Origin of the sequence: Mycolicibacterium austroafricanum, assembly GCF_000612725.1 — a bacterium.
GTDB classification, from domain to species: Bacteria; Actinomycetota; Actinomycetes; order Mycobacteriales; family Mycobacteriaceae; genus Mycobacterium; species Mycobacterium austroafricanum.
Genome location: NZ_HG964450.1, coordinates 254,099 through 311,769 on the forward strand (window position 1 = coordinate 254,099; position 57,671 = coordinate 311,769).

Consider the following 57,671-nt stretch of genomic DNA (forward strand, 5'->3'; position numbering starts at 1 on the left):
AACTCATCGAAGACGGTCTAGCCAAATTGGCAGTAGTTCGCATCGTGTACCCGGAGACGTGGCCCCACCTGGCTGAGGTGGTGTATCCCGAAGGACACGCCGTGGTGATCGAACGGCCTGTCGGTCCTGTCGAGAAGCCGCCCGTGCATCCGCATCTGCCCGACGAGCGCAACCGTGGCGGTGCGGAGTAGTGCGGTAGGCCGAGCGGTGGAGTGTGGCAGCCTCCCCCCTCTCGCGGGTGGGTAGGCCGCTAGGCGTGGGGCACCCTGCCCACTAGGGCGCAGGCACCGGGGTAGGCCCCCTCCCTGCCGCTGGGGTAGGTGCAGGCTGCCTGGGTTGTGCGTGGCGTGGGCACGCAGTGCCTAAGCCTGCCGGCCTCTGCTCTTGAGGGCTGTGCACCGGGTCTGACCTGCGGGTATGCCCCCCCGCCTACCCAGGGGGGTATACCCCTGCCCCCGCCTTCCCGACCGGGGCGTTATACGTCCGAGAGATCGCGTGCGAACTTTGGAACTCGAAATGCCGGAACAAGCCCTGCTCAGGGCCTATAAGGCTGGAAAAAAAGAGGTAGAAAATGGCTGGTATTAGCCAAGTAGAGAGAGAACGACGAGAACGGCTTTACGAGCTCGGCTTGAAGCAGTGCAACACGTGTGACGAGCCGCTTCCGCTGGCCTCGTTCGCGGCTCGGGCAGACGGATACCGGGGATTGAACGGCACGTGCCGCCGCTGTAAGACCGCAGCCACCCTGAACTACCAGAGGCGCACCCCGGAGAAGCAGAGACAGCGCCAGACACGCTGGCAGAGGGAGAATCGAGAAGCCTGGCTGGCGATCTCCCGACGTAGAGACGTGAGGGTCAGGTGGCGACGGGTGGGGGTTGTCGCCTCGTGAAGCCCAGAATGCCTAAAGGCCTTGGGTATCAAGGCCAGAAGCTCTGGAAGTCGATTACCGAAGAGTTCGACCTCGATAGCGAACCGGACAAGCTCCGGATTCTCTACGACGCCTGCAAGATGGCCGATGCCGTCGACCGGCTCGACAAAGTGGCAATGTCAACTTGAATTGGCCCCGGTGTGACGACGTGATTTGGCTCCACCTCGGTCGGGTTGGGGCTGTCGCGTTGGTGTCGGCGTTAGCCGCAGAAGATGGCTGGGTCGCGGTCGACGTCGGCGCAAAGGCCGCCGATGTGTGGTGTGGGGTCGAGGAGGGCCGTCGCGGTCGTTAGCGAGGTTGGTCGGCTGCGGCAGTGAGCGCTTCGTAGGCGGTGTCGAGTTGTCGTTGGCGGCGCCGGTTGGGTTCATGGTTGGACTCGGCAGCCAGAGCGTCGATCAGGTCGTCGAGTTCGGTCTCAGTCATCGCGAGGTGCAGCTCGTTGTTGAGGGCGCGGATCGCGAAAACTGCTCGTTGGCAGTCATTGTCGAGGAACGGCAGGGTTCGCAGGATCGCTGCGGTGTCGGCGTCGATGAGGATGCCGTGGCGCGGTTGGGCCGCGGTCAACCCATGTCGGCGGAGGTCGTAGATGGATCCTGCCCAGTTGCTGATGGTGCCGTCGTCACCGCAGCAGGTGCAGCGCCAGCCGATGGGTTGATCGGGTTGGGGACAGACCACCGTGATGCGGCCGGGGCAACGGCGGGTGGCAGGTCGGCGCCGGCACGGCAGAGCGGTCTCCCATGGGGTGTGGGCGTCGCCGGCTGACGCTGCGGCGACGATGCCGGCCAGGTGCTCGGCGAGCTTGCGGGCCGGCCCGGGGGTGTCGGGGCCCAGGTCGAGGAAGTGCTGCAGATCGGCGACCAACATGTCCTGGTCACTGTATCGGCCGCGCGGGGCGGCGGTGTTCAGGTACTGCTGGGCTCAGTAGTGGAGTGGCGTCGGGTGCGGGCGTGAGCCAGCCGGTAGGAGGTGGTGCCGGTTTCGATGATTTGTCCGGCGAAGGTCAACCGGTCGACAATGGCCGCGCACAAGCGCGGGTCGGTGAAGGTTTTGGTCCACGCCGAGAAGGGTTCGTTGGAGGCGATCGCCACCGCCGAGCGTTCTTCACGTTCGGTAAGCACCTGGAACAACAACTCCGCACCACGGCGATCCAGCTGCAGGTAGCCCAGCTCGTCAATCAGCAGCAGATCAACGCGACCGTAGCGGGTGATCAGCTTGCTCAGCTGGGCATCGTCAGCGGCTTCGACGAGCTCGTTGACCAGCTTGCTTGCCAGGGTGTAGCGGACGCGATAGCCGGTCTCGGCGGCCAGGGTTCCCAGCCCGATCAGCAGGTGGGTTTTGCCGGTCCCGGAGTCACCGATCAAACACAATGGCTCGCCGGCTTTGACCCAGGCGCAGTTGGCCAGCGTCCCGATAACCGCCGGGTTGATCGCCGGGTTGGCCTCAAAGGTGAAGTCGTCGAGCCGCTTTGGCCGGGGAAACCCGGCATCGCGCACGCGACGCTCGGCGCGGCGCCGATCCCGGTCCTCGCACTCGGCGATCACCAACTCCGAAAGAAACCCCAGATAGGACTGTTGTTCACGTTCGGCCGCGATGGCGATCTCGGCGAAGCGGTCGCGGATCGTGGGCAGCCGCAACATGCGGGCGCCCTGTTCGATCGCCGCGACCGCGGCCTGGTCGGTGACAGTGCGGCGCTGCGGACTCATGAGCTCTGCCGACCCAACAGGGTGTCGTAGGCGACCACCGACGGCAGCGGACGCTCATCGACGATCGCTATCCCCAGACGATGCTGCGCCAGTAGAAGCAGCTCTGCGCTGTGGACCGATCCGGCTGACAGTCCTGCGCCGCCGCGGCGCTGTTCGGCAGCCTTTCGGGCCTCCAACGCCACCACATCAGCATTAGCCGAGCCCACCGACAGGGCGGCGCCGATTCCGGCCAGCACATCAGCGCGATCCAGATGGCGGTGCAGCAGCAGCACCTCGACCAGGGCGCGGGTGCCCGCGGCATCGCCGTGGATCTTACGGGCGGCCGCCCACCAGGCGTCGTGCTCGGCGGTGAACAGTTTGGCTGCCCGGGCCTGGGCCAGCGCGGTGGCCCCGGGCAGCGCTCCGGGTTTGCGGGCCAGGATCTCCAGATAGTGGTCCAGATCCAGCACTTTGGTGCCCTTGCCGATCGCACGCGGATGCCGCGCCACCACGGTGGTGCGGTCATAGACGGTGACATGGGAGGCAGACAATTTCACCCGCACCCGATGCCCGATGAACCGGGCCGGCACCGAGTACTGGTTGCAACGCACCATGATCTGGGCATACCGATCCACCCGCGGGGTCAACGTCAACGCCGTCTCAAAGGACTCCTCGGTGACCGGCTGCAGGAACTGTCGCTCGGTTTCCCAGTCCTGACCAACACTGTTGGCGCGGTTAGCGATCCGACGATGATCGTCAGCGTCATCAGCAGCGGACAGCATCGCGTTGAGCTCGTCGAGGGAGTCGACCACCGGCATCGGCACGCAGTGGTTGCGGCGGAACCGGCCGCCTTCGCCTTCCACACCGCCCTTCTCGTGGCTGCCGTCATGACCGGGCTGGCAATACCAGGCTTCAAAACCGAAGTGCGACCGGAACGCGATCCAGCGCTCGTTCTCCTGACGTGAGCGTCCGAACAGCACCTGTTTGACCGCGCTGTTGAGGTTGTCGTAGCGGATCTTGTCGACCGGCACCCCGCCCAGGCGGGTGAACCCGTACACGTGGCCTTCCAGGAACGCCTCCTGGCCCTGCGTTGCGAACGCCCGATGCGCTGCCCGCCCCGAGAACGACAACCGCATCGTGAACAGCGCGGTCTTGGTCTTCACCCCGGCCAGCACCACCCACAGATCGTGGAAGTCGACCTCGGCCTCAGCGCCCGGACGATACGTCTGCGGCACAAACCCTGCTTCCAACGCCCGGCCTGCCTCGGCCGCGATCTGCGGACGGCGTTTACGGATGTGGTCACGCACTGTCGAATACGACAGACCGTGAGCGTCGTGTTCATCGACCAGGCGCGCCAAAACCCTTCGGGCGGTGTGGCGTTGCTTCTTCGGAGCCTCCAGATCCGACCGCAGCATCTCATCAATGGCCGCCTTGAACGGCTCCAACCGCGGCGCCACCCGTTGCGCCTTCTTGCGCGGCGGCGGCACCGCTGATTCCAACGCTTGGCGCACCGTGCGCCGATGCACCCGATGCTTGTCGGCCAGCGCCCGGATCGACAACCCCTCGACCCGATGATCCCGGCGGATCGCCGCGAACTGCTCCACCCTTGACCTCACCCTCCAACCACCACCCTCGTCACAAGCGATCCGGGCCATCCGAACCGCACGTGATCACTGTCAGGTGGGGCCAATTCACGTCGTCATAACCGACGCGGAGTGTCGTGAAGACGGGGCCAAATCAGACCGTCACCACGCACACCCGCGACCACACAGGTGGAGCCACTTCTAGCCGTCCACCCGGGGCCAAATCAGGCTGTCACAGCCAAGTCAGGGCCCGCTCAGCGCGTGTGCGGCGCTCCAGCAGCCAGTCCGGGAAGTAGGAGCTTTGCCGCAGTTTGGGGATCGCCAGAGCCAGACTGCCTGCGCGGGTGTCGAACTGGCGGTGCCGGTACCCGTTGCGGGAATTGGTGCGCTCGGTACTGCGCTCGCCGTACCCCGCGCCGCACAGCGCGTTGGCCTCGGCTCCCATCAACGTGTGGATGAACGTGTCCAGCAGCCCACGCAGCACGTCAGGGTGACAGGTGGTGAGTCGTTCGGCGGGCACGGCGGGCAGGTCGATATTGTGGGCAGTGGTCATCGCGCCGATTCCTTTGCTCGAGTGACTTTCGCGGGTCTCTCGAAGAACCACGCGATGACCTTCAATCATTCGGCTACGACACGCCGGACATCCTGATCAGGTTCCGGACTCGTACACCACTCTGCTGGACGCAACCCACCCATCACGGACCGAATACACAGATTCAGCCATCCTCACCGCTGCTAGATATTGCGCCTGCCGGCTAGTTAGAAGGCTTCCAGGCCAACCTAGCCACTGCGTCATGGCTGTGAATGCTCTCGATGTTGCGCGCCGTGATCTTGTGGGGGACGCCCAGAGATCGACATGCCAGATGGAGGTCGCGGATCAGATCCTCGACGAACTTCGGGTTGTCATAAGCCGCCATCGTGATGGCCCGCTCATCGGGTCTCTTCACCACGGGGTAAACGGGGCATGACGCCGAGTCCCGGATAAGCTCGACGAGCTCACCCACCGACACCGGGTAGGGAGCATCGTTCTCGCCGTCCACGGATAACAGCACACGACTACGTTGGTTATGGGCCCCATAGTCGCTGATCTCCTTGCTGCACGGACATAGCGTCGTGACGTCGGAGGTCACAGAGCACGCAAGTTGAAATCGGTCAGTGACAAGTCGAGCATGGAGCGACAAGTCGTGGACTTGGTATCCGGAATTCGCGGTGACCGGCGATTCCACATAGGTCGCCACCGGCATGGTTAACGAGAGACTCAGATCAGAGGCCTCTAAAAGTGCCGCAATCGCTTTAAGCGAGGTGTGCAGTTCGTAGGGATGTACCGTACTAAGGTGTGGTTCAACGGCTTGGACCATGCGACTCATATGCGTACCGCGGCGATCAGGGGACAAACCGACGGTCAACTCGATGTTGGCGATGCCAGACTGTTCAATCACGCCATCGTCGAAGGTGACCGGGTACCGCAGGCCGGATATACCGACCTCGTCTATTGGGACGCCACGGACATCTAACTCACTTTGCACATCGGGCAATGATTCGCTCATCGCCCGATCACCGCTTGCTAGGCCCTCGGTACACGCACCCCGACGTACAGGTCTCCCGCACCTGAACCGCGGACATCATCGGCAGAGACGAAGCTAGTTCATTCCAGATCCAAACGGCGAGTCGCTCGCTCGTCGGGTTCTCGAGGCCCTCGATCTCGTTGAGATAGTGGTGGTCCAGTCGGTCGATGACCGGCTTGCAGGCGTCCTTAATATTGGCGAAATCGATGACCCAACCTGACTGCTCTCCGATTGGGCCCTCGACGTGGACCTGAAGCTGAAACGAGTGGCCGTGCAGACGCGAACACTTATGATCGCTCGGAACATTCGGAAGCCGATGCGCCGCTTCGAATTTAAACTCGCAAAAGATCTCCGTCGTGTCTGTCATGGGATTCCTAAGAATTTGTGGGTTTGCAGGTTCAGCCGCCACTTGGGGCGCTTCAGGCAATATTCGACGGCCGCAGCCGTATTTTCGCGGACCGCAGGACCATCCATAGGCGAGATCCGAAACGACCCGAAATCGAGGTGTTCGAACTGAGCCGGATCACCGCCTTCCTGTGGGTAGACCAGCTTCAATTCGTCACCTGACGTAAGCACCAAGGGCGCATCGACCTTCGGGCTTACGCATATCCAATCGATGCCGGCGGGCGCCGGCTTAGTCCCGTTCGTCTCGATTGCCACATAAAATCCACTCGTATGGAGGGCTTCAACGAGTTCATCGTCAAGTTGCAGTAACGGCTCCCCTCCCGTGCAGACAACCATGCGGTTGTCGTAGCTCGGCTCTGGCCAGGCTCTCGCCACCGCCTCCGCTAGTTCCGCTGCGCTCGTGAAGCGTCCACCGCCCACGCCATCCGTACCGACAAAGTCGGTGTCACAAAACTGGCAGATCGCGCGCGAGCGATCCTTCTCCCGTCCTGTCCAGAGGTTGCACGACGCGAAGCGACAAAATACTGCCGGCCTGCCGGTGTGATGCCCTTCACCCTGCAGGGTGTAGAAAATCTCCTTGACCGTGTAAGCCATCAGGCGGCCCGATACTCCAGTGGGTCGCTCAAACCGGCTTCTTCGAAACCCTTGAGCCGAAGCAGGCACGAATCACAACTTCCGCACGGCCGACCGTTTTCATTTGGGTCGTAGCAAGACGACGTTAAGCCGTAATCAACACCTAACTCGATGCCGGCGCGAACGATCTGCGCTTTCGTCATGTCGATTAGGGGTGTGTGGATAGTGATGCCAGCGCCGCCGACGCCGGCCTTGGTGGCGAGGTTAGCCACAGTCTGGAACGCTGCGATGTATTCCGGCCGGCAATCGGGATAGCCGGAGTAGTCGAGTGCATTGACCCCGATGAAGATGTCTTCCGCCTGCACCGTCTCTGCATAGGCGAGAGCGAATGACAGAAATATGGTGTTCCGGGCCGGCACGTAGGTAGATGGGATCTCGTCGGACAGTTCGTCTACCGTCCCATGCTTTGGGACCTCGATATCAGCGGTCAGTGCAGAGCCGCCGAAAACCCGTAGGTCGATCTCCGCGACAACGTGACGTTCCACACCCAGGTGGTTGGCGACCCGTCGTGCTGCGTCCAGTTCAACGGCGTGTCTCTGGCCGTAGCGGAATGACAAGGCGTAGGGCGCGAATCCTTGATCCTTCGCGATCGCTAGCACTGTGGTGGAGTCGAGACCTCCACTCAGCAGAACTACTGCTCGATCTCCCATCGAATCCTCCGGTGATCTGTCGGCGTGTCCGGTTATAGTAACGAAAACTACACCACATACCCGACACATCCGTGATGTAGTTTTTGGGAGGCGGAGGGAGCATCGTGCGGAAACTGACGATCATCGTGAACTGCACGGATCGCAAGTCTGTGGCCCCGCATCCCGACCTGCGGATACAGACGCTTCCGGATGGAGACACGGCAACTCGGTTCGAATCGTGGCGTCGGCGTGTCGAAGGCGCGGAGAAGTCGATTGAACTGGTGAACCTGTATCAAGGCGAGGCGTGGCTTCAGGCGAGATCACTTGCAGAAGACGCCCGCAAGCAGGGCTTTGCGATCTGCATGCTAGTCGCCTCCGCTGGATTGGGCCTGCGGGATGTCACTCAGTTTGCGCCGTCCTACGCCGCGACGTTTGCGGGAAACCAAGCGGACTCCGTCACCGACATCACTCAAACCTCGCAATGGTGGACTCGGCTTGGTGGTTTGTCTCAGACAACTTCCCTTAAGAGAGTGGCACGAGAATCAGTTCTGCTCGTCCTGTCGGAAAACTACGCGCGGGCGATGGATGGGGATCTGGCGGCACTAGCGGAACGCGGTGGCGATTATCTCCTTGTGGGTGGCTGGCGGACGATCGAGGGCTTACCGCGGATACCCTCAGATCGAGACCTGCGTAATGCGCTTGGAGGCACTGTCTCCAGCCTGAGCCTTCGCATGGCAAGGCGATGGATGTCTCGGCGATCGGGAACCGACCTCTTTACCGAGGCAGATCAACTCCGATGGTCACGATGGGCCCGTACCGTTCGCCGATCCGAGTTATACGAGCGCACGCCGAGGACTGACGCCGAGATCAAAGCCTTCATTCGTGAGCGTTTATGCGAGGACCCTAATCTCTCCGCCACGCGCGCCCTACGCATGCTGCGCGACCGTGGCTTTGCTTGTGAACAGAAGCGATTCGGCGCGCTGTTCAAGGATCTATCGAGGTACGGATGACCGATAACCAAGATCGGGTCATCGAACGGCGCGCCGTTCGACTGGAACAGAATTCACATACGCCCCTTTACCTGTTCGCGTTGGCAGCGCATGAGATACGCGAAGTAGCTGATGTCGCCCGGATCTCACGCGATGAGGCCGGGAAGCTGATTGGATATCAGCGGCCAGAACGACGTAACCACGTTAAGCAGATCCTTGATTACCTGAACTCTGGCGATGTTCTGTTCCCCAATGGATTGATCCTGGCACTACCCGATACGGTCAGGTTTCGTTCCAGCCGAGGACCGGGCACCACCGATGACATCGGTTCTACCGCTGGAGTTATCGAAATACCTATCCCTGCAGACGAAACACTTCCTCGGCCAGCCTGGATAGTAGATGGGCAGCAGCGCAGCCTGGCCCTTGCGCGTACCGCTAATAGTGACCTAGCGGTGCCCGTTGCCGGATTTGTCGCACCCACTCTCGAAATGCAACGGGACCAGTTCCTTCGTGTTAATACCGTTGCGCCCTTACCATCGAACTTGGTCACCGAACTACTCCCAGAAGTGATCTCAGCACCCTCGCCACGCTTGTCACAGCGGAGGATGCCCTCGGCACTAGTCGACATGCTGAATCGCGACCCCGAATCTCCGTTTTTTGGTCTGATAAAGCGAGCCTCAAGCGAGGGAGACGACCGGCGCGTCGCGGTCGTCACCGACACCGGCCTCGTGGAAGCTCTCAAAGAGTCGCTTGAATCACCCTCTGGTGTGCTGTTCCCCTATCGCAACATGGCGACCGGTTCGACGGACACTGATGGGATACGCCGCGTGCTTTTGACCTACTGGTGTGCAGTTCGAGCTGTATTCCCGGATGCATGGGGCAAATCACCCAGCGAATCGAAATTGATGGGCGGAGTAGGAATCCGAGCCATGAGTCGACTCATGGACCGTGTCATGGTGCATATCGACCCGACAGACCCCTCAGCCATGCACCAGACTCAGAAAGAGTTGTCCTATATCGCCGATCGATGCCACTGGACGAGCGGTACATGGGATGAGCTAGGGCTGCCCTGGAACGAGTTGCAGAACGTGTCTAAACACATCTCTGCGCTCTCTAATTTCCTCGCCCGCGCCTACGTAACGAGTCGCAGAGGACGCTCATGAGATTCTATTTTCCGGATAGCCAGGACCAGGTCAGCCCGACGTACGACTTCATCCACGACGAACACTCACCTCTGCGAGTACGACAACGTGATGACCGCTACGCACATGAAGTCCTCACTGCGCCGGCTTATCACGGCATTTTGGTCTCCAAAGCGATTGTTGACGGCTCCGTCCGCGGCGTAGGCAAGTACTCGATGCCGCAGCGCCAACGCCTCTATCGTCTTGGCGTACGCGGCTTCTTTCGCTTGCCCGACGACATTGCGACTCTCGGCGATTGCGGAGCTTTTACGTACGTCAACGAGTCGGAGCCTCCGTATACAGTCGACGAAGTGCTGGACTTCTACGAACATTGCGGATTCGACGCCGGTGTGACCATGGACCACATCATCCTCGGGTTCCGTCGCGACCTCAGTGACGCGCCAGAGGAGTGGAAGGAGCGCCGGCACACATCTTTGGACCTAGCAGAAAAGTTCTTGGTGGCTGCAGAAGAGCGCAACAGCGAGGTAGAACTGCTGGGAGCCGCGCAGGGCTGGGATCCAGCGAGCTACGCTGATAGCGTTCGGCAATTGCAGGACATGGGATATCGGCGCATCGCGCTTGGTGGCATGGTTTCACTGAAGACCACAGACATCCTGGCTTGCCTTCTCACGATCGACCGCATTCGCGCACCCGAAACTCAGCTACATCTCCTTGGCATCACGCGATTCGAAGCAATGGGAGCATTCAGCACTCTCGGCGTGACAAGCTTCGACAGCACATCGGCCTTTAGACAGTCGTTCATGGACGAACGCGACAACTACCACACGCTTGAGCGAACGTTCGCAGCGATTAAGGTGCCCCAGGTTGATGGCAATGTCAGCCTCAAACGTGCCATCCTTGCTGGCAAGGTTTCGCAAGGCGAAGCCATCGCCGCCGAACGGTGCAGCCTGCAAGCGTTGCGCGCCTACGACAAGGGCCAGCTTTCTGTCGACGAAACACTCGAAGCGGTGGTCGAATACGAGAATGTGATCGGCGTCAAGAAGTCTTACCGCAGCCAGTATAGAGAAACCCTAGAGGCAACTCCATGGAAGACGTGCCCGTGCGGGCTGTGCGAGAAGCACGGCATCGAGATAGTGATCTTCCGCGCGAGTGAACGAAACAAGCGGCGTGGCTTCCATAACTTGTCGGTCCTGGCCGAGAAGATGAAATCACTTCGTCCGGCCGGCGTGCCGACCCTTGAGAGGAGTGCAAGTGGCTGACAGATATGAGATTCGGGTACCAGCACTCGAGGTGCGGCAAGGTGAGCGTTCGATTTATTGCTTCGCGGTCGATGGCAAGCGACTTCTCGACTTCACAGCGGTTTCGCGTGTCAAGCGGACGGATCATGGCCAACTAGACGGCTATCAGCGTCCGGAAGTTATTAGTCACATCCGCGCAATCCGACGGTACATCGAGTCACCGCAAGCGATGCTCCCGAACGCGATTGTGCTCGCCTTCGACTCGCGAGTCCGCTTCGTCGCGGCCCGCCGCCGGAGTCCCGTCGACTATTCCACTTTGGGTGAGCTGATCATTCCGATTGACGAAAGCCTGTCCGACGCGGAGAAGCCGGCACTGCTGGTGGACGGACAGCAACGTGCAGCCGCGATCAGAGATGCCGACGTCGCTGAATTTCCAGTTGCAGCAGTCGCATTCATTGCTTCAGGCGAAGACGAGCAACGGTCCCAATTCATACTGGTCAACAACACGAAGCCGCTGCCAAAGGGGCTTATCCATGAACTCCTCCCCGACGCGACAGGTCATCTGCCCCCTAAATATGCGCGTCGACAGTTACCAGCACAGGTGATGACGCGCCTGAACCTGGATTCAGATAGTCCGTTCCGCGGAGCAATTGCCACTCCGACCTCACCGGACGGGTACATCAAGGACAACAGTGTCCTGAAGATGATCGAAAACAGCTTGTACGACGGGGCGTTGTACCAGTATCGGAACCCCGAAGACGGGTCCGGCGATATCGAGCACATGGTTCTCCACCTCAAGATCTATTGGAGCCTTGTCGAGGCCACTTGGCCCATCGAATGGAAATTGATTCCGCGAAAATCACGCCTCACGCACGGTGTAGGTATCCAGTCGATGGGCTATGTGATGGACGCATTGACCGATGGGATCACAGCCGACGCGCTACCTTCGATTGGTATAGAACAGAACCTAGACAACTTGTATGGAGTCGCTGCGTGGACATCCGGGGTTTGGGATCTAGCGCCCGACGACCAACGCCGTTGGAACGGCCTACAAAATACGCCTAATGACATTAAACTACTCACTAACGCTTTGCTACAGGCACTTTGAAGGCTGCAGGACTCGCGGAGTGACAACGTTCTGATGTGACTACCCGGCTAACTGATTATCGGTCACGCCATATGCACGGCGCCCCGTCGGCATGATTTCGGGAGCCCGCACGTGTTTCGGCTCCGCGGAATGTCGGCAGAAGAAGGCGTTGAACCGGTGCTCGTTCTAGTCCGCTCATGGCGCCGGCCGCACCAAACCATTTCTCACGCGGCAGGTGGCGTCGTCCCCGAGAGCGTCGCCGAGGTGGGCTACTGCCGGCTCGGCGGCGTCGACCAGTGGGTGCTGATCCGCGGCCACGACCTGGCCAACCCGCCGCTCATCCACCTGCACGGCGGGCCGGGCTTCAGCGAGACCCGCCTTCTCCGGCACTTCAACGCCGAACTGGAGAACCGGTTCACCGTCGTCTACTGGGACCAGCGCGGCGCCGGCAAGTCGTTCCGCCGCGGCATGCCGCGCTCGTCGATGACCGTCGAGCAGTTCCTCACCGACCTCGACGACCTGGTCGAGATGGTCTGCGCTCGCGTTGGCCGCGAGCAGGTCGTGCTGCACGGCCACTCGTGGGGATCGTTGCTCGGCGTGCTGTACGCCGACCGGCACCCGGAGCGGGTCGCGGCCTACCTCGGCACCGCTCAGATCGGCGACGCGGCGGCAGCGGAGTCTGCCTCGTACGCCTGCGCGCTCGCCGCCGCTGAACGGCGCGGCAACCGCCGGGCCTTGAAGGCGCTGCGCGCCATCGGCCCGCCCCCGTACCCGGCAGCCGGCGTGTTCACCGAGCGCACCTGGCTGCAGCGCCTCGACGGCCAACTCTCACCGAAAGCGCTGTGGAAACTGCGCGGGCCGGTGTTCGGCGGCCGCCCGGAATCCTCGCCGCTGGACCTGGTCAACCATATCCGCGGCTTCCGTTTCACGATGGACGTGATGTGGCAGGAGGTCTCCGCGCTGAACCTCCTCACTGCCGTGCCCGCAATGCGGATGCCGGTCGTCTTCTTCGTCGGTCGCCGTGACCACTGGGTGCCGCCCGACACCACCGTCGCCTACTTCGACATGTTGGAAGCACCGTCGAAGCAGCTGCTCTGGTTCGACGAGTCCGGTCACGAACCGTTCGTCGACGAACCCGCCACGTTCAACCGCGCGGTCGTCGACACGGTGGGCGCACTCATCACACCGTGAACACGACGCCACCTCGACTGTCGCGCACCGCGGCCGCGATGACCGTCGTGGCGATGGGGCTGGGGTACACCGCCGCCATCGTTGATCCGACGATCCTGTCCGCCGAGATGTCGACGGTGCGGATCGGTCTCGGGATGTCCATGAGCGCAGCGACTTTCACCGCGAGCCTGGCCACGCTGACGATGGCCGCCGCGGTCCTCGGCGCCGGCGCCCTCGGCGACGTCTACGGCATGCGGCGGATGTATGTGGCCGGGCTGCTCGGCACCATCGCGTTCGGTGTCCTGGGTGCCGCCGCCCCCACCGCAGCAGTTCTGATGGTCGCCCGCGCCGGCCTCGGGGTGGCGTTGGCGTTCCTGCTGGGCTTGTCGCTGGCCATCGTCAACGCGGTGTCCGCGCCCGAGCGCAGAACGACGGTGATCGCGTGGTATTTCGGGGTCGGGTTCGCGGTCGCGGCCCCGCTGCCCGCGATCGGCGGGTTGCTCGCTACCCAGATGAGCTGGCGGGCCAGCCTTCTCGTCACCCCGGCGCTGGCGGGGGTAGCGCTGGCCATCACGCTGCGGTACGTACCGCACACGCCCCGCACCCACCGCGCCCTCGACCTGCCCGGCCTGGCGCTGGCCGCCGTCGCGCTGCTGGCACTCGTCTTCGGTATCGCCCGACTGGAGACGGCAGCAGACGTCGTCGCCGTCACCGCCCTGTGCACCGCAGCCCTGGCCGCCGCAGGCTTCATCACCAGAGAATCAAAGACACCCCAACCGGCATTGGATCTTTCGATCTTCCGCAGTGGCCGCTTCAACGCCGCCGTGACCGCGGGAGTGGTGTTCAACTTCCTCACCGGCGGGCTGCTGATCCTGTTCGCGTTCTATCTCGTCACCGTACGTGGCGAATCACCGGAGGTGCTCGGCCTGCTGCTGATCCCGGCCACCGTGCTGGCCGCGGTGGCCGCCACGGCCGCGGGACCGGCGGCGGTACGGTTCGGTGATCGACCGATACTGGTCGGCGGGTTGGCCGTGATGTTGGCCGCAGTGCTACTGCTTCGGCTGTTCGACGAAAGCACCTCGCTGACAGTGGTGTTCGCCGCCGTGGCGCTGATGGTCGTTGGCGGCGCCCTCGTGGCGACCCCGCAGGCGTCGATCATGATGGCCAGCGCCCCCGCTCACCTCGGCGGCGCGGTCTCGGGCGTCAAAAGCGCTGTCAATCAGACCGGTTATTCACTCGGCCCCACCGTCTTCGCGCTCGTCGGCATCAATCTCATCCTCGCCGAAGGCACCGAGAAGCTGGCGGGCTCCGGCATCACGCTCGAGGAGGCGCGCGAGGCGTTCCGGGCGACGCACGGCGGCCCGGCGGGCGGCTCCCACCTTCTCGACCCCGACCGCGCCCAGATCGTGGCCACTGCCGCGACCGAGAGCATGCTCGACGCGATCCACACCATCAGCCTTCTGATGGCCGCGGTCCCGATGGTCGCCATCGTCGTCGCACTCCTCTGGCTCAAGCCGGACTCCCGCCAAGAGGTCTGATCCTGCCGAAAGGCACCCAGGATCTCGAAATTGCACTGAGGGCCGTCAACCGCCGGGGGACCGCGACCCTCAGAACAATCTCGGTGCGAGCCGAGAACGCCGATCTCGGAGGCGGACGGCATCGCGATGTCGGTGGCAGACAGTACCCTCGGCTTGTCGACCGAACCTGCCAGTAACAGCGCTCGCTGACTCAAGGGACGGCGCAAGGCTCCGGGTCCGCGCAGCGAAATGGGCGGACTCGATGGCTAGGGGGGGTACGGGTGAGTAGCAGGGGTTCAGAGAAGATCGGCTGTGGCACCGTCCTCGGCGTCCTCGTCCTGATCGCGGTGATCCCGAAATCGGTCTGGATCACGCTCGGCATTCTCGTGGCGGTTGCCGCTCTGATCGTCTTCGTCAGCTGGGCAGTCAACGAGAACGACAAGCGTCTCGTCGCAAAACGCGAGCGGGAACGCGCAGAGGAAGCGGCTCGCGTGGCCGCCGCCAAACGTGAACGCGTCGAGAAGGCCCGCAAGCGGAAACAGCAGCGCATCAAAACCCTCGGCAAGGCGAACACGGCACGACTCGAATCGGCACTGGCTGCAGTGAAACAGGTGGGCGCCTCCGAAGCTGCGCGTGCAGGGTGGCTCGGCGAAGTCGACTTCACCGCCGACATCCGGAGTATCACCGACAACTTCCGGCAGGCACACGCCCTCCGCGAAGTCGGCGACAAGTTGTCCGCACTCGACAAGCCCAACCAGGACGATCGCAAGATCCTCTCGGAAGCAAGAACCACCGTCGCCGATCTGGAGCGCGCCGCGTGCGAACGCGTCGAGCTGATCGAACGATGCGCGACGCAGGCCCGCCTGATCGACAAATCACTCCAAGAAGAACGCGACGATGCGCGGACTGCGGAGCAACGCGCAGAGCTGCACGCGAAGTTGAGTGCCATGCTTTACGGGATTGAGGCAGCGCCGGACACCGCGCCGACGGACTCGGCGGCGGACGCGGTGATGGCACGCGTCCAGGCCTACCTGGAAATCAAGAACCAGATTCAACAGGCCCGTGACAGCTGATCAGTACGACGGCAAACCCCACTCACCGCCGCCGAAATAAGCAACCGCGGTGAAACCCGATTCGGACGCTTGCTGAGCCTCGGGTGGGTACCGTAAAAGCCAATACTCGCAGTTCACCGGAGGACGTGAGGCGATGGCGGGCGAGATTGCATACGAGTTGGCAGCCGCCGGATTCGTCGACGCCGTCGAAGTGGGCAGGGGCGGTGGCGGCGTCGTCTACCGCTGCCACCAGCAGTCACTCGGGCGCACCGTCGCCATCAAGGTGCTGGCGTCTTCTCTCGACGAGGACGACCGCGAACGATTCCTGCGCGAGGGCTACGCGATGGGCGGCCTGTCGGGCCACCCGAACATCGTCAACATCCTGCAGGTCGGCATGACCGAGCAGGACCGGCCCTTCATCGTGATGCCCTACCACGCAAGGGGTTCCCTCGCCGACCAGGTGCGGCGGGAGGGCCGCATCCCGTGGCCCGACGCGCTGCGCATCGGCGTGAAGCTGTGCGGGGCGCTGGAAACCGCGCACCGCACGGGCACCCTGCACCGCGACATCAAACCGGCCAACGTGCTCGTCAACGACTACGGCGACCCGCAGCTCAGCGACTTCGGCACCGCACGCATCGTCGGCGGATACAAGACGGTGACCGGGTTCTTCACCGGCACGCTGTCCTACACCGCGCCCGAGGTGCTCACCGGTAAACCGCCGACGGTCGAGGCCGACGTCTACTCGCTCGGCGCCACGATGTACGCGATGATCGCCGGCAAGGCCGCCCACGAACGCAACACCGACGAGGAGTTGATCGCCCACTACCTGCGGATCACCTCGCAGCCGGTGCCGGACCTGCGCCACCTCGGCATCCCGTCCGACGTGTGCTCGGCGATCGAGAAGGCGATGTCGCTCGAAGCGGCCGCCCGGTTCGACTCCGCCGCCGAGTTCGGCCGCGCCCTACAGGAAGCCCAGCGGCACAACGGGTTGACCGCAGACACGATGGCGATCGGCGAGCCGACCCCTGCTGCCGCGCCACCCGAAGGGACGCAAGCACTTCCGCTGTCCGCACCGTCCGATTCCGTTGTCCTGCCACCGATCCCGGCCGCCACGCCACCAGCATCGCCGCCGGCCCCACCGCCGCCGCCACCGCCCGACATGTTCGCCCGCAGCCCCTCGAACAGCCCACCCATCACGCCGTGGCCCGTCGCCCCTCCCCCTTACCCGGCATCCGTCGCGCCGGCCAAGAACCGCAAGAAGACCTTGATCGCGCTCGCCGCCGCGGCGGCCGCGGTGCTGCTGGTAATCGGCACCGTCGTCATCGTGGCGTCGCGGGACAACAGAAGCGGCGAGGCCGGCGGCGTGACGACCGCGGCGCGGCCGACCGCCGAAGCGCAGCCCGGGTGGCGGCCGATCGCCGACTCCCGCATCCCCCTCGCCGCGGCGGCGGCCACCGAGGCCGACGGCACCATCTGGATCTTCGGCGGCATGGGCGCCGACAACCGGGTCAGCGGCGCCCACGAGGGGTACGACCCGGCAATCGACAGCTGGAAGGGCGGCGAGGCCCTGCCCGTTCCGGTGCAGCGGGCGATGTCGGTGACGTGGCAGGACACCCCCGTCGTGCTAGGCGGCTGGCGTTCCGAGGGCGCCGACACCAAGGTCGCCACCGACCAGGTGTGGCGGGTGGTCAACAGTCGCTGGGTGCAGTTGCCGCCGCTGCTGCAGCCGCGGGCCGCGGCCGCGGCCGCCGTGGTGGGCGACCGCATCGTCGTCACCGGCGGTGTGGACGCCGCCGGAAAGGTGCTCGACACCACCGAGGTGTACGACGGCAGCGGGTGGACGCAGGCCGCGCCGATGCCGACACCGCGGCAGCTGCTGGCCGCGGCGTCGGACGGCGAGCTCGTCTACGCGATCGGCGGCACGAACGGGACCGCGGACCTGGCGACGGTCGAGGCGTACGACCCGGCCGCCGACACCTGGACGGCCATGCCCGCGCTTCCCGAGCCGCGCAGCGACTTCGGGGTCGCGGTCACCGACGCCCGACTGGTGGCGGTCGGCGGCACCGCCGCGGGGCGGCCCCTGAAAACGGTTACCGCGCTTGACCTGACGACGTCGACGTGGTCCGACCTGCCGGACCTGGGCACCGCACGCCGCGGAGCGGCCGTCGCCGCTGTGGGCAAGTCGGTGTACGTGATCGGCGGGTCGACCGGCGCCGGCGACGGCCAGGCCACGTCGTCGGCCGAAGCACTGAAACTGGCGCCGCGCACGCCGCAACCCGCGGCGCAATGGCGCTCGCTGCCGGACGCGCCCACCGCCCGGCTGATGATGGCGTACACCGTGCTTGACGACCAGATCTGGATCGCCGGCGGAATCCGGGAGGGCGAGACGCTGGACACCGTCGAGACCTACGACACCCGCACCCAACAGTGGCAGTCGCAGCCGTCGCTGCCGATTCCGCTCAACCATGCGGTGGCGGCGACCTACCGCGGCGAGGTCGTGGTGATCGGCGGCGCCACCGACACCATCACGCAGGCCTCAGACAAGGTGTTCGCGTTCCGCGACGGCACCTGGGTCGAGTTGGCGAGCCTGCAGCACGCGCGGGCGGCGCCCGCGGCGGCGGTGGTCGACGACAAGCTCGTCGTGGTCGGCGGGCAGAACGACAAACAGGTCGTGCCCCAGACCGAGGTGTTCGACGGCCAGTCGTGGACACAGGCAGCCGACATGCCCACTCCCCGTGAGCATCTCGCGGCGGTGTCCGACGGCGTGTACGTGTACACGGTCGGCGGCCGGCTCCTGAGCGCCGACGAGAACTTGGCGGCCTTCGAGCGCTTCGACCCGGAGTCCGGGAACTGGGAGAAGCTGCCGGACATGCCGACTCCGCGCGGCAGCTACGGCGCGGCGTACCTCGACGGTCGCATCGTGGTCGTCGGCGGCGAGGAGCCGACGCGGGTGCTGCCCACCGTCGAGATCTACGACATCGCCAACCGAAAATGGAGCACCCAGGCACCGGTCAACACGCCCGTGCACGGGCAGGCGGTCGCGGCGGTCGGCTCCACGGTGTACTGCATCGGGGGCGCCGACCGGCCGACCCACGAAGGGCCGGTGGCCACGGTCGAGGCGCTGGACTTCACGTAGCGCCGTCGCGCAGCTGGGCGAGGGTGACCGCGCCGCGGCGCAGCGCCTCGTTGGCCAGCCGGACGCGCCGGTCGCCCTCGGTGGGGACGGCGAACTTGTCGTACAGGTTCTGCAGGTGCTGTTTGACGGCGGCCTCGGTGACGTAGAGCTCGCCGGCCATCGCCCGCACCGACGCGGGCTCGGGAAACGGGTCGTCGGACACCAGCGGCCGGCACAGCACCACGAGCACGTCGAGTTCGCGCCGGGTCAGCCGCGGCGGCGCGTCGACGGGCTGGGCGGCGACGGTCTCCTCGTCGCGGCGGCCGTCGGCGGCCTCGCGGACCATCCAGAAGATCAGCCGCGACTTGCCGACGCGCACCTCGTCGCCGGAGTGCAGCACGCGTTCGGCGGTGATCTTCTCGCCGTTGAGGTAGGTGCCGTTGCGGCTGCCCATGTCGCGGATCGACCATGCGGACCCGAGGTTTTCGAAGACGGCGTGCAGCCGCGAGACGGTGTCGTCGTGCTCGAGCGCGATGGCGTTGCTCGAGGCCTTGCCGAGGGTCACGCGCTGGCCGCCCAGTGGGACGAGCTCCCGTCCGGTCGGCTTGAAGACTTCCAGGTGGGAAGACATGCGCACCTCCTCTCCGGGCATTCTGGCGCAGCGATCGGGTTCGTGGCGCGCGAACGCTGCCTACGCAGGGACTCGGCCCGCCACCGGTTGCGGTGACGGGCCGAGCGGGGGGTGGCGGTCAGGGCTGGGCCAGCACGGAGCCGCGGCCGAGCACCGGCGACCGGAAGACGCCGCCGCTCTTGGGTTCCGTCGGTTCGAGGACGCCGCCGCTGTCGGCCACCGGCGGTTGGAAGATGCCGCCGCTCGCGGGCCCGGTCGGCTGGAAGATGCCGCCGCCGGGCGTGGTCGGCTGCTGGAAGATGCCGCCGGTCTTGGGCGCCGTCGTGATCGTGATCGTGCCGCCGCGGCAGCTGACGATCTTGCCGTCGACGAAGACGTCCTGGCCGTCGTCGATCGGGATCGGGTAGCCGTCCGCGTCGGTGTAGGTGCAGCCGCCACCGCCGGGGGTGGGCTCGTTGTCGGTGGCGAATGCGGTAGCCGGGGCGACGGCGAGGACGGCGAAGGCCCCGAGGATGGTTGCGGCGTACTTGACTCCGGACAGCTTGCGGGCGGTCGATGCGCTCATGATGTTTCCTCTCGAAGTGGTGCTCGGGTGTTTCGTTGTTGAGAGGAATACTGCTGGTCAGAGCCCTCGGCGGTAATCGCCGGCAAGCCAGAGTCCAGTGCCGGAACGGGAAGACTTTCCTATCCCGCGGGTAAGGGCGGGTCCCCTGGCAGCCGCTGCCGATGACCCGTCGTTGTCGTACGGTTGGGATCCACGAGCGCCGCGAGGAGGTGCGTCATGGGTGAGCGTGTCGAACCGTCCGCCCTCGTGGGCGGCGACGGCCACGCGGTGCAGCACAGGCTGGAGCGGTGCGTCGCCGCGTTGCGGCGCATGGTCGACGACGGCTGGTTCGACGACCACGACGACACCGTCGGCATGGAGGTGGAGCTCGATCTCGTCGACCCGTTGGGCCGGCCGCGGCTCATCAACGACGCGGTCCTGGCACGGCTGGGCCGGGCCGACATGCAGCGTGAGCTCGGCCAGTTCAACGTCGAGCTGAATCTGGCGCCCCGCCGGCTCCGGGGCGGCGTCCTGCGCGAGTGCGAATCCGACCTCGACGGCGTGTTCGACCGGTGCAGGGCGGCGATCGAGGTGCTCGGGGTCCGGCTGGTCGCGGTCGGCATGCTGCCCACCCTGAGCGCCGAACAGCTGACCGCAGAGCATATCTCGCACAGCCCGCGCTACGAGCTGCTGGCACGGCGCGTGCGCGCTGCTCGCCACCGCCCGTTCTCGGTGCGCATCCTCGACGGGTGCGAGCCGGTGGAGTTCAGCACCGACTCAGTCGCGCCCGACGCCGCCACCACCAGTCTGCAGCTGCACCTGCGGGTGCCACCGGACCGGTTCGCCGCCTACTACAACGCCGCCCAGACGATCGCAGGCGCCCAGCTGGCGGTGGCCGCGAACGCGCCCTACCTGGTCGGCAACCAGGCCTGGCAGGAGACCCGAATTCCGTTGCTGGAGCAGCTTCTTGACACCCGCCGCCCCAAGGACGTCCGACGCGGCGCTCCGGCGCGTGTCAGCCTCGGCGACCGGTGGATCGACGATCCCGTGGAGTTGTTCGACGAAACCGTCCGGGACTTCCCTCCGCTGTTTCCCACGCTGGAGGCCGAGGATCCCGACGTCGCCGTCGATGCGGGGCGTGTACCGGGCCTGCGCGAGCTGCGGCTGCACAACGGCACGGTGTGGCGCTGGAACCGTCCCGTCTACGACGTCCAGGCCGGACGCCCGCAGCTGCGCATCGAAAACCGGGTGCTGCCCAGCGGACCGACCGCCGTCGACATGATCGCCAACGCCGCGTACTACTACGGCTTGGTCCGCGCGGTCGCCGATACCGACCCCGCCCCGTGGGAGCACATGCCGTTCGCGGTGGCCGAACGGGACCTGCACCGTGGGGCGCGCGACGGCCTGGCGGCGCAACTGCACTGGCGAGGCGCCGAACACCCGGCCGATCGGCTCACCCGTGAGGTTCTGCTGCCCGCCGCGGCAGCGGGGCTCGATGCCTGGGGGGTCGATCCCGACGACCGCGACCGGTACCTCGGAGTGATCGAAGCGCGGGTGCGCAGCGGCCGTACCGGCGCCGCCTGGCAGGTCGAGACGGTGCGCCGCCTACAGGATCGCGGGCTCGATCGCATCGCGGCACTACATGAGATGACGCGGCGGTATGTCGAGCACGCGCACACCGGCGCACCGGTGCACGAATGGCCGGTGTCGTGACCGGCGGCGCAGAGATCACGGCCCGGCACGGTGTTACTCCGGACTCAGACCCCGGCGCCGAGTTCCGCGTAGACCGTTGCCTCGAAGCGCAGGATCGTCTCGACCATTTTGCCGTCGAAGAACGGCAGCAGCTGGGTCGCGATCACGGCGCCGATCCCCGCCTTACGGTCGATCCAGAAGAAGCTGTTGAACAGCCCTGACCAGTCGGCCGAGCCTGCGCTGCGCATGCCGGGCAGGTCGATCAGGTACAGGTGGAATCCCAGGCCCCACCCCTGGGGCACGTCGAGCAGCTCGACGGGGTTGGACAGCTCGGGGACGGCTGGCTCCATCTTCTTCGGCAGCGGCGCCCCGTCGAGGTGGTCCCGCAACGCGAGCTCGACGGTCTCCTCCTTGAGGATGCGCGTGCCGTCGAGCTCGCCGCCGTTGAGCCAGGCGCGCACGAAACGCCCGTAGTCGGCGACCGTCCCGTAGGACCCGTGGCCGGCGGCATCCCACTCCGGCGCGGCAGGCAGGTCGAGATCGGTCGCCACCAGGCTGCCGTCGGGCGCCCGGAAGCGGACGGGCAGCAACCGCGCGCGTTGCTCGTCGGTCAGGTCGAACGTCGAGTCGGTCATGCCGAGCGGGCCGTAGACGTGCTCGGCGAGGTAGTCGGCCAGCGTCTGGCCGCTGACGGCCTCGACGACCATGCCGAGCCAGTCGGTGCTGACGCCGTACTCCCACACCGTGCCGGGGTCGTGCACCAGCGGGGCGCTCAGGCTCTTCTTGACGCCCTCGAGCGGGTTGGGAAAGTTCTGCCCTTCGCAGTACGCCAACAGCTCTCCGTTGAGGAAGTGGTAGCCGCAGCCGGCCGTGTGGTTCATCAGCTGCCGGACGGTCGCCTGCGTCTTGGGCGCCCGCAGCACCGGCTCATTCCCCTGGAAGCCGTCAATCACCTGCAACTCGCCGAACTCGGGCACGAGCGACGCGACGGTCGCGTCCAGGTCGACGCGCCCCTGCTCGACGAGCTGCAGCGCCGCGGTGGTCGCGACGGCCTTGGTCATCGACGCGTTGCGGAACATCGTGTCATGCTTCGCATCTCCCGCGGCGCCTTCGTAGAGGACGCCGTCGCGGCCGACCACCGTGGCGGCGACGCCGTGCAGCGACCCGTCGGCGGTCACTTCGCTCAGAAGGTCGTCGATCCGCTCAAAACCCATGTAAAGCTCCTCTGCCTCCGGGACACCCGGGCCATCATCGCACGCGGCATCAGGCATGCCGACAGAAATGAGCGACCCCACCACGTCACGCGGGTTCCCGCCGCCGCGGCTTCACGAGAGATGTTCGCGGCAGGCCGATCTCGTGTGCCGAGAGCGGGATTCACGTCGCAACCCGACTACCGGTTGCGGGTTCGTCCAGGCGCAGAAGGCCGATGCCGTCGGCAGCCTTCGCCGCGATGGACCGCGCGACGTCGTCGGCGGGACCGTCGGACTGCGCCTGCGGCGTCGACCGTTCCAGAAAGCGGAGCAGTTCGACCGGGAACGGCAGCACCAGCGTCGAGTTCTTCTCCGCGGCCACCTCCACGACGGTCTGCAACAGCCGCAGCTGCAGTGCCGCGGGCTGCTCGGACATCACGCAGGCCGCCGAGGCCAGTTTCTGCGAGGCCTGCAATTCGCCGTCGGCGGTGATGATCCTGGCCCGTCGCTCCCGCTCGGCCTCAGCCTGGCGGGCGATCGACCGCTTCATGGAGTCGGGCAGGATCACGTCCTTGATCTCGACGCGGTCGATGTGGATGCCCCAGCCCAGCGCCGGGCTGTCGATCATCAACTCCAGGCCCTGGTTGAGGTGTTCGCGGTTGGACAGCAGGTCGTCGAGGTTGCTCTTGCCGATGATCGACCGCAACGACGTCTGCGCGACCTGCCCGATGGCCGACATGTAGTTCTGGACGTCGACGACAGCCCTCACCGGATCGGCCACCTTGAAGTAGATGACCGCGTCCACCCGGACGGTGACGTTGTCGCGGGTGATGCCGTCCTGGGCGGGTACCGGCATCGTGATGATCTGCATGTTCACCTTCTGCAGGCGATCAGCGATCGGTACCAGCAATGTCAGCCCGGGCTCGCGCACCCGGGATTGCACCTTCCCGAACCGGTACACCACGCCGCGTTCGAACTGTTGGATCACGCGCACGCTTGCCCCGAGGAGCGAGAGCAGAGTCAGGGTGACGACGCCGGCCACCGCGTAGAGGATGATCATGACGCCTCCGTCCCACCCGGGGTCACGTCGAGGCACGGACTGGCGAACCTCGCCGTCAATGCGTCGAGGCCCGAGGGAAATCCGACCGATCTCCGGCCCAGCGGGCCCGAGTCCATACCTCGATTGTGGCACCGGCCGCCGGCGGACTCAACGTCGCCGATGAACCGCTGCCGCTATGCGGCCGGCGTCACGTCCCGGTTCGCGTCAGCGGCGTGTGCGGCCGGTCGATGGTGCTCGGGCGCCCAGCCGACGTAGGTCAGATACACACCGATCAGCGCCATCACGGCGCCCGCCACCATCCACCAGGCCGTCGCGCCGATCATGTTGTCGGCCAACGACATGAACGAATCAGGGATGAACAGCAGCAACATCCCCCGCACGACGATCAGCCAACCCAGCGCCGAGACGATGATCGCCGCGGGACCGTGCCAGTACTGATGCAGGGCCACGATGACAAGGCCGCCGATCAGGATGAACGCACCCGACACCCACGGCCACGCCGAGTTCGCCGAGAAGTCCGACAGCAGCGTTCGCATGTCCGACGCCCGCAGCACGGCCGCGACGTCGGCGATCACCAAGAAGGGTCCGAGCACGCGGGCGAACATCCGCGTCCGCTCATGGACCTGTTGTGACGTGTTCATTGCAGTGACCTCCATCCGACGGACGGCTCTGCCCGCCGGTACGAACAACGCCGTCCCGTCCCTTCCATCAGAGCACCGGATTCGTTTTCGGGATAGGGACAGAAGTCATCTCGTTGCGATGCACGCTGGACGGGGGGTCTCCGCCGTGCCACCGTGGACACAGCCGCATAAGTTCCGAGGAGGTGTTGGCCATGGAGCAGACACAGCAGAACCCGGCCCAGCAGGAATGTCCTGACTGTCATGCGCTCACAGCAGACTTGGCGGCGCACAAGCAGTGGCATTCCAGGCTCGTTCACGACATCGCCACCGCCGTCGACAGAGACGCCAAACGCCGAGTGGGCACTCAATAGCGAGGGGGAAAGCTGCCCTCATCCGCCTGTTCGCGGCGGTTTGCGAATCCCGCGCAATCCACAGTCAGGTGCCCCGATCGGTCCTAAGCTGACGCCATGAGCGCCCAGGGTCGGGCGAAGTGGGGGGCGATCGCCAGGCTGGCGGGCTGTTGCCTCCTCGCCGGGCTGCTCGCAGCAGCGCTGATGTTCCCGTTCGTCGGGGGCGCCGGGACGGCGATTCTGCGCGTATCCAACTCTGCCACAGAGGAATCCACGCAACTGCTCGAGGGTGAGGTGCCGCTGGTGTCCACGATGGTGGACGCGGCGGGCAACCCCATCGCGTGGCTGTACGAGCAGCGCCGCTGGGTGGTGCCCGGCAACCGGATCGCCAACACGATGAAGCTGGCGATCATCTCGATCGAGGACAAGCGCTTCACCGAGCACAACGGCGTCGACTGGCAGGGCACCCTGACCGGCCTGGCCGGGTATCTGCAGGGCGCCGTGACGACCCGGGGCGGGTCGACGATCGAGCAGCAGTACGTCAAGAACTTCAACCTCTTGGTGAAGGCGCAGACCAACGAGGACCGGCGCGCCGCGGTCGAGATCACCCCGGCGCGCAAACTGCGCGAGATCCGGGCGGCCCTGGCCATGGACGCGGCGCTGCCCAAGGCGGAGATCCTGACCCGCTACCTGAACCTGGTGTCGTTCGGCAACGGCGCGTTCGGCGTTCAGGACGCCGCAAGGACCTACTTCGGCATCAACGCCGCCGAACTCAACTGGCAGCAGGCCGCACTGCTGGCCGGGATGGTGCGCTCCCCCAGCTCACTGGACCCGTACACGTACCCCGACGCGGCGCTGGAGCGGCGCAACGTGGTGCTCAACACCATGATCGAGAATCTGCCCGACCGGGCCGACGAACTCCGCGCCGCCAAGGCCCGTCCGCTGGGTGTGCTGCCGCGGCCCGACCCGCTGCCGCAGGGCTGCATCGCCGCCGGTGACCGCGCGTTCTTCTGTGAATACGCGCTGCGCTACCTCGCCCGCGCGGGCCTGAGCAGAGAGGATCTTGCCCGCAACGGCTACCTGATCCGCACCACGCTGGACCCGAAGGTCCAGGACAGCGTGAAGACCGCGATCAACAAGGTCGCCGACCCCACCGCCGTCGGCGTCGCCAGTGTGATGAGCGTGATCAGGCCCGGCAGGGACGCCCACCGCATCGTCGCGATGGCCGACAGCCGCACCTACGGGCTGGACCGCGACGCCGGCCAGACCGTGCAGCCGCAGCCGTTCTCCCTCGTCGGCGACGGCGCCGGCTCCATCTTCAAGATCTTCACCACAGCCGCGGCCCTGGAGATGGGACTGGGCATCAACGCCAAACTCGATGTGCCCCAGACGTTCCGGGGCACCGGCCTGGGCGACAGCTCCGAACCGGGATGCCCACCGAAGACGTGGTGCGTGAAGAACGTCTCCGGGTACGGCGGGCAGATGACGGTGACCGATGCGCTGGCGAAATCGCCCAACACCGCGTTCGCCAAACTGATCGCCCAGATCGGTGTCCCCCGCGCGATGGACATGGCGGTCCGGCTCGGGCTGCGGTCCTACGCCGAGCCCGGCACCGCCCGCGCGTACGACCCCGAGACCGACGAGAGCATCGCCGATTTCGTCAAACGCCAGAACCTCGGATCGTTCACACTCGGCCCGCTGGAGCTCAACGCGCTCGAGCTGTCCAATGTGGCCGCGACGCTGGCCTCCGGCGGCATGTGGTGCCCTCCCAGCCCGATCGACACGGTCTTCGACCGCCACGGAGGCGAGGTGGCCCTCGAGGAGGCGCCCTGCGAGCAGGTCGTCCCCGAGGGGCTCGCCAACACGATGGCCAATGCGCTGGGCAAGGACCACATCAGCGGAACCGCCACCAGCGCGGCGGGATCGGTCGGATGGGATCTGCCGATGGCAGGCAAGACCGGCACCACCGAGTCGCACCGGTCGTCGGCGTTCCTCGGCTTCACCAACCAGTACGCCGCCGCGAACTACATCTTCGACGACTCCCCGACACCCTCGGGCCTGTGCACGTCGCCGCTGCGCCGGTGCCGTGACGGAAACCTCTACGGCGGAACGGAACCGGCCCGCACCTGGTATCTGGCGATGAAGCCGATCGCCGAGGACTTCGGCCCGGTGGCCATGCCCCCCACCGATCCGCGCTACGTCGACGGCGGCCCCGGCAGTGAGGTGCCCCGAGTGGTCGGGCTGAAGCTCGACGCGGCGCGGAAGAAGTTGGAGGACGCCGGCTTTCAGGTCGCCGCGGAACCGACCGCGGTGAACAGCTCCTCCGCGAAGGGCGTCATCGTGGGCACGACGCCGAGCGGGAAGACCATCCCCGGTTCGATCATCACGATCAACACCAGCAACGGGATCGCCCCCGCGCCGGTGTACCAACCGCCGCCCCCGGGCGCGCCACCTCCGCCCCCTCCCGGGGCGCCACCGCCCCCGCCGCCGAACGTCATCCAGATCCCCGGGCTGCCGCCGATTGTGCTGCCGTGGCCTGCTCCACCTCCGCCGCCGCTACCACTACCACCACCGCCGCCTCCTCCGCCCCCGCCGCCGGCGTGACGCGCGCTCGACTTCAAGCCGCGAGATTGCAGTCAGGGCTGTGGAGATCGGCGCGCCCACGACCCTCAGCGCAATCTCGGTGCACGCGACCCAAACTCACGCCGCGACCGCGACCACCTGCGCCGCGGCCATCGTCGGCAGCTTCACCGACATGCCCTCGACTGTGATCGCCCCGTACGAGTAGAAGTTCAGGAAGCTGAACGACGACGTGAGCACCTGCAGCGTCACCGACTCCCCCGGTTTGAGCGTGTGCGCGATCTGCTCCATCGAGAACGTCACCGTGTGCGACTCCCCATCCAGCACAACAGGAATCGGCGTGACCTGGTTGCCCAGCACCAGCCCGGTCTCGTCGTCGACCAACTGCGCGTACACATGCTTGGCGTTACCGGTGCCCGAGTACGTCAGCGTCAGCTCCGGCGCCCCCAGCAGATGCGTAGGCTCCGTCGCGTCCGGCACGCGCAGGTTCACCGCGTTGAGTGCCGGCGCCGCCGACGGCAACCCCATCGCCGCGCGGATCACACCCCGCGTCAAGATCGCCGGGTTGGGTCCCGACCCGCCGATGAACGGCACGAACGGCAGCGTCTTCCCGCCGTTGGCCAGCGTCGCGGTGACCGACTCGCCGGAAGCCACCGGGTAGACCTCCGAGGAATACCAGTCGCCGTGCTGATCCACCCACTCGAATTACGGTCCGGGATCGATGGATTCGTCACCCTTGACGTGGCGGTCCAGCCATTCCATCGTCTCCCGCCACACCACCTCGCCGTCGTTGAAACTGCTCAGGCACGCACCGTGGCCGCCGCAGAACCACACCACCTTCGTCGTGGTGCCCGCCGCGATCAACGCCTTGGCGTTGGCGTCGGCCTGCGCCAGCGTGGTCAGCGTGTCCACCGTGCCCTGGATCAACAACGTCGGCGCCGTGATGTTGGCGAGTTGGTCGGCGAAGTTGAGGCTGTTGAACAGGTCGATGTCGGACTGCGCCGCCTCACCGGTGAGCACCGCCTCGATCACCGCCGGCAGGACCCGCTCGTTGGGACGCGCCCCACGCCCACCAGCAGGGCGCTCAGGAACGTGCCCCAGACGCTGCTGACCGCCTGACGCGGGAAGATCGCGTCCACCAGGCTGTTCCACGCGATGGTCGGCACGATCGCGTCGATCCGGTGATCGACTGAGGCCGCCGACAATTGGATGCCGCCGCCGTAGGACACACCCACCATCCCGACCTTGGGATCGCCGTCGACGCTGTCGACCTCGCCGAGGGTGGACAGCCAGCTGATGATGTGCGAGATGTCGCGGCCCTCGAAATCCGGTGATTGCAGCTGCATCCGGCCACCCGAATGCCACTCCCCGCGCGGATCCCAGGTGACGACGTTGTAGCCCGCCTTGCGCAGCATGCCGATGCCGACCACGTCGTGCGGCAGGAAGCTGTCGATGTCCAGGCCCAGGGTCGTCGACCCCGGCAGTCCGACACCCGGACCGGACAGCACCGTCGGCGCCGACTCACCGGCCTGCAATCCCTTGGCCGGCATGAAGTTCACATAGATCTCGGTGCCGTCGAACGACTTCACCCGCACGGTGCGTGCCCGCGGCGTCCCGGGCGGGGCGTCGTGGTCGATCGGGAAGCCGATCAGCGGATGCAGGATCTCGGAGACGAACGGGATCGCGTGGATCAGGTGCACGATCGGCGTCACCACGAACCTCCCGAGTACCGGGATCTGCTGCAGCCACTCGAACGCCGGCTTGAGTTCGGTGACCTCGACGTCGGTCGGGATCGGGTACTCGTCGTCGACGAGGCTGAGGGCCGCCTGCGCGCCGACGGCGTCGATCGTTGGCTCATCGGCCTTTCCGCGGGCGGTGGCCAGCACGGACAGTGCCAGCGCGGACTCGGCGGGGGCGGCGGGCTCTTCGTCCTTATCGGCCTCGAAGTCCGTGTGGCCGACGTTCGAGATCGGAGTCGAGACGAACTCGGGTTCGTCGTCTTCCTCGGCGGCCTCGGCGTCGACGGGCCCTTCGACGACGGGCGTCGGATCTTCGGCGAGCTCGGGTTCGACGACAGGCGCCGGCTCGTCGGCGGCCTCGGGTTCGACGACCTCGTCCTCGGCGTCTTCCTCCGGTTCGGCCGAGTCGGGGTCCGCCTCTGCGACCGACTCGTCCTCGACGTCACCGTTCGGTTCGGCCCCGTCGGCAGTGTCGGCCTCCGAGGTGCTGTCGTCGGGCATGTCCTTCGCCGGTGCCGCCTCCGACGTCTGCGACGTGCTGGTCGCCGTGTCCGACGCAGCGCCGTCGTCCGCCAAGGCGACACCTGTGCCTGCCAGAATCGCCGCTCCGATACCGAGAGCTACCGCCAACCCACCGACTCGACCCACATATGTCCCCGCAGTCACGGCTATGTACTTACCGTGCCTAGCGACCCTCCGGAGCAGCATCGCCGAATCACTGGAGACTGCTTCCAAGGCGTCAATATCTTCGGAACGCCGCCGGGAGCGCGTTTCGACGCGACCTATCTCGCGAGATTGCTCTGAGGGCCGTTGCCCGTCAACAGATCACGACCCTCAGCGCAATCTCGCGGCCAGACCAGGACCCCTACGCCCGCAACGCCGAACCACGTCCCCTGCTATTGCGCCGAGCCGTACTCCAACGCCGGCTCCGCCGAGTCCACACTTCCGTTGCTCGAGATCGTCAACTGGTCCGGCTGCACGTCGTAGCGGGCCCCGTCCGAACCGGTGACGACGAACCCGTCACCGGAACGCCGTGCGCCCTGGATCTCCCGGTTCGCGCCGTCGCGCAGCCGCTCCCCGCGGTAGTAGTAGTCACCGTCGCTCGTCTCGCAGATGATCGCCAGCGACAGCGAGGTCCGGATCAGCGCCGCAGGCGTGCTGCCCGAGTCGCACCGGGCCGTATGTCCTACGAAGCCTTGCGAATCCGTGCCCGACACCCCCTCGACCGCCGACGCCGAAGAAGTCGAGGGCGCCTCCGACGACGACGACGGCGGTGCCGCGATCCGAGGCGACGGCGACCCGGTGTCCCCGCCGCTGAACACCAGCACCGCGGCCAGCACCAGCGCCGCGGTGAACATCACGACCGTCGCGGCCACCAGCCCCACCTGACCGCGGCTGAACCGCCGGGCCGGCGGCGCCACAGCAGGCATCGGCGGCATCGGCGGCGGGGTCGGGTACACCGTCGAGAACTGCCGCGTCGACGGCGGCGTCACCGGGGCCACCGTCTCCGCGGCAGGTGCGCCCTCGGCGGCAGCAGAGGCCGCCCGCGCCAGTTCCCCCGCCGTCGGATACCGGTCGTGCGGCTGCTTGGCCATGCCGCGCGCGACGACGTCGTCGAACGTCCTGCTGACGCCGCGGCGCATGATGCTCGGCCGCGGCGGCGGTGCGAACATGTGCGCGCTCCACACCTGCCGCACATCGGCCGCCTCAAACGGCGCCCGGCCCGTCAGCGACTCGTACAGCAGGCATGCCAGCGAGTACACGTCCGACGCCGGACCGCCCCGCTCCCCGCTGAACCGCTCCGACGCCATGTAAGCGCTCGACCCGACCACCAGGCCCGTCGAGGTCACCGACGCCTCACCGCCGCCGTGCGCGATCCCGAAGTCGACCAGATACGCGAAGTCGTCCGGGGTCAGCAGCACGTTCTCCGGCTTGATGTCCCGGTGCACCAGGCCGTTGGCGTGCGCGGCGTCCAGCGCCGCGGCGACCTGCCGGAGGATCGACACCGCCCGCGCCGGCGGCAGCGCCCCCTCGGCGCGCAGCACGTCCTTGAGGCTGGCGCCCTCGACCAAGCGCATGTCGATGTAGAGCACGCCGTCGATCTCGCCGAAATCGTGCACCGGGATGACGTGTGGCTCCTGCAGCCGCGCCGCAACCCGCGACTCCCGGCGGAAACGTTCCTGGAAGCTGTGGTCGGCGGCCATCTCCGGGCGCAGCAGCTTGATTGCCACCATCCGCTCGCGCGCGGTGTCGTAGGCGCGGTACACCTCACCCATACCCCCGACCCCGATCACCGACTGCAGCTCGTAGGGCCCGAACCGGGTGCCCAACCGAGAGCCGCCCTTCGGGGTGCTCACATGCCATCCTTTCCGTCGTCGACCGGCAGCGCGCCTAGGTTTCCCGCATCGCGCCGCGTCCTAACCGCACCCGGAAATCAGCAGTGGTGGAGCAACTCGGTCAGCTCGCCGTCGAAGCGGTCGGCCAGATCCCACAGGTCGTCGACCAGCTGCGGGCACGACAGAATACCCACATTAAGGGTGTCGCCCAGCGACATCACTGTGATGTTGAGCCCCGACCCGTGAAAGATCGGGCCCAGCGGATACAGCGCAGTGATCGCGGCGCCGCCGCTGTACAACGTGGTCGTCGGCCCGGCCACGTTGGAGATCACGCAGTTGTGGATCGCCGTGTGGGTCAGCGGGGTGTGCGACAGAACGCTCAGCAGCGTCTCGAACGCGCCGCGGGACAGCGACTGCGCCAGGTCCACCAGCAGCGTCGGGCCCAGCGATGCGCTGTGTTCCTTTGCCCGCGTGTCTGATTCGGCGATCGCGCGCAGCCGCTGCACCGGATCCTCGACGTCGGTGTGCAGGTTGCAGAACATCCCCGACAGCTGGTTGCGGCCCGGCCGGTCGGAGATGTCGTGCACCGACGCGGGCACCACCGCGATCAGCGGCTTGTCCGGCAGCTCGTCCCGGTCGGCCAGGAATCCGCGTAGGGCGCCTGCGCACAGCGCCATCACCACGTCGTTGACCTTGACGGCGAACCGGTCCTTCACCTTCTTCACGTCGTTGAGATCCAGCTGTACGAGGGCGAGACAGCGCTCCGACGTCAGCTGCGCATTGAACCGGGTCGCCGGCGCGGAGAACGGCGCCGCCATGGTCTTACCGGTCAGCGCCCGGGTCACGGTCTTGGCGATCACCGCCGTCGTCTCGGGGATCACCCTGGTCAGCTGCCACGGCAGCGTGACGAACCGCCACAGGCCGTCGGCGGCGATCCTCAGCCGCGTCGCGTCACCGGGGCCCTCGACCGGTTCCGGGGGCGGGGCGTCGGGCACCTCGTCGCACAGCTGGTGGAGCAGGTGGGCCGCCGACACGCCGTCGACCGCCGCGTGGTGCACCTTGATCATCAACGCCAGGGTGTCGGCTTTCGCGCATCCCTCGATGACCCACATCTCCCACAGCGGTTTGGTGCGGTCCAGCAGGGTCGAGGCGATGTGACCGCAGACCTCGGCGAGTTCCTCGCGCCCTCCCGGCGCGGGCAACGCGATCCGGTTCAGGTGTCGCGCCAGGTCAAAGTCCTTGTCCTCCACCCACACCGGATGATCGAGGTTCAGCTGACTGTCGGCGAGTTTGGCGCGGAACTCCGGCAGCGCCGGGATCCGCTTGGCCAGCTCGTCGCGGAACCGTTCGAAGCTGTAGCCGCCCGGAACCGTCGACGTGTCCAGTTCGACGACGGAGCACACATGAAGTGGCACCGTGGCCGACTCGCTGTACAGAAGACCCGCGTCGAGCCCGCTCAGCCTTTCCATCCCGGGACGATACCCCCACTGTGATCTGGATCAAACCGTCGGCTGGTCCGACCCCGACCCCGACATCGCCTCCAGTGCGCAAAAGCGCGAGAATGCCGCGCTGGACGCAGTCTCGGCGTATCAGGTGGAGAGGTCGAACTTCCCCTCGGCTAGCCGTTTCGGTGCCCGGCCGTCGACCAGTTCTTCGCGGTCCTCAGGATGCTTCCAGTAGTGGCGCACCAGCCAGTAAAGCCCTGCGCCCCCGGGCACGTAGATGTCAGCCATGCCGATGATTTCTTCACTACCGTCCCGCAGTCGGAGCACGACCGCTCGAGGCGCCCGTCGAGATTCAGCGTGAGCGGCAACGTCGACGACGTCGTCCCACTCGAGGGCTCTCTCTGAGCGGACGTCGACGTTCTCGATCATCGCCGGTGTCAGCTTGACGTGACCTATTCCGCCCCGACGCCACGCAAGAAGCAACCCGTACATGACGGTGCACAGTGCGACTGCCGCGGCTCCGGCCCACACCGTCTGCAAGGCGCGCGTCTGCGCGAACTCGATCGCGCCCAATGGCGCCGCGACAACGAAGACCAGCAGACTCGGTATCGCCGCTACCGAGCCGGCGAGAATCAGAGCGGTAGTACGCCGGTCCGGCCACACAGTGAATCCGGTTGCGTCGCTAACTGTTCGCGATGTCGTTCGCCCTAGCATTATCAGCAGGACCGCAGACGCGAACAGGATCAGGAAGGCGGAAAACCCGATGGTGACCGCCAACGTCAGATAACCTCCGCGCGTTGAGGCCGCCGCACCCAGGCCGAGGTAGGCAAGCGCGACACCAATACACGCGACAATCGCCGCCGCTGCGAATCTGCTACTGCGCCGCCACTCGTCTGGGTCGGGCAGATCTAGTACGGACATACGACATCACCGACGAACTTGCCCAGTTCGGCACCCCCGACGGCGCCAAATCCACCAAGGATCACCGCTCCGAGGGGAACCGTCAGCGGTGCGACGGGGCCGCCGAACGCACCGATGATCTCACCCTGCTCCTGCAGCGCGAACTCCTGCAGCACCGCCATTTCCTCTGCCGACGCCAGCACCGGGTCGATGAGCACCACCCACTGGTCGGTCACGTTAAGCGGTCCGGCCTCGACCTGATCGGCCTTGCTCAACAGGGCCGCCCGCGCGCATCCGATCGTGCCGGCGCCGCTCGTGAGTGCCGCCGCCACCGCGGTGGTGTAGGCGCTGAATTGCTGCGCCCTGGCGTCGGCACGCCCGAACATCCCGGTCGCCGCGTCGTGTGCGGCTCCCGACCATCCGCGGGTTTCCGGGAGCCGATTGACCGCATCGTCGATCCCCGACACCGCGGAACCGACCGAACTTCCGCTGGATTCGACGGCTGCGCCACTCGCACTCAACGCGTCCGGGTTCCAGCTCTGCAGCGTTGAACGGGAGGGGAGCACAGCGATTGATTCTTCCTCAGCTATCAAGCCCTCCAGTGCACCAATTGCGGCGGGCACGTCCTTGGACATCGAGATTGCGTGCAGGGTCGTGACCTGCACGCAGCGCACGACCGTCAGCGCAATCTCGGCGACCAAGCCGGTCCCTGGCACGCCCCGCCGTCTCTCGGCGACCAAGCCGGTCCCTGGCACGCCCCGCCGCCTGAGGGAAGACTGAACCGATGGACCAGCGACAGTTGGCCGACTTCCTGCGCACCCGGCGCGAAGCGCTGACCCCCGCGGACGTCGGCTTACCCACCGGCCGGCGCCGCCGCACCGCCGGCCTCCGTCGCGAGGAGGTCGCCGCGCTGGCGATGATCTCGACGGATTACTACAGCCGGATGGAACAGCAGCGCGGTCCGCAGCCGTCGGTGGATGTGCTCGCCTCGCTGGCGCGTGCGCTGCAACTGACGCTGGACGAACGCGACCACCTGTTCCGGCTCGCCGGCCACAACGCACCCGCCCGAACCCCCGCCGGCGAGCAGGTCAGCACCGCCATGCTGCGCATCCTCGACCGGCTCAGCGACACCCCGGCACAGGTGATGTCGGCGCTCGGCGAGACGCTGGTCCAAACCCCGGCCGCCAGGGCCCTACTCGGCGACGAGACCACCTATCGGGGGTTGGCCCGCAGCGTGGTGTACCGCTGGTTCACCGACCCGACGTCGCGCACGGTGTACCCGGCGGAGGACCACGCCGCGATCGGACGCAACTACGTCGCCGCCGCCCGGATGGGCTACACCCGGGACGGGGCCGGGTCGCGGGCGGCCGAAATCGTCGACGACCTGCTGAGCCGCAGCGACGAGTTCGCCGAACTGTGGAAGCAGCATCTGGTCGGAACGGCACACGAACTCGACAAACGCCTGGTGCACCCGGCTCTCGGGGTGCTCGAACTGCAGTGCCAGATCCTGCACGACCCCGCTCAGCTGCACACACTGCTGGTCTTCACCGCCGCACCGGGAACTCCCAGCCACGCCAAGCTCGCCGCGCTGGGCGCCGACCCGCAGTCCTATCGGCGCGGACGCTCCATCAACGGATCGACAGTCCCTGAATAACGCGCCAAGGTTTCGCCACAGTGGACCACATGACACGCAAAGCCACGGTGGACGTTCCCGACCTGCACGGCAAGCTGGCCGTCATCACCGGCGGCAGCGACGGGATCGGCTTCGGGCTGGCCGGTCGGCTGGCCGCCGCAGGCGCCGAGGTGATCCTTCCGGTGCGCAATGCCGACAAAGGCAGGCGCGCAGCCGACGCGATCCGCACCACCACACCCGACGCCCGGATCAGCACCCGCCCGATGGACCTGTCGTCGCTGCAGTCGGTCGCCGACCTCGCCGACGAGCTGCTCCGCGAGGGCAGGCCCATCCACCTGCTGATCAACAACGCCGGTGTGATGAACCCGCCCAGTCGGCAGACCACCGTCGACGGCTTCGAACTGCAATGGGGCACCAATCATCTCGGACATTTCGCATTGACTGCGCGGCTGCTTCCGCTGCTGACCGCCGGCGCTGCGCGGGTGACGACGCAGTCGAGCATCTCGGCGGCACGCCACGCGATCAACTGGGACGACCTGAACTTCGAGAAGTCGTACGCGGTAGGCAAGGCCTACAGCCAGTCCAAGATCGCGAACCTGATGTTCGGCCTGGAGCTGGACCGCCGCAGCAGGCATGCCGGCTGGGGCATCACCAGCAACGTCGCGCACCCCGGCGTGACCGCCACCAATCTGCTTGCGGCCCAACCGCATATGGGCCGAGACGGCGACACGCTCAGCGTCCGGCTGATCCGGCGTCTCGCCGGGCTGGGCATCCTCACCCAGACCGTCGACCAGGGCCTGCTTCCCGCCCTGTATGCCGCCACCCACCCCGATGCCGAAGGCGGTAAGTTCTACGGGCCCAGCGGGTTCCAGCATCTGAGCGGCGCTCCCGCCGAGCAGCAGGTGTATGGGCCGGCGCGCGATGACGCCGACGCCGCGCGACTCTGGAGGGTGTCCGAGCAGCTCGCCGGGGTGCAGTTCGCGCTACCGCGAGCCGGCGCCTGAGTCCTTGGGCACCGAGATTGCGTCCAGGGCTGTGAGGTGCGCGCAGCACACGACCGTCAGCGCAATCTCGGCGACTAAGGCGACCATGGCGACCAAGGCGACCAAGGCGGCCAAGGCGGCCAAGGCGACTAAGGCGACCAAGGCGACCCCGGCGACCAAGGCAATCTCGGCGACTAAGGCGGCAAAGCACCCGCTAGCGGGACTGCGCGGAATCCCCGGCGCCCGCCGGCACCCAGTGGTGCATCGCCGACTCCAGCTCCGGCTGACTCAGCGCGCCTGCCGGAAGCTGTTCCAGGCCCTGCTGAGACCGCATGCCCTGCAACAGGATCGCCACGTAGCGCCGCCACAGATCCGCCGACACCTCGCCGGAGTACTCGCTCACCGTGCCCGCCATCAGACCCAGCAGCGGCATGTCGGTCGCCGACACCTCGGGACGCAGATAGCCGTCCCGCTGGGCGCGCTCGACGAGCTTGGAGATACGCGGATGCAGCTCGGTGCGGGCGGCGTCCACCCGGCCCCCGCAGTACGCCCTGCTGAACACGACCTCGCGCAGGCCGCGGTCGGTCGCCGTCATCTCGCACAACTGCCAGACGAACCAGGCGAACCCCTCCCAGGAATCCTCGGCGTCGAGCGCGGTCTCGGCGAGCACGACGAGCTGATCGATCCCGTCCCGGAAGATCGCCTCGAACAGCGCGTCCTTGGTGGGAAACCGCCGGTAGACGGTGCCCACACCGAGGTTGGCGTGGTGCGCCACCTCGTTCAGCGTGGCCTCCAGCCCGCGGGTGGCGCAGAGTTCGCGGGCGGCCTCGATGATCCGCCGCCGGTTGCGCTCGGCATCCTTGCGCAGGCCCGCCGCCTCCGGATCCCCAGCACTCATGTCGCCGAGTGTACGGACGGCGGCCGAGCGTACAGAAGCCCGCGCACGGGCGCGGGTCAGCCGGACGGGTCCCATCCGTGCATCGCCGCGTGCATCTGCTCCTCACCGAGCGCGTCGACGCCGAGCGGCTTCTGATCCGGACGGCATCTCATTCCCTCGAGGAGAAGCTCGACGTATCGCCGCCAGAGTTCGGGATCGACATCCCCGGCCCACTCCCCGACAGTGCCGGCCAGTAGTCCGATGACCGGCATGTCCGTGGATTCGACGTCCGGACGCAGGTATCCGTCACGCCGCGCCCGTTCCACCAGTTCCTTCATCAGCGGGGCCAGCCGCTCGCGGACGCGCTCCACACGGTTGCCGCCGTAGGCCTTGCTGTACACCATTTCGCGGAGCCCACGGTCGGTTGCGGTGAGTAGACACTGGCGCTCGACGAACCACACGAACCCCTCCCACGAATCCTGGTGTCGCAGAGCAGCTTCCGCAAGACAGACCACCTCGTCGACACCGCTTTCGAAGATCGCCTCGACGAGCTCCTCCTTGGTGGCGAACCGGCGGTAGACCGTGCCAACGCCGACACCCGCGTGACGGGCCACATCGTTGAGGCTGGCCTCCATGCCCTCGACGGCGAAGAGCTCGCGCGCAGCGGTGAGCACGCGCTGCCTGTTGCGCTCGGCGTCCTTGCGCAGACCACGGCAGGGTTTGTCAATCACGAAGTCCAATTTAGTGATGTGCCTTACCAAAACGCAATAACCGGATTGACTCTATCCACTTGCGCGCCTAGATTGCCTAACAGATCGCATGCCGGCTGGTGGCCTGCGGAGTCCCTCGTCGAAAGGCACGACTTTGCCTGCAGCTTTCGCGCGCACAAAACTCCCCCGAAAGTCGTTGCACAGCAGTGCCGATCACGCGCGGTGCGCGTGGTGATCACTGTCGTCAAGCGGGTCTGGCTACCCGTGCTGGTGATCGCCGCGGTGGCGGTCGGCGCCGTGACGGTGGCGAATCTGCGGTCGGTGTTCGGCTCCGACAAGGCCATCGTCACGCCGGTGGACGCCGACACCGCCGAGAACTTCAACCCCAAGGTCGTCACCTACGAGATCTTCGGCTCCGGTTCCACCGCGACCATCAACTACGCCGACCTGGACGGGAAACCGCAGCGCACGGGCGAGGTGAGTCTGCCCTGGTCACTGACCTTGGAGACGACGTTGCCGTCCGTGATGCCCAACATCATGGCCCAGGGCGACGGTCAATCCATCACCTGCCGAGTCACCGTCGATGACGAGGTGAAAGACGAGAGGACGGCCGAGGGCTTGAACGCCGCCACCTACTGCCTGGTGAAGGCAGCATGACCACGTCTACAGACGACGCACCCACCGACGTCCTGCCGCCGGCGCGGCACGCGGCCCCCTCCCGGCCGAAGCTGCCACGCTTCATCCGCACGTTCGCTGTGCCGATCGTCCTGGCCTGGGTCGCCATCGTCGCGCTGCTCAACACCGTCGTGCCGCAGCTCGAGGAGGTCGGCAAGCTGCGCGCCGTGTCGATGAGCCCCAACGATGCGCCCGCGCTGATCGCGACCAAGCACGTCGGCGACAAGTTCGACGAGTACAACACCTCCAGCTCGGTGATGATCGTCGTCGAGGGCGAGGAGGCGCTCGGTCCGGACGCGCACGCGTTCTACGACGAGGTGGTCCGCCAACTCGACGCCGACACCGAGCATGTGCAGCACGTGCAGGACTTCTGGGGTGACACCCTGACCGCGGCCGGCGCCCAGAGCATCGACGGCAAGGCCGCCTACGTGCAGGTGTACATCGCCGGTGACCAGGGCGAGACGCTGGCCAACGAATCGGTGCACGCCGTGCGGGCCATCGTCGACAGCACTCAGGCGCCCCCGGGGGTCCGCGCGTATGTCACCGGGCCCGCGGCGCTGACCACCGATCAGAACATCGTCGGCGACGCCAGCATGAAGACGATCGAGTCGGTGACGATCGGCATCATCATCGTGATGCTGCTGATCATCTACCGATCGGTCATCACGACGGTCGTCACCATGTCGATGGTTTTCGTCGGCCTGCTGTCGGCCCGCGGCATCGTCTCCTTCCTCGGGTTCTACGAGGTTTTCGGGCTCACCACCTTCGCCACCAGCATGGTGGTGACGTTGGCCATCGCCGCCGCGACCGACTACGCGATCTTTCTGATCGGGCGATACCAAGGGGCCCGACGATCGGGGATGGACCGAGAGTCGGCCTATTACGACATGTTTCACGGCACCGCCCACGTGGTTGCGGCCTCGGGACTGACGATCGCCGGTGCGACCGCCTGCCTGCACTTCACCCGGTTGCCGTACTTCCAGAGCATGGGATTCCCGCTGGCCGTCGGCATGATCATCGTGGTGGCCGCGGCGCTTACCCTGGGTCCGGCGCTGATCTCGATCGTGACGCGGTTCGGCAATGTGCTGGAGCCCAAGGGAAACGGGCGGGCACGAGGCTGGCGCAAACTCGGTTCGGCGACGGTCCGCTGGCCCGGTGCGGTCCTGGTGATGGCCACCGTGCTGTGCCTGGTCGGCCTGCTGGCCCTGCCCGGGTACCACACCAATTACAACGACCGCATCTATCTGCCCGACGGGGTGCCCGCCAACGTGGGTTACGCCGCGGCCGACCGGCACTTCTCCGACGCCAAGATGAATCCCGACCTGGTGATGGTCGAATCGGATCACGATATGCGCAACCCGGCGGACTTCCTGGTGATCGAGAAGATCGCCAAGGCGCTGACCCGGGTGCACGGAATCGCTTCGGTCACCACGATCACCCGTCCGGACGGGAAGCCGATCAAGCACGCGTCGCTGGCCTACACCATCAGCCAGAGCGGCAACGGGCAGATCATGAACAACGACTTCCAGCAGACCGTGCTGGAGAACACGCTGCAGCAGGCCAACGAGATGCAGGTGACCATCGACTCGATGGAGGAGATGCAGCGCATCACCCTGGAGCTGTCCGAGGTCACCCGCGAGATGGCCGACAAGATGAAGGACACGTCGGCGAACCTCAACGAAGTCCGGGACCACCTGGCCGATTTCGACGATCAGTTCCGCCCGCTGCGCAACTACTTCTACTGGGAGCCGCACTGCTACAACATCCCGATGTGCTGGGCACTGCGGTCGGTGTTCGACAGCCTCGACGGCATCAGCACGATGTCCGACGATTTCACCGAGCTGGTGCCCAGCATCGAGCGGATGGCGCAGCTGACGCCGCAGATGGCGGCCATCATGCCCGCGATGATTCAGACGATGAAGAACCAGAAGCAGATCATGCTGAATCAGTACCAGGCGCAGAAGATGCAGCAGGATCAGAACATCGCCATGCAGGAGGACAGCACGGCGATGGGCGAGGCGTTCGACACCGCCCGCAACGACGACACGTTCTACCTGCCGCCGGAGGCGTTCCAGACCGCCGACTTCCAGCGGGGCATCAAGCTGTTCATGTCCCCGGACGGGAAAGCGGTGCGCTTCACCGTGTTCCATCAAGGCGATCCCTTGACCGAAGCCGGCACCGCCCGCATCGATCCACTGCGCGTCGCGGCCGCGGATGCCATCAAGGGCACCCCGCTGGAGGGTTCCACGATCTACGTCGGCGGCAGCGCCGCGATGTACAAGGACATGCAGCAGGGTGCCGATTACGACCTGCTGATCGCCGCCGTCGCATCGCTGATCCTGATCTTCCTGATCATGGTGATCCTCACCCGGGCCGTCGCGGCGGCTGCCGTCATCGTCGGCACCGTGGTGTTGAGCCTGGGCACGTCGTTCGGTCTGTCAGTTCTTCTGTGGCAGCACGTCGTCGGTATCCCGCTGGGCTGGATGGTGCTGCCCATGTCGGTGATCGTGTTGCTTGCCGTCGGCGCGGATTACAACCTGCTGCTGGTGTCACGCATGAAAGAGGAGCTCCACGCCGGAGTGAACACCGGAATCATCCGGTCCATGGCCGGCACCGGATCCGTGGTCACCGCAGCGGGATTCGTGTTCGCCTTCACGATGATCGGCATGATCGTCAGCGACATGATCGTCATCGGTCAGGTGGGTACCACCATCGGTCTCGGCCTGCTGTTCGACACGCTGATCGTCCGGTCACTGATGACACCGTCCATCGCGGCACTGATGGGCAAATGGTTCTGGTGGCCGACGCACGTGCGGCGACGTCCGAAGCCGAAACCCTGGCCCAAGGTGGCCGAGGAAGTGACGGCATGACCGGGCCCGACATCCGGTGGACGCTGCGGGCTCTGCTGATGATCGTCACGGCGGCGGCCGTGCCCGGCCTGCTGGGCGCGCCGCGCGCCGCCGCCGACGCCACCGACGAGTATCCGATTCCGAGCAAGCAGATCGAAACGCAGTGCGACGCCGAGCAGTATCTGGCAGCAGCCCGCGACACGAGCCCGGTCTACTTCGAGCGGTACATGCTGGACAAGAGCAACCGTCCGCTCGACGTGCAGCAGGCCGCGGAGGACCGCATCCACTGGTTCTACTCCCTCGATGCGGTCGGGCGTCGTCAGTACTCCGAGAACACCGCCACCAACATCTACTACGAGCAGGTGGCCACCCGGTGGGGAAACTGGGCGAAGGTGTTCTTCAACAACAAGGGCATAGTGGCCAAAGCGACTGCTGTCTGCATGAACTATCCGCGCGGTGACCTGTCGGTATGGGACTGGCCCGTCGCCCGCTGAACGAAGCGCCACCCCCGCGGGCCCGCCAACTCGCCGAAACTGCTTCTACTGCGCGCTGATACGGGAAACGGCCGCGCTGGACGCGATCTCGGCGGCGGCTGGTCTGTCCGGCAATGCCAGCCGGTGGATGATCCGCAGCGTCGACCCGTACTGGTGGGCCAGCGAGCCGGTGAGGTAGGGCAGGCCGTACTTCTCGCACAGCGGGCGCACCCGACGGGAGATCTCGGCCAGCCGGTTGCTCGGCAGGTCCGGGAACAGGTGGTGCTCGATCTGGTAGCACAGGTTGCCGCTGGCGAAACCCAGGAACCTGCCCGCCTTGAAGTTGGCCGCGCCCAGCATCTGTCGCAGGTACCACTCGGCCCTGGTCTCGGTTTCCAGGACGTCGGCGGTGAATTTCTGGGTGCCCTCCGGGAAGTGCCCGCAGAAGATCACCACGTACGCCCACAGGTTGCGCAGCAGGTTCGCTACCGCGTTCGCCTTCAGGGTTCTACGCCAGCGCCGCAGGCTCAGCGCCGGCCACAGGGCATAGTCCTTGAACCCCTGACGGGCCACCTTGCCGACCAATGCCCTGGTCTGCGAGAGCTTTTCGGCCCGCGACCGGTCCAGGTTCACCCCGTGAAGGGCGATGCCCCATTCGAACGTCAACGCCAGGAACAGATTCTGCAACGGCTGCAGCAGATACCGTCGCCGCCACGGCTGATCAGAGGTCACCCGCATCACGCCGAAGCCGAGATCGTCATCCTCACCCAGCACGTTGCTGAACACATGGTGGCGGTAGTTGTGCGACGACCTCCACTGTGACGAGACCGCGACCATGTCCCACTCCCACGTGCTCGAGTGGATCTCCGGGTCGTTCATCCAATCCCATTGGCCGTGGGACACGTTGTGACCGATCTCCATGTTCTCCACGCTCTTGGCGAACCCGAGCGCGGCGGTGCCCAGCACCCAGCCCGCCGTCGACCGGGTGGTGGCGATGAGCAGACGCGCCGCGACGTCGAGCGTGCGCTGGAACGAGATGGTGCGCCGGATGTAGGCGGCGTCACGGCTCCCGAGCGACTCCTCGATGTCGCTGCGGATCGTGTCGAGCTCACGGCCGAGGCTTTCGATGTCTTCGGGGCTCAGATGGGTGTAGTGGGCGATGTCGGTGATTGCCATGGCGGGGTCCTAGAGTCGATCCAGCTGAAGGGCGTGGATACAGACCCTGAAACCGAAAGAATGTGTGGGAACCGGTCGACGGTGAGCGAGCGAGACAGCGCATCGAGTCGGCGGGTTGATTCCAGTGTACCCGTCGCCGGCGCCGGTCAGTGCCGAGGCGACCCGGCGAGCTCGGCCAGCAGGTCCGGCAGCGGGACCGTCGCGAGACCGATGGCGCTGTCGCAGATCCCGTACGGGATCACCAGGGTGTCCGCGTGGACGAGCGCGCCGCACGAGTACACCACGTTGGGCACATACCCGTCCCGGTCGTCGGCCGCCGGGGTCAGCAGGGGCCGTCGCAGTCGTCCGATCACCCGGGTCGGATCGTCGAGGTCAAGCAGGATCGCCCCGATGCTGTACGTGCGCATCGGCCCGACGCCGTGTGTCAACAGCAGCCAGCCCCTGTCGGTCTCGATCGGCGGACCGCAGTTTCCGAGTTGCAGCGTCTCCCACACCTCGGCCGGCTGTTGGCAGGGCAACGCCGTGGTCCAGACCGACAGATCATCGGCGAAGGCGACGGTGTTGGTCTCGCGGTCCGACCTCGACATCGCGGCGTACCGGCCACCGATGCGGCGAGGGAACAACGCCAGCCCCTTGTTGGCGGCGGCACTCCCGACGAGGGGCCCGGAGGTGAAGGTCTGGAAGTCCGCGGTGGTGAGCAGTTGCTGGCTGATGTGCGATCCGCTGTAGGCGGTGTACGTCGCGTGGTAGCGGATCGAACCGTCGTCGTCGACGAAACGCACGAAGCGGGCGTCCTCCATGCCGGCGTGTTCGGCTTCCATCTCCGGCCACAGCACCCGCTCGGAAAGTGTTGTGTCATCCGGGAACTCGACCGCGTAACAGCGGGCGGCGACGCCGCGGATGGTCGCGATCGTGTCCTCGACATGTCCGCGTGTGCTCAGGTGGGCGCGCAGTCTTTCGAGCCGCTCGTCCAGGTCGGACCTGGTGAACAGCGCACCGAGCGCATCGAAGACGTAGTCGGCGGCCTCGCCGCCGCAGCCCTTGTCACGGAGTTCGGTGCGGAAGACGGCGGCGTCCAGCAGGGTGGGCTCGACCCGTCCGGTGGAGGCGAACGGAGCAGGTTCGTCGATCGTGGCGTGACCCGTCGAGCCGACGACGCCCGTCCGGAACCCGATGCTCGAACGGTGTCCCTCCCCGATCCCCCGGACGCTCATCACGAACCGCAGGCTGCCCGGGACGGTGCCGGACTGGTCGGGGTGCGCGACGACGCTCGGATTGCACAGTGCCGCACCCTCGATCGAGTACTCGTTGGTGAACGTGGCCCCCAGCAACAGCATGCGCGCCTCGGTGAACTCCCGGGTGGGGTCGAGCCGGTCGGCGAGCTCCCTGGCGTGCCGGCGGAAGGTGCCGGTCAGATCACGGTGACGCCCGTCGAAGCGGATCAGCACATCCTGCAGGGCCGCCCGCACCTCGTCGTCGGTCAGGGCCAGGATCCGCGACAGCACCGCCCCCGCACGGGACTCCTGATGCTCGAACCCCTCGTGGCCCGGCACGAACAGCCGGGTGACCACGCGGCCCGGGTCGGCCGCAACCCGCTGCGGGCTGCGGGTCACGAGCTGGATCCCGGTGGATGTCATTGCGGGACAGGCACGAAGCTGCGCGCCTGCTGCAGGGTGGAGATCACGGCGAGGGTGGACTCGGCGCCCTGGTTGAGGTTCACCCGGTCGGCGTGCAGACCGTCGAAACCTGCACCGGTCCGGGGATCCCACATGGGCAGGCCGAGGTCGTTGTCGCCCTGGAACCAGGCCGCGGCGGCCATGACGCCCTCGGGCCACATCGGGCTCGGATCGGTGGCCGCCGCGCGGGCGCAGGCATCGGCCAGGCTGGCCACCTCGATAGGCTGCTGGTCGAACCCGGGTTGCCTGTCGTCGGGTCCCCGCCCCGTGGCCGGGGTGGGTGAGAGGTGACCGTCGGCCGTTTCGACGCCAAGCAGCCACTCCAGCAGGTCCAGACCGCGCTGCCGCAACGCCGGATCGTCCAGTGCCACGCCCGCGGCGATCATCGCCTCGACCAGTACGGCGTTGGCGTAGGAGAGCCGCTTCTCGGGCCACGGCCATTCGGCGTCACCCGTCGCCGGGGTAACCGAAGCGGCGTAGTCGGTGAGCAGTGCCAGCGCGGCCGAATGCCCGGGGGTGACGCTGAGAAGCTCGGCGGCACCGAGCGCGGCGAACGCCGTCGCGCGAAGGTGGGGTGACCTGGTCGCCGCGGAGCGCTCGAACTGGATCGTGGCCAGCCGGCGGACCAGGCTGACGTCGCTGTGGGCGGCGGCGGTGCCCAGTCCCCAGATGGCCCGGCCCCAGTGGTCGTCGGTGCTCGGCACGTCGGTCCAGTGGCCGCCCGCGCTCATCCGGTTGTGGCAGGTGCCGTCGTGGCGCTGGGCGCGGTTGAGGAAGGTCAGCGCCGTGCCTGCGAGCCTGTTGACCTCGGGTGAGGAGTCCGGCTCGCGGGTGGCGACCACCAGCACCCTGGCCACATCGTCGGTGCAGTAGCCGTGCTCGCGACGCGGCTGGCTCAGCTGGGCGTGCTCGAAGGTGGCCCGGTGGTCCGTCATACCCAGCAGGTGGGTGAACACCGGGTACGGCACGGAGCCGGTCACGCGGCCGCCAGTCGCTCGGCGACCAGGCGCTGGGCCAGGGCGATGTAGGCGGAGGCCACCACGGGCCACGCCATCGCAGGGGCCAGCTCACGAGCCGCGAAGGCCATGGAGCCGGCGGCGCGCGAGTCGGTGAGCAGCCGCCGCAGGGCGTCGACGAGCGCACCGGCATCGTCGTGATCTACGACGGTGCCCGCGCCGGTGCCGAGCAGTTCGACTGCGTGGGGGAAGGCGGTGGCGATGACGGGTCGCCCGCTGGCTACCGAATCGACCAGCACACCCGAGGTGACCTGCTCTTTCGAGTCGTAGGGCAGGACGACGACCGCGGCGTCCTGCAGCAGTGTCGTCAGCGCTTGGGGGGTGCGGTAGGTGGCGTCGAAGACCACCGAGTCGGCGACTCCAAGCCGCTGGGCCTGCGCCATGAGACCGTCCCGGTAGGCCTCCCCGTGGGTGGCGAGCACCTTGGGGTGCGTGCGGCCTGCGATCAGGTACCGCGGCGCAGCGGGAAGGTCCTTCAGCGTGACCATCGCGTCGATGACACGCTCGATGCCCTTACCGGGCCCCAGCAGGCCCCAGGTCAGGATCGTCGGCCGCCCCACCGGTTTCGGTGCCACCGCGTCGGGAAGCGCCGCGCCGTGCGGGATGATGCTCACCTTGTCCGGATCCACGGTGTAACCGGCGCACAGCCGGGCCCGCGCCGCGGCGGACATCACGACAGCGCGACCGGCGAGCGCCAGGACGTCTTCGAGCACCGAAAGTTGGTGTGGCGTAGGGCTTTCGAGCACGGTGTGGACGACGACGATCGACGGGACGCGCAGGCCCCTGATGATCTCGACGACTTCCTCGCCGTCGGCGCCGCCGTAGATGCCGTACTCGTGCTGGATGACGGCGACATCGCAGCCGTTGAGCCGCTCCGCCGCTGCCGCGACCGACGGCGACGACCCGTTGACGAGCTCCCCGACGACCTTGCTGTCCGCCGAGGGTGTGCCGTCGGCGATGCGCACCACGTTGACGTCGATACCCCGCGCCGACAGACCGCCGGCAAGGGCGGCGCTGAACGTGGCCAGCCCGCATACCGTGGGCGCGTACGTGCTGAGGATGCCGACGCTGGGCAAGTAGGAAAAGCCCTGCATTCCAAAGGGAGCGAGCAAATGGTTGGCTGACGATGAAGCATTCAAGACGGTCCAGACCGGGCTGTTGCCACCGGCGTCGCCGGCGTGTGTGAAGACTCGGGGAGAACACCGCGACTGCGCAGAGAATGCTCTCAACCGGACTGCTGGGATTGCCAGCTCACCTCAGCCTACACCTCCCTGTGCCCTGACCAGGCTTTCAGAGGCGGCGCCGCCCACCGGCCCGAGGCGCCCACCACCAGCGATTTTGTCGGCGCATTCAGGGGCTGGACCGGCTGATCGCCGAATGTGTCGCTCGCCGTGGGCAAATCGGACATGCGCACCCTCTCCGTAGGCACACCTCGACGCCCAGAGGCCCCAATACGCCAAGACCGGGCCCCGGCGCGCTACGGTTTACCCGGGTTGACACTCCAGCCACACGGACACGTCACGGCGGCGACCGCAGATCCCTGCCGCGCCGAACTCGGCGTCATCCGACATGCACGGTGTGCGACACACTCGGGAGTTCCGTGTCCAGACAAGTCACAATTCGACCCCCGGCCGGGTGCGCTGCACCCGCCGCTGGCTGCACACCCCGTACAGTCGGAACCCCAGGCACCGCGCGTCCCTCGCTCCGCCCGGACCGAGGACCATCCGGACCGGACCCGAGGAGTCCACGTCCTCCCTGTGACAGCGGCCGAATTCCCGCGGACTCTGCCCCGACCGACCGCCCCGCGGCACAGCTGCGGGCCATGTTCTCAGACCACGCGCGCGTGCGCGCCATCGCCATAAAGGGCTGTCTATGAGCCGCTTCACCGAAACGATGTTCGCCAACGCCCACCTCAGCACCAAGGGGTTCAACACCGGCGAGCCCCACTCGCCGGTCCGCCATTCCTGGGAAGAGGTCCACCAGCGCGCCCGCAGGGTGGCCGGCGGACTGGCCGCCGCCGGTGTCGGCCCGGGCGACGCGGTCGCGATGCTGGCCGGTGCACCCGTCGAGATCGCCCCGGCCGCGCAGGGCGTCTGGATGCGTGGGGCCAGCGTGACCATGGTGCACCAGCCCACGCCGCGCACCGACCTGGTGCGCTGGGCCGAGGAAACCACCGCCGTCATCGGCATGATCTCGGCCAGAGCCGTCGTCATCTCCGATCCGTTCATGGCCGCCGCCCCAGTGCTCGAAGGCCTCGGCATGACCGTGCTGACCATCGCCGACCACCTCGCCGCTGATCGCGTCGATCCCGTCGACACCAACGACGACGACATCGCGCTGATGCAGTTGACCAGCGGTTCCACCGGATCCCCGAAGGCCGTCCAGATCACCCACGCCAACATCGTCGCCAACGCCGACGCGATGACCGCCGGCTGCGACTTCGACATCGACACCGATGTGATCGTCAGCTGGCTGCCGTGCTTCCACGACATGGGCATGACCGGCTATCTGACGGTGCCGATGTACTTCGGCGCCGAACTGGTGAAGGTCACGCCCATGGACTTTCTGAGCGATATCCTGTTGTGGCCCAGGCTGATCGACAAATACCGGGGCACGATGACCGCCGCGCCGAACTTCGCCTACAACCTGCTGGCCCGACGCCTGCGCCGCCAGGCCGACCCCGGCGAGTTCGACCTGTCCTCGCTGCGGTGGGCGCTCTCGGGCGCCGAACAGGTGGATCCGCTCGACGTCGAGGACCTCTGCGACGCGGGCGCCCCCTTCGGTCTCAAACCCGAGGCGATCGTCCCCGCGTACGGCATGGCCGAGACCACGGTCGCGGTGTCGTTCTCCGAATGTGGCGGCGGCATGGTGGTCGACGAAGTGGACGCCGACCTGCTCGCCGTCCTGCATCGCGCGGTTCCGGCCACCAAGGGACACACCCGACGCCTCGTCACCCTCGGGCGACCCCTGCAGGGCCTGGAAGTGCGGGTCGTCGACGAGGACGGCGCCGAGCTGCCCGCCCGCGGTGTCGGGGTCATCGAGGTGCGCGGTGAACCGGTCACCAAGGGATACACCACCGTCGCCGGATTCATTGGCGCGCAAGATGATCGCGGCTGGTACGACACCGGCGACATCGGCTATCTCACCGAGGTCGGCGACGTCGTGGTGTGCGGACGACTCAAAGACGTGATCATCATGGCCGGACGCAACATCTACCCCACCGACATCGAACGGGCGGCGGGCCGCGTCGACGGGGTCCGGCCCGGCTGCGCCGTCGCGGTGCGCCTGGAAGCGGGCCGGTCGCGGGAGACGTTCGCAGTCGCCGTGGAGTGCAAGGACTTCGGTGACGAAACCCAGGTGCGCCGGGTCGAACGGCAGGTCGCCCACGAGGTGTTCGCCGAGGTCGACGTGCGGCCGCGCAACGTGGTGGTGCTGGCGCCGGGCACGATCCCGAAGACGCCGTCGGGAAAGCTGCGGCGCGCGCATGCCCTCTCGCTCGTGAGCTGAGTCGCGTATCGTCCGGTAGCAGATGGCTGATTTCGACGCACAGCCCGGCCGGGCCACGCAGACAGATCTGTCGGCCGCGCAGCGCCAGGCCGACGAGATCGACCTGCATGCTGGTCTGGATGGAGTCGCCGGCCTGGTGGCCGGCGCCCGGTCGATCGGTGACCTGCTCGGTGACGTCGCCGCATTCGCGGCGCACGCCATCCCCGGCGTCGATGGTGTGAGCATCGCCTTGCGCCGGACACACCACGAACCGAGCGAGGTTCAGATCTGCTCCGCCACCGCCGACTTCGTCACCGAGATCGACCGGGTCCAATACGACGAGCTCCACGAGGGACCGTGCGTCACCTGCATGCTTACGGGCCGGGTCTCCGTCAGCGGCTCCCTGGGCAGTGACGAGCGCTGGCCGCATTTCGGCGGCAGGGTGGCCCGGATGGCGGTGCACTCCGCGCTGTCGCTACCCCTGATCGTGGACGACCAGGTGATCGGCGCGATCAACGCCTATGCCCACGCCCGCGACGCGTTCGGCGACCACGCCGTGCAGCTGGGTACCCAGTTCGCGAAGCCCGCGGCTGTCGCGGTGTACAACGCCTATTTGCTGGCCGGCGCGCGGGAGCGGACCGAACGGCTGCAGCGGGCGCTGAGCAGTCGCGCGGTGATCGACCAGGCCATCGGGATCATCCGCAGCCGCTCGGGCGCAACCGCGGAGGAGGCGTTCGACCGGCTCAAGCGTCTGAGCCAGGCCGACAATGTCAAGCTTGCCGTCGTCGCCGAGCAACTGGTGGACGAGGCGGTGCGCCGCGCACGGGCCAGGAAAACCCCTTAACGCTCCGGGCGTGCGGCGTAGTCGAGGATCGAGGCGACCAGCGTCGGGCGGGAATGCCGGTCTTTCATCAGCCGGCGGGCGACCTCGGTGAGATGTTCACCGTTCGCGTGCGAGTAGCCGCGCAGGACCCTGAACGCATCTTCGGTGGACACGTCGAGTACTTCCCGCAGGAAGCCCTTCGCCTGCTCCACCACGACACGGCTGGTGAAGGCGGTACGGAGCTGAGGAATGATGGTCGACGGTGTCGGCGCCCGCCCCTGCAGGATCGCCACACAGGCAATATGGGCCAGTGTCTGGGCGATGAGGCGGTCATCGTCGAGGAGCGCACCGGGCCTGACGCCGAACAGGCCGAGGGCGCCCATAGCGTCGCCGGCCGCCCGCATCGGCACCGCATGCACCGATGCGAAGCCGCCGTCCAGCGCCGCGGGAACGAACGTCGGCCACCGCCGCACGGCCTCGTGCAGGTCGGCGACGGGAACGGGTTCACCCGACCCGAAACTCTCCAGGCACGGGCCCTCGTGGGCCTGCAACTGGAACAGCTCCAGTTCCCGGGCCTGCTCGGAAGTCGCGGCGAGCAGGCTGAGCTTGCCGAACGGATCGGCGAACAGAAGACCGGCCGCCGCCACGTCGAGCAGCTCGGTGCAACGCTCGGTCAGCTCGGTGAGCAGGTCCACCGTGTCGAAGTCGACGAGCAGTCGGTCGACGAAAGACGCCACCACGTCCAGGACCTGTGTCTCGCGAGCGCCATCGGTCACGCCGCCCTCCTCCCCGGGGATTCTTCGTGAGGCCGCATCAGTCGGCCTCCAATTTCAGTGTGCGCTCGAGAATGTCGCGGGCGACGTCAGTTGCCGCGCGGCCGGTCGAGTACGCGTGGGCGCGCAGTCGCAGCAATGCCTCGGCGGGTTCCACGTCGAGCTGGGCCACGAGCATGCCGGTGGCCTGGCTGACCTCCACGCGGGACAGCGTGTTCAGCTCTGCCCAGGCGTCACTTCCGGGGTCGTTGACGGCGGCCTGCATGTCCTCGTCGAGAAGGTCCAGCAGCGGCACCCCGGCCAGCTCGGCCGCCACCACCGCCCCACCGAGCTGCGCAGCGGTGAGCGCGCCGGGCGCTTCCCGGAACAGATCGAGTGCGCCGACATATTCGCCGGCCACGATGACGGGCATCGCGGAAACCCCGTGAATCCGCATGGCGAGCATCGCCGGACCGTAGACCGGCCAGCGCCGGCCCGCCGGTCCGGCGAGATCGGCCACCTGCACCGGGGCGCGCCGCGTCACCGACTCCAGACACGGACCCTCGCCGAGGATGAACTGCAACTCGTCGCACTCCCTGGCCCGCGGACCGCTCGAACCGAGCGTGCCGGCGTTGGCGCCGTCGAACACCAGCGAAATCGCCACGGCGTCAACGGCGAGGAGCATCACGCACGCCTCACACAGACGATCGGCTGCGTCGACTCCGCGGCGGCCGTCGACGGCCGCGAGCAATTGTTCGACGATCGACACGCTCAACCGCAATCCGTCCGGTTCCGGCCCGCCGGCCGTCGCGCCGAGTTTATGTCCACAGCCGTTCGTCAGACGCCGGAGCCGTCACATCAGTGCCGGAAACGTAGCTTCTTCCAACGCTTTTCGTCTCCGTCGACCTCGGTCCACTCGCCTGCCGCATAGCTGTGCGGTTGGCTGGAGCCGGTACGGACGACGTCAAGGGTGCCGTCGTCGTGTTTGACGTAGACGTCACCGGACCTCATGTACTCGTCGACTCCGCCACCGGGCAGCTTCACCATGACAGTCACGTCCTACACCTCCAAAGGTGGCATCCATTGCGCACGTGCAGACGACCCGGTCTGTCAACGCACCCTCTCGGGTATCGAGTCCAGTACGTGCAGCACGCGCACCGCCAATTCGCCCGCAGCCTTGTCACCGAGCTTGGAATGGTCCTTGATGGTGTCCCGGACGAGACCCACACGCTTCTCGTAGGGGGTTCGGAACGTTGTTGGCGAAGCCGTCATGATTTCCTCTTGAAGTCAGGCATGTTCACTCGAAATCGAGTACCCGATAAGGTCGACGGTACGCCGTTCCCGCGCCGGGCGTCGGGAGTACGGCGAATCCCTCAGGCGGCTCGCCGTCGTCGACGCGCGCGGGCGCCGTCGCGCAGCGCGGTCCGAAGCCCGCCCACCGCAAAGCGGTCACCGACGAACTTCCTCTCCGACGCGGTCTCCGGTGCGTCGTCACTCGTGGCGGTGAGCAGCCGGTCGGGAAGCGCAAGCTTGTGAATGGTTCGAAGTGTCAAGAAGTACTGGCGCACAATTGAACCGGTGGTGTACGGCAGATCGTACCGACGGCAGATCGCACGCACGCGGACCGAGATCTGGGCGTAGCGGTTGCTCGGCAGCTCAGGGAACAGATGGTGCTCGATCTGGTAGCACAGATTGCCGCTGGCGAACGCCAGCAGTCGGCCCGCCCTGAAGTTCGCGGCGCCGAGGATCTGGCGTAGATACCACTCTCCCCTGGTCTCCTGCTTGATGACGTCCGGGGTGAACTTCTCCGCACCGTCGGGGAAATGCCCGCAGAAGATCACGACGTACGCCCAGAGATTACGCACGACGTTGGCCGTCACGTTGGCGACCAGCGTTCTGCGCCAACGGGTTCCACTCATCGCCGGAAACATCACGTAGTCTTTGACCGCCTGTCGCGCGATCTTTCGCCTCAGGGTCGCTCGCTGCTCTGCCAGTCGGTCGGCATCCGGCATCAGGCGATCACGCTCCGAATGGATGCCATGCAGGGCGATCCCCCACTCGAAGATCACGGCCAACAACATGTTTCGGAGCGGCTGCAGCAGATGCACAGGCTGCCACGGCTCGTCGCGGGTCATCCGCATGATCCCGAACCCGAGGTCGTCGTCGACGCCGACGATGTTCGTCATCATGTGGTGGCGGTAGTTGTGCGAATACCTCCACTGCGAGGAGACCGCCACCATGTCCCACTCCCACGTGGCGGAGTGGATCTCGGGATCGTTCATCCAGTCCCACTGACCATGGGACACGTTGTGACCGATCTCCATGTTCTCCACGCTCTTGGCGAATGCCAGCGCGGCGGTACCCGCCATCCATCCGGCCCGCGACCCGGTGACGGCGATCCCCACACGCGCAACCACCTCGAGCATCCGCTGAAACCGGATCGTGCGCCGGATGTAGGCCGCATCCCGCTCGCCCAGCGACCCCTCGATCTCGCGGCGAACCTCGTCGAGCTCCCGCCCGAGGGCCTCGATGTCCTCCTTGCTCAGATGCGCGTACGCAGCAAGATCGGCGATTGCCAATGAAATTCCTGCCGATCCTTCTTGTTGGGTGAGGTACCCGGGCTGTGCGGTGAACCCGATTGATCGCGGACCACCGGCGCCGCCTGGACAGGCGACGGCGGTGTATCGGCGCTTCCAAGCCTAGTGAGGCTGCGCCTGTGCGTCAACGCGTCCGGACCATGCGGCCGTCGGGCCCGGGCGGCCGGCCACGCGGGTACGCTGACCTGGGGTCGGGACTACCGGGCCGGTTAGGCCAGGGCCCAGCGATGTGCGACGAGAGGGGCCGGCTCGATGCCTGAAAGCACTGAGAAAGAACAACTTTCGATCGGGATTCTGGCGGGATCCCGTAAGCCCGACGAACGACGGCTGCCGATTCATCCCGCACACCTGGGCAGGATCGATCGGGCGGTGGCGTCGCGGGTCTTTCTCGAGCACGGTTACGGTTCCCGTTTCGGGGCCACCGACGCCGGGTTGTCGGACCACGTCGGGGGGATCCGCACCCGGGAAGAACTGTTCGCCGAGTGCGATGTCATCCTCCTGCCAAAGGTTCAAGCCGAAGATCTTGCCGAATGCTCTGTGGGACAGATCGTCTGGGGGTGGCCGCACTGCGTCCAGGATGCCGACCTGACCCAGGTCGCCATCGACCGGAAACTGACACTGGTCGCGTTCGAGGCCATGAACCACTGGCGACCCGACGGCGGCTTCAGCCTGCACGTCTTCCACAAGAACAATGAGCTCGCCGGCTACTGCTCGGTGCTGCACTCCACGCAACTGGCCGGGGTCACCGGGAGCTACGGTCGCCGGCTGAGCGCCGCGATCCTTGGGTTCGGCGCGACAGCCCGCGGCGCCGTGACCGCCCTCAACGCCCTCGGGGTTGACGATGTACACGTACTCACCAACCGCGACACCGCGGCCGTGGGATCACCCATCCATTCCACCCAGATCTCGCAGATGGGGCGGGACGAGGGCGCGCCCGACCGGATCTGGGCCGACGCGCCGGACGGCCGCGTCCCGCTCGCCCAGTTCCTCGCCGACAGGGACATCGTCGTCAACTGTGTTCTCCAGGACCCGAACGCGCCCCTGATCTTCGCCACCGAGGACGACCTGTCCTCCTTCGCGCCGCGCAGTCTCATCGTCGACGTGTCCTGCGACGTCGGCATGGGCTTCTCCTGGGCGCGACCCACCTCCTTCGCCAGGCCCGTCGTCACGCTGCCCAACGACGTCCTGTATTACGCGGTGGACCACAGCCCGTCCTACCTGTGGGATTCGGCCACCTGGGAGATCAGCGAGGCGCTCCTGCCCCACCTGCGCCCACTGCTGGAGGGACCCGCGACCTGGGCCGTCACGCCGACCATCGCCCGCGCGATCGAGATCCGTGACGGGGTGGTTCTCAACGAGGACATCCTGTCGTACCAGCACCGGGACAGCGCCTATCCCCACGAGGTCGGCACCGGTCATCGGTGACCGTCACCTGATCGACATCAGTTCTCCGATGTCGTCCGTCGGGAGATCACCGTCGACGATCGCGGTGACCTCAAGCTTCTCCAGTGTGATCGCGCCCTTGTGGTTGTCCAGGAAGGCGGTGTCGGCCGCATCGCGACCGGTCGCGATGCGGACCAGCGTCTGCCTCGGCGCCAACAGCGTCCCGTCGACCACACGCCAGGCACCGTCGACGAAGGCCTCGCCGACGGCGTGAAAGTCCATCGGGTACAGCCCCGGCGCATACACCGAAACCACGCGTGCGGGGACGTTGACGGCCCGCAGCATCGCCACCACGAGATGGGCGAAGTCCCGGCACACACCGGCGCCCGCGAGCAGCGTGTCCACCGCGCCGTCGATGGGGTCGCTGGACCCCGGGACGTAGTTGAGTCGGCTGCCGACCCAGGCCGACACCTTCTCCAGCAGCGTGGCCGAGTCGGCATACCGGCCGAATTCGGTTGCGGCGAAACCATAGAACTTGTCGGCCTCGGCGTAGCGGCTCGGGCGCAGGTACATGGACAGGTCGTACTCGGTGACCGGCGCCGGATCCGTCTGACCGATGACGGTCGCCGCGTAGTCGACCTCGAGGGTGCCCCCCGCGACATCCAGCTTGTGAATCCGGTTGCCGTGCGTTCCGCTGACCTCCAGTGCCTGCACAGGTGTCCCGTCGAGCACGAACGACAATGACTCGTAGACCACGGCATTGGGATGCGGTGCGACGGCGATCTGGAACTCCAGCGTCGTCGGCGCGGTGACGGCGACCTCCAGCGCTGAGCCGACGACGCGTTTCATCGGGGTCGGGGTGTCCGTCCGGGTCACACGCGTAGCTGCCGCTCCGTCAGCAGGCGAGCCGCCAGCTCCAGGTAGGTGTCGGCAACGACCGGCCACGCCATCGCCGGCGCCAGTTGCCGCGCCTCGGCGGCCAGCGACCCGGCCAGCCGCGGCTGTGTCAGGACACGGCGTAGCGCGCAGGACAGGGCCTCGGGATCGTCATGGGGGACGAGGATGCCGGCACCGTCCCGCAGGACCTCCACCGCATGCGGGAACGCGGTGGCCACGACGGGTCTGCCGCTGGCGACTGCGTCGACCAGGGCTCCCGAGGTCACTTGATCGGTGGAGTCGTAGGGCAAGACGATGACTGCCGCCGCCTGGAAGAGCGCTGCCAGCGATGCCCGGTCCAGGTGGCGGTCCTCGAAGGTCACCGAATCCGCGACACCGAGGCGGCGGGCCTGCTCGATGCGGGCTTCGCGGTAGGCCTCGCCGTCGCGGGCCAGCACCTTCGGATGCGTGCGGCCCGCCACCACATAGCGGGGATGGCCGGGCACGCTCTGCAACGAGGACATCACGTCGATGACGCGCTCGACGCCCTTACCGGGGCCGAGCAGACCGCACGTCAGGATGGTGGGCCTGCTGCCACGCTTCGCACGTGGGCCGGTGGGCAGCACCGCACCGTACGGGATCGTGACGACCTTGCGGCGGTCCACGCCGTACTCACGGCACAGCCGCTCCCGTGCCGCCTCGGACATCACCACCATCCGGTCGATCGTCGCCGCCATCCGCTCCATCACCCAACGTTGATGTGGCGCAGGGTTTTTCAAGATCGTATGGGCGACGGCCACCGTCGGGACGCGCAGCCCGTCGATGACGTCCAGCAGGTCGTCGCCGTGTGCGCCACCGTAAACGCCGTAGTCGTGCTGAATCACCGCGACGTCGCTGTGATTGAGCGAGTCGACGCAGTGCGCCGCCGATCGCGCCGAGCCGTTGACCAACTCCCCGACGATCCTGGCGTCACTCGACTGTGAGCCGTCGGCAACCCGCACCACGCTCACCTGGGACCCGCGCGCGCTCAAGGCGCCCGACAGCGCTGAGCTGTAATTCGCGAGTCGGCACGGTGTTGGAGGGTAAGTACTGAGCAGGCCGAATCGGACCGTCCGGGGGATCGGTCGCTTCACGGGTGGAGCGAGAACAGACTCAAAGGTGGGCGCAGCGTTCAAGGCAATCCAGACGTCCGGTGGTACCGGCGCGGCGGCGTGAGCGGTTGCTCGGCGAGGTCAGCAGAAGTCAGCTGACAGCCGGACCGGCGGGGTTCCCAATGAACTCCAGGCTACACCCGATGCCCCCCACCGGTTGGACTCGCAGCGTAGGGTCGAACCATCGGGACCATTCAGGGCCCACGATGAAGGGCCCGCCATGGCTGACAAGTCTCCGCGTCAAGGAATGTCGAAAAAGTCCGGTAAGTCTCTCAAAGAGAAACGTGCGGACAAGCATGCGAAGTCGGCAGCCAAGACGTCGGCCGCCGAGTCGATCCACGAGATCAAAAAACGCTGACAGACAACGGCTGAACGCCTTCCCGCGCCGGGATTGCCTCCATTTCGGGATGATCCGCCAAAAGACCGCACGGAATGCGACTTCGGCGGGATCGGCTGCTACGCCGCGACAGTCTCCTCGGACGAGGATGCCGCCGATGACGCCGCTGCCGCGATGGCTGTGGGCAGCTTGACCGACATGCCCTCGACGGTCACGTTGCCCCACGAGTAGAAGTTCAGGAACGAGATCGTCGAGGTGACGATCTGCACCGTCACCGACTGGCCCGGCTGCAGCGTGTGCGCCACCTGCTCCAGCGAGAAGGTGGCCGTGTGCGACTGCCCGTCCAACTCGACCGGAATCGGCGTCGCCTGATTGCCCA

At 66.7% G+C, this 57,671-nt stretch carries 51 protein-coding genes and 2 pseudogenes (2 of these 53 running past the window's edge); 21 read left to right on the forward strand and 32 right to left on the reverse strand.

Annotated features, from left to right (window positions below; genetic code table 11):
* Positions 1-191 carry the 3' portion of a hypothetical protein gene (locus tag BN976_RS33480; RefSeq protein ID WP_145977900.1) on the forward strand. It extends 22 nt beyond the left edge of the window, so 191 of the gene's 213 nt are visible here — the last part of the coding sequence; its start codon lies off the left edge, out of view; the stop codon is at positions 189-191.
* 691 nt (positions 192-882) lie between these two features.
* On the forward strand, positions 883-1,053 hold the full coding sequence (locus BN976_RS33710; protein ID WP_158497994.1) for a hypothetical protein: 171 nt from the start codon (positions 883-885) through the stop codon (positions 1,051-1,053).
* Positions 1,054-1,213: 160 nt separating this feature from the next.
* Here BN976_RS33710 and BN976_RS01300 read toward each other — a convergent pair whose 3' ends face one another.
* The 8 genes and pseudogenes from BN976_RS01300 to queC form a co-directional block, all read right to left on the reverse strand.
* On the reverse strand, positions 1,214-1,789 hold the full coding sequence (locus tag BN976_RS01300) for a hypothetical protein (RefSeq protein WP_036367307.1): 576 nt from the start codon (positions 1,787-1,789) through the stop codon (positions 1,214-1,216).
* A gap of 38 nt (positions 1,790-1,827) precedes the next feature.
* Positions 1,828-2,628 carry an IS21-like element helper ATPase IstB gene (gene istB, locus BN976_RS01305; RefSeq protein ID WP_036367309.1) on the reverse strand — a complete coding sequence of 267 codons (801 nt, stop codon included), beginning with the start codon at positions 2,626-2,628 and terminating at the stop codon, positions 1,828-1,830.
* Positions 2,625-4,223 carry an IS21 family transposase gene (gene istA, locus BN976_RS01310; RefSeq protein ID WP_036367312.1) on the reverse strand — a complete coding sequence of 533 codons (1,599 nt, stop codon included), beginning with the start codon at positions 4,221-4,223 and terminating at the stop codon, positions 2,625-2,627. Before istA ends, istB begins: the two co-directional genes overlap by 4 nt.
* A gap of 208 nt (positions 4,224-4,431) precedes the next feature.
* Positions 4,432-4,743, reverse strand: a pseudogene (locus tag BN976_RS01315) (transposase); the annotation flags it as partial.
* Between the two features lie 202 nt (positions 4,744-4,945).
* Positions 4,946-5,737: a GTP cyclohydrolase I FolE2 gene (locus BN976_RS01320; protein WP_199558873.1), complete on the reverse strand. Its 792-nt coding sequence runs from the start codon at positions 5,735-5,737 to the stop codon at positions 4,946-4,948.
* Positions 5,738-5,744: 7 nt separating this feature from the next.
* On the reverse strand, positions 5,745-6,122 hold the full coding sequence (gene queD, locus BN976_RS01325) for a 6-carboxytetrahydropterin synthase QueD (RefSeq protein ID WP_036367315.1): 378 nt from the start codon (positions 6,120-6,122) through the stop codon (positions 5,745-5,747).
* On the reverse strand, positions 6,119-6,754 hold the full coding sequence (gene queE / locus BN976_RS01330) for a 7-carboxy-7-deazaguanine synthase (protein WP_036367317.1): 636 nt from the start codon (positions 6,752-6,754) through the stop codon (positions 6,119-6,121). The genes queD and queE overlap by 4 nt, the downstream gene beginning before the upstream one ends.
* Positions 6,754-7,443 (reverse strand): 7-cyano-7-deazaguanine synthase QueC, encoded by a 690-nt coding sequence (gene queC / locus BN976_RS01335; RefSeq protein ID WP_036367319.1) that lies wholly within the window; start codon positions 7,441-7,443, stop codon positions 6,754-6,756. The genes queE and queC overlap by 1 nt, the downstream gene beginning before the upstream one ends.
* Positions 7,444-7,547: 104 nt before the next feature.
* On the opposite strand from queC, the gene BN976_RS33485 reads away from it, so the two are divergent.
* From BN976_RS33485 to BN976_RS01365, 8 genes are all read left to right on the forward strand, one after another.
* Positions 7,548-8,432, forward strand: coding sequence for a hypothetical protein (locus BN976_RS33485; protein ID WP_145977901.1), 885 nt, complete (start codon positions 7,548-7,550; stop codon positions 8,430-8,432).
* Positions 8,429-9,574: a DGQHR domain-containing protein DpdB gene (dbpB, locus tag BN976_RS32330; RefSeq protein ID WP_084182171.1), complete on the forward strand. Its 1,146-nt coding sequence runs from the start codon at positions 8,429-8,431 to the stop codon at positions 9,572-9,574. Before BN976_RS33485 ends, dbpB (BN976_RS32330) begins: the two co-directional genes overlap by 4 nt.
* Entirely contained in the window at positions 9,571-10,812 is a 1,242-nt protein-coding gene (dpdA, locus tag BN976_RS01340; RefSeq protein ID WP_036367323.1) for a tRNA-guanine transglycosylase DpdA, read from the forward strand. Before dbpB (BN976_RS32330) ends, dpdA begins: the two co-directional genes overlap by 4 nt.
* Positions 10,805-11,899, forward strand: a complete 1,095-nt coding sequence (gene dbpB, locus BN976_RS01345; protein WP_036367324.1) for a DGQHR domain-containing protein DpdB — start codon at positions 10,805-10,807, stop codon at positions 11,897-11,899. Before dpdA ends, dbpB (BN976_RS01345) begins: the two co-directional genes overlap by 8 nt.
* Positions 11,900-12,055: 156 nt before the next feature.
* Complete coding sequence (locus BN976_RS01350) at positions 12,056-13,069, forward strand: alpha/beta fold hydrolase (protein WP_235621944.1); 1,014 nt, start codon at positions 12,056-12,058, stop codon at positions 13,067-13,069.
* Positions 13,066-14,586: an MFS transporter gene (locus BN976_RS01355; protein WP_036367327.1), complete on the forward strand. Its 1,521-nt coding sequence runs from the start codon at positions 13,066-13,068 to the stop codon at positions 14,584-14,586. The genes BN976_RS01350 and BN976_RS01355 overlap by 4 nt, the downstream gene beginning before the upstream one ends.
* A gap of 260 nt (positions 14,587-14,846) precedes the next feature.
* Complete coding sequence (locus BN976_RS01360) at positions 14,847-15,638, forward strand: hypothetical protein (protein WP_051558246.1); 792 nt, start codon at positions 14,847-14,849, stop codon at positions 15,636-15,638.
* A gap of 133 nt (positions 15,639-15,771) precedes the next feature.
* Positions 15,772-18,753, forward strand: coding sequence for a serine/threonine-protein kinase (locus BN976_RS01365; RefSeq protein WP_036367330.1), 2,982 nt, complete (start codon positions 15,772-15,774; stop codon positions 18,751-18,753).
* Here the strand turns inward: BN976_RS01365 and BN976_RS01370 are convergent.
* Complete coding sequence (locus BN976_RS01370; RefSeq protein WP_036368944.1) at positions 18,746-19,363, reverse strand: FHA domain-containing protein; 618 nt, start codon at positions 19,361-19,363, stop codon at positions 18,746-18,748. The genes BN976_RS01365 and BN976_RS01370 overlap by 8 nt on opposite strands.
* 118 nt (positions 19,364-19,481) lie before the next feature.
* Entirely contained in the window at positions 19,482-19,928 is a 447-nt protein-coding gene (locus BN976_RS34235) for a hypothetical protein (RefSeq protein WP_011778347.1), read from the reverse strand.
* Between the two features lie 216 nt (positions 19,929-20,144).
* On the opposite strand from BN976_RS34235, the gene BN976_RS01380 reads away from it, so the two are divergent.
* Positions 20,145-21,620 (forward strand): glutamate-cysteine ligase family protein, encoded by a 1,476-nt coding sequence (locus tag BN976_RS01380; RefSeq protein ID WP_036367332.1) that lies wholly within the window; start codon positions 20,145-20,147, stop codon positions 21,618-21,620.
* A gap of 44 nt (positions 21,621-21,664) precedes the next feature.
* Here the strand turns inward: BN976_RS01380 and BN976_RS01385 are convergent, their stop codons facing one another.
* The 3 genes from BN976_RS01385 to BN976_RS01395 all read right to left on the reverse strand — a co-directional run bounded on the left by BN976_RS01385 (position 21,665) and on the right by BN976_RS01395 (position 24,490).
* Positions 21,665-22,813 (reverse strand): serine hydrolase domain-containing protein, encoded by a 1,149-nt coding sequence (locus BN976_RS01385; protein ID WP_036367334.1) that lies wholly within the window; start codon positions 22,811-22,813, stop codon positions 21,665-21,667.
* A gap of 160 nt (positions 22,814-22,973) precedes the next feature.
* Positions 22,974-23,849, reverse strand: coding sequence for an SPFH domain-containing protein (locus BN976_RS01390; RefSeq protein ID WP_051558247.1), 876 nt, complete (start codon positions 23,847-23,849; stop codon positions 22,974-22,976).
* 173 nt (positions 23,850-24,022) lie between these two features.
* Positions 24,023-24,490 carry a hypothetical protein gene (locus tag BN976_RS01395; protein ID WP_011778343.1) on the reverse strand — a complete coding sequence of 156 codons (468 nt, stop codon included), beginning with the start codon at positions 24,488-24,490 and terminating at the stop codon, positions 24,023-24,025.
* Positions 24,491-24,936: 446 nt separating this feature from the next.
* Here BN976_RS01395 and ponA2 point away from each other — a divergent pair, with 446 nt between their 5' ends.
* Positions 24,937-27,423, forward strand: a complete 2,487-nt coding sequence (gene ponA2, locus BN976_RS01400; RefSeq protein ID WP_036367336.1) for a transglycosylase/D,D-transpeptidase PonA2 — start codon at positions 24,937-24,939, stop codon at positions 27,421-27,423.
* 96 nt (positions 27,424-27,519) lie between these two features.
* On the opposite strand, the pseudogene BN976_RS01405 reads toward ponA2, so the two are convergent.
* The 5 genes and pseudogenes from BN976_RS01405 to BN976_RS34000 form a co-directional block, all read right to left on the reverse strand.
* A pseudogene (locus BN976_RS01405) lies at positions 27,520-29,846 on the reverse strand (CocE/NonD family hydrolase).
* 188 nt (positions 29,847-30,034) lie between these two features.
* The gene (locus BN976_RS01410; RefSeq protein ID WP_036367339.1) at positions 30,035-31,495 is read right to left on the reverse strand and encodes a serine/threonine-protein kinase; all 1,461 of its coding nucleotides are present in this window, start codon (positions 31,493-31,495) and stop codon (positions 30,035-30,037) included.
* Between the two features lie 77 nt (positions 31,496-31,572).
* A complete protein-coding gene (locus BN976_RS01415) occupies positions 31,573-32,943 on the reverse strand; it encodes a WS/DGAT/MGAT family O-acyltransferase (RefSeq protein ID WP_036367342.1) in 1,371 nt (456 codons plus the stop codon).
* 120 nt (positions 32,944-33,063) lie between these two features.
* Positions 33,064-33,696, reverse strand: coding sequence for a hypothetical protein (locus tag BN976_RS01420; RefSeq protein ID WP_235621945.1), 633 nt, complete (start codon positions 33,694-33,696; stop codon positions 33,064-33,066).
* A 131-nt stretch (positions 33,697-33,827) separates the two neighbouring features.
* A complete protein-coding gene (locus BN976_RS34000) occupies positions 33,828-34,535 on the reverse strand; it encodes a hypothetical protein (protein ID WP_220096290.1) in 708 nt (235 codons plus the stop codon).
* A 68-nt stretch (positions 34,536-34,603) separates the two neighbouring features.
* Between BN976_RS34000 and BN976_RS01430 the strand changes: the two genes are divergently transcribed.
* The gene (locus tag BN976_RS01430; protein WP_036367350.1) at positions 34,604-35,473 is read left to right on the forward strand and encodes a helix-turn-helix transcriptional regulator; all 870 of its coding nucleotides are present in this window, start codon (positions 34,604-34,606) and stop codon (positions 35,471-35,473) included.
* A 29-nt stretch (positions 35,474-35,502) separates the two neighbouring features.
* On the forward strand, positions 35,503-36,456 hold the full coding sequence (locus tag BN976_RS01435) for an SDR family oxidoreductase (RefSeq protein ID WP_036368951.1): 954 nt from the start codon (positions 35,503-35,505) through the stop codon (positions 36,454-36,456).
* Positions 36,457-36,649: 193 nt separating this feature from the next.
* Here BN976_RS01435 and BN976_RS01445 read toward each other — a convergent pair whose 3' ends face one another.
* Positions 36,650-37,333 carry a TetR/AcrR family transcriptional regulator gene (locus BN976_RS01445; RefSeq protein ID WP_011778333.1) on the reverse strand — a complete coding sequence of 228 codons (684 nt, stop codon included), beginning with the start codon at positions 37,331-37,333 and terminating at the stop codon, positions 36,650-36,652.
* A 56-nt stretch (positions 37,334-37,389) separates the two neighbouring features.
* A complete protein-coding gene (locus BN976_RS01450; protein WP_036368953.1) occupies positions 37,390-38,043 on the reverse strand; it encodes a TetR/AcrR family transcriptional regulator in 654 nt (217 codons plus the stop codon).
* 210 nt (positions 38,044-38,253) lie between these two features.
* Between BN976_RS01450 and BN976_RS01455 the strand changes: the two genes are divergently transcribed.
* From BN976_RS01455 to BN976_RS01465, 3 genes are read left to right on the forward strand one after another with little or no spacing between them, the layout of a single operon-like run.
* A complete protein-coding gene (locus tag BN976_RS01455; protein WP_011778331.1) occupies positions 38,254-38,679 on the forward strand; it encodes an MmpS family transport accessory protein in 426 nt (141 codons plus the stop codon).
* The gene (locus BN976_RS01460; protein WP_036367356.1) at positions 38,676-41,567 is read left to right on the forward strand and encodes an MMPL/RND family transporter; all 2,892 of its coding nucleotides are present in this window, start codon (positions 38,676-38,678) and stop codon (positions 41,565-41,567) included. The genes BN976_RS01455 and BN976_RS01460 overlap by 4 nt, the downstream gene beginning before the upstream one ends.
* Entirely contained in the window at positions 41,564-42,040 is a 477-nt protein-coding gene (locus BN976_RS01465) for a DUF5078 domain-containing protein (RefSeq protein ID WP_036367359.1), read from the forward strand. Before BN976_RS01460 ends, BN976_RS01465 begins: the two co-directional genes overlap by 4 nt.
* A 45-nt stretch (positions 42,041-42,085) precedes the next feature.
* On the opposite strand, the gene BN976_RS01470 is transcribed toward BN976_RS01465, so the two are convergent.
* The 4 genes from BN976_RS01470 to BN976_RS01485 all read right to left on the reverse strand — a co-directional run bounded on the left by BN976_RS01470 (position 42,086) and on the right by BN976_RS01485 (position 46,981).
* On the reverse strand, positions 42,086-43,195 hold the full coding sequence (locus tag BN976_RS01470) for a fatty acid desaturase family protein (RefSeq protein ID WP_036367361.1): 1,110 nt from the start codon (positions 43,193-43,195) through the stop codon (positions 42,086-42,088).
* A gap of 146 nt (positions 43,196-43,341) precedes the next feature.
* Positions 43,342-44,832, reverse strand: a complete 1,491-nt coding sequence (locus tag BN976_RS01475; RefSeq protein WP_036367364.1) for a glycoside hydrolase family 130 protein — start codon at positions 44,830-44,832, stop codon at positions 43,342-43,344.
* Positions 44,829-45,851, reverse strand: coding sequence for a hypothetical protein (locus BN976_RS01480; RefSeq protein WP_036367367.1), 1,023 nt, complete (start codon positions 45,849-45,851; stop codon positions 44,829-44,831). The genes BN976_RS01475 and BN976_RS01480 overlap by 4 nt, the downstream gene beginning before the upstream one ends.
* On the reverse strand, positions 45,848-46,981 hold the full coding sequence (locus tag BN976_RS01485) for a glycosyltransferase (RefSeq protein WP_051558248.1): 1,134 nt from the start codon (positions 46,979-46,981) through the stop codon (positions 45,848-45,850). The genes BN976_RS01480 and BN976_RS01485 overlap by 4 nt, the downstream gene beginning before the upstream one ends.
* 778 nt (positions 46,982-47,759) lie before the next feature.
* Here BN976_RS01485 and BN976_RS01490 point away from each other — a divergent pair.
* Together BN976_RS01490 and BN976_RS01495 are read left to right on the forward strand one after the other, a co-directional pair.
* Positions 47,760-49,394, forward strand: a complete 1,635-nt coding sequence (locus BN976_RS01490; protein WP_036367374.1) for a fatty acyl-AMP ligase — start codon at positions 47,760-47,762, stop codon at positions 49,392-49,394.
* Between the two features lie 22 nt (positions 49,395-49,416).
* On the forward strand, positions 49,417-50,217 hold the full coding sequence (locus BN976_RS01495) for a GAF and ANTAR domain-containing protein (RefSeq protein ID WP_011778323.1): 801 nt from the start codon (positions 49,417-49,419) through the stop codon (positions 50,215-50,217).
* Here the strand turns inward: BN976_RS01495 and BN976_RS01500 are convergent.
* From BN976_RS01500 to BN976_RS01515, 5 genes are all read right to left on the reverse strand, one after another.
* Positions 50,214-50,972: a GAF and ANTAR domain-containing protein gene (locus BN976_RS01500; RefSeq protein WP_036367376.1), complete on the reverse strand. Its 759-nt coding sequence runs from the start codon at positions 50,970-50,972 to the stop codon at positions 50,214-50,216. The two genes, BN976_RS01495 and BN976_RS01500, sit on opposite strands and share 4 nt — an antisense overlap.
* A gap of 37 nt (positions 50,973-51,009) precedes the next feature.
* Positions 51,010-51,717, reverse strand: a complete 708-nt coding sequence (locus BN976_RS01505) for a GAF and ANTAR domain-containing protein (protein ID WP_036367378.1) — start codon at positions 51,715-51,717, stop codon at positions 51,010-51,012.
* Positions 51,718-51,806: 89 nt separating this feature from the next.
* Positions 51,807-52,004, reverse strand: a complete 198-nt coding sequence (locus BN976_RS01510) for a hypothetical protein (protein WP_011778320.1) — start codon at positions 52,002-52,004, stop codon at positions 51,807-51,809.
* A gap of 54 nt (positions 52,005-52,058) precedes the next feature.
* Positions 52,059-52,220, reverse strand: a complete 162-nt coding sequence (locus BN976_RS34005) for a DUF6307 family protein (RefSeq protein ID WP_011778319.1) — start codon at positions 52,218-52,220, stop codon at positions 52,059-52,061.
* Between the two features lie 101 nt (positions 52,221-52,321).
* Positions 52,322-53,527: a fatty acid desaturase family protein gene (locus BN976_RS01515; protein ID WP_011778318.1), complete on the reverse strand. Its 1,206-nt coding sequence runs from the start codon at positions 53,525-53,527 to the stop codon at positions 52,322-52,324.
* Positions 53,528-53,797: 270 nt separating this feature from the next.
* Between BN976_RS01515 and BN976_RS01520 the strand changes: the two genes are divergently transcribed.
* A complete protein-coding gene (locus tag BN976_RS01520; protein WP_036367381.1) occupies positions 53,798-54,970 on the forward strand; it encodes a N(5)-(carboxyethyl)ornithine synthase in 1,173 nt (390 codons plus the stop codon).
* Between the two features lie 3 nt (positions 54,971-54,973).
* Here BN976_RS01520 and BN976_RS01525 read toward each other — a convergent pair whose 3' ends face one another.
* Together BN976_RS01525 and BN976_RS01530 are read right to left on the reverse strand one after the other, a co-directional pair.
* Positions 54,974-55,777, reverse strand: a complete 804-nt coding sequence (locus BN976_RS01525; protein ID WP_011778316.1) for a transglutaminase-like domain-containing protein — start codon at positions 55,775-55,777, stop codon at positions 54,974-54,976.
* Between the two features lie 23 nt (positions 55,778-55,800).
* Positions 55,801-56,937, reverse strand: coding sequence for a glycosyltransferase (locus tag BN976_RS01530; RefSeq protein WP_109489525.1), 1,137 nt, complete (start codon positions 56,935-56,937; stop codon positions 55,801-55,803).
* A 238-nt stretch (positions 56,938-57,175) separates the two neighbouring features.
* On the opposite strand from BN976_RS01530, the gene BN976_RS34010 reads away from it, so the two are divergent.
* Positions 57,176-57,313 (forward strand): hypothetical protein, encoded by a 138-nt coding sequence (locus BN976_RS34010; RefSeq protein ID WP_086008412.1) that lies wholly within the window; start codon positions 57,176-57,178, stop codon positions 57,311-57,313.
* Between the two features lie 98 nt (positions 57,314-57,411).
* Here BN976_RS34010 and BN976_RS01535 read toward each other — a convergent pair whose 3' ends face one another.
* On the reverse strand, positions 57,412-57,671 hold the 3' end of the coding sequence (locus BN976_RS01535; RefSeq protein WP_036367387.1) for a S15 peptidase family protein. 2,104 nt of this gene lie beyond the right edge of the window; 260 of the gene's 2,364 nt are visible here — the last part of the coding sequence; the start codon falls outside the window, past its right edge; it ends in the stop codon at positions 57,412-57,414.

Bases quoted from the DNA above. Each gene is read 5' to 3' on its own strand.
- BN976_RS01300 (WP_036367307.1), bottom strand. From the start codon at position 1,789: ATGTTGGTCGCCGATCTGCAGCACTTCCTCGACCTGGGCCCCGACACC.
- istB (WP_036367309.1), bottom strand. From the start codon at position 2,628: ATGAGTCCGCAGCGCCGCACTGTCACCGACCAGGCCGCGGTCGCGGCG.
- BN976_RS01320 (WP_199558873.1), bottom strand. From the start codon at position 5,737: ATGAGCGAATCATTGCCCGATGTGCAAAGTGAGTTAGATGTCCGTGGC.
- queD (WP_036367315.1), bottom strand. From the start codon at position 6,122: ATGACAGACACGACGGAGATCTTTTGCGAGTTTAAATTCGAAGCGGCG.
- queE (WP_036367317.1), bottom strand. From the start codon at position 6,754: ATGGCTTACACGGTCAAGGAGATTTTCTACACCCTGCAGGGTGAAGGG.
- queC (WP_036367319.1), bottom strand. From the start codon at position 7,443: ATGGGAGATCGAGCAGTAGTTCTGCTGAGTGGAGGTCTCGACTCCACC.
- dbpB (WP_084182171.1), top strand. From the start codon at position 8,429: ATGACCGATAACCAAGATCGGGTCATCGAACGGCGCGCCGTTCGACTG.
- dpdA (WP_036367323.1), top strand. From the start codon at position 9,571: ATGAGATTCTATTTTCCGGATAGCCAGGACCAGGTCAGCCCGACGTAC.
- BN976_RS01365 (WP_036367330.1), top strand. From the start codon at position 15,772: ATGGCGGGCGAGATTGCATACGAGTTGGCAGCCGCCGGATTCGTCGAC.
- BN976_RS01370 (WP_036368944.1), bottom strand. From the start codon at position 19,363: ATGTCTTCCCACCTGGAAGTCTTCAAGCCGACCGGACGGGAGCTCGTC.
- BN976_RS34235 (WP_011778347.1), bottom strand. From the start codon at position 19,928: ATGAGCGCATCGACCGCCCGCAAGCTGTCCGGAGTCAAGTACGCCGCA.
- BN976_RS01380 (WP_036367332.1), top strand. From the start codon at position 20,145: ATGGGTGAGCGTGTCGAACCGTCCGCCCTCGTGGGCGGCGACGGCCAC.
- BN976_RS01385 (WP_036367334.1), bottom strand. From the start codon at position 22,813: ATGGGTTTTGAGCGGATCGACGACCTTCTGAGCGAAGTGACCGCCGAC.
- BN976_RS01390 (WP_051558247.1), bottom strand. From the start codon at position 23,849: ATGATCATCCTCTACGCGGTGGCCGGCGTCGTCACCCTGACTCTGCTC.
- BN976_RS01395 (WP_011778343.1), bottom strand. From the start codon at position 24,490: ATGAACACGTCACAACAGGTCCATGAGCGGACGCGGATGTTCGCCCGC.
- ponA2 (WP_036367336.1), top strand. From the start codon at position 24,937: ATGAGCGCCCAGGGTCGGGCGAAGTGGGGGGCGATCGCCAGGCTGGCG.
- BN976_RS01415 (WP_036367342.1), bottom strand. From the start codon at position 32,943: ATGGAAAGGCTGAGCGGGCTCGACGCGGGTCTTCTGTACAGCGAGTCG.
- BN976_RS01430 (WP_036367350.1), top strand. From the start codon at position 34,604: ATGGACCAGCGACAGTTGGCCGACTTCCTGCGCACCCGGCGCGAAGCG.
- BN976_RS01435 (WP_036368951.1), top strand. From the start codon at position 35,503: ATGACACGCAAAGCCACGGTGGACGTTCCCGACCTGCACGGCAAGCTG.
- BN976_RS01445 (WP_011778333.1), bottom strand. From the start codon at position 37,333: ATGAGTGCTGGGGATCCGGAGGCGGCGGGCCTGCGCAAGGATGCCGAG.
- BN976_RS01460 (WP_036367356.1), top strand. From the start codon at position 38,676: ATGACCACGTCTACAGACGACGCACCCACCGACGTCCTGCCGCCGGCG.
- BN976_RS01465 (WP_036367359.1), top strand. From the start codon at position 41,564: ATGACCGGGCCCGACATCCGGTGGACGCTGCGGGCTCTGCTGATGATC.
- BN976_RS01470 (WP_036367361.1), bottom strand. From the start codon at position 43,195: ATGGCAATCACCGACATCGCCCACTACACCCATCTGAGCCCCGAAGAC.
- BN976_RS01475 (WP_036367364.1), bottom strand. From the start codon at position 44,832: ATGACATCCACCGGGATCCAGCTCGTGACCCGCAGCCCGCAGCGGGTT.
- BN976_RS01485 (WP_051558248.1), bottom strand. From the start codon at position 46,981: ATGCAGGGCTTTTCCTACTTGCCCAGCGTCGGCATCCTCAGCACGTAC.
- BN976_RS01490 (WP_036367374.1), top strand. From the start codon at position 47,760: ATGAGCCGCTTCACCGAAACGATGTTCGCCAACGCCCACCTCAGCACC.
- BN976_RS01495 (WP_011778323.1), top strand. From the start codon at position 49,417: ATGGCTGATTTCGACGCACAGCCCGGCCGGGCCACGCAGACAGATCTG.
- BN976_RS34005 (WP_011778319.1), bottom strand. From the start codon at position 52,220: ATGACGGCTTCGCCAACAACGTTCCGAACCCCCTACGAGAAGCGTGTG.
- BN976_RS01520 (WP_036367381.1), top strand. From the start codon at position 53,798: ATGCCTGAAAGCACTGAGAAAGAACAACTTTCGATCGGGATTCTGGCG.
- BN976_RS01525 (WP_011778316.1), bottom strand. From the start codon at position 55,777: ATGAAACGCGTCGTCGGCTCAGCGCTGGAGGTCGCCGTCACCGCGCCG.
- BN976_RS34010 (WP_086008412.1), top strand. From the start codon at position 57,176: ATGGCTGACAAGTCTCCGCGTCAAGGAATGTCGAAAAAGTCCGGTAAG.